Below are 57,274 nucleotides of genomic sequence, written 5' to 3' on the forward strand. Positions count from 1 at the left end.
GGCGACCCCCGACCGGGTCTGCATCAACGCCTCGCCGAACGGCGAGAACACCACCGCAGGCGTGTCCGTGAGGCGCTCCACGATGCGCCGCATGGCCGGACTGACCTGCTCGTCCCGCAGGGCGCGGCGCGGCGCCGCGTGCCCGCCGAGAGCGAACAGGTGCTCGCGCTCGCTCGGCCGCAGCCTCAGCGCCCGCGCCAGGGCGCCCAGCATCTGCTCGGACGGCATCGGCCCGCGCTTCTGCTCGAGCCGGCTGTAATAGTCGGCCGACATGCCGGCCAGCACCGCCAGCTCCTCGCGCCGCAGCCCACCGGTCCGGCGCCGGGAACCGCGGGGAAGCCCGACGTCCTCCGGCTGCAGCGCCTCCCGGCGCGCCCGGAGAAAATCGGCCAGGAGTGCCCGGTCCATCAGTCGGTCCGGTTGCGGCCGGCGCGCGGTTTCGCGGACCGCGGCGGGTTGGCCCGCATATGGCCGCGAACGCGGCCGAGGATCGCGCTGAGAGCGGCGAGATCCTGGCCGTCCATGGATTCGAACAACAGCTGCCGTACGCGATCCACGTGCCCCGGAAGCACGTGGGCGACGAGCGCCCGCCCGGCGTCGGTGACCGTCACCATGACGCTGCGCTCGTCCTCCGGCGACGGCGCGCGGGTGATCAGGCCGCGCTTGTCCAGCAGCCCGGCCTGGTAGGTCAACCCGCTACGGCTGTACACGACACCGTCCGCCAGATCGGTCATCCGCAGCCGCCCGTCCGGCGCGTCCACCAGCCGGGCCAGGATCTGGAACTGCACGTAGCTGAGGTCGCCGTCGGCGCGCAGGTGCTCGTCCACCGCGTACTGAAGGAGGCTGCTGACCTCCATCAGAGCGAAGTAGGCACCGAGTTGCTCCGCATTCAGGCCGCCCGCCGGGTCACTCACCCCCCGATCTTACTTGCTTTGAATTCGAAGCCACCGGCGGCAACAGCCCAGACGATCGTGTAGATCACGCCAAGTTGGGCCTGTGCACCCCTGAGCCGTCCGCCTCAATGTGCATTTGGCGGGAAGGCGCTATCTCGGCCAGCACACGCCGGAGCTGTTGATCGGTGCCGAGTGCGCCATCGACGGCGAGCACCGGTATCGCCGGCGGCGGGGCCGGCGGCAGGGCCGCCCGGTGGCGATCCCGGTCGGCCGATCGGCGGGCCCGGCGCGCGGCGAACAGGTCGGCATCGCCGTCGATATGGACGATGCGCAAGCCGGCCCCCGCCGCCGCGCGCAACCGGTCCCAGTCCGCGCCGCCGCGCAGTTCGGCGGTGAACGGCGCCACCAGGACGGCCCGGCCCACGGCGGCGACGGTGTCCCGCGTTACAGCGCACAGGGCGGCATACCGGCCCGCCCGGACCGCGGCGCTGTGCGGCGAGGCCAGCCAGTGGCCACCGAAGATCTCCGCGGGCAGGCAGTTGAGCAGCGGATTCGTGAGGGAGTCGAGGTCGAGCAGCGGCGCCCGGAGGGCCGTCGCGAGGGCTCGGCCGAGCGTCGATTTTCCGCTGCCGGCGACTCCGGCGACGGCCACGACAACGGGTTCGATCGATTGACAATCCTTGGTGGAGGGCCACATCATGAAAGCCATGTTACCGGTGACATGGCCAATCATGACACCGGTGACATCCTCCTCTTTCCCCGGGCTAGGAGAACTCCCGTGACTAACCCCGCACGGCTGGTCGCCGGCCTCGACCTGGGCAGCACGAGCATGAAGATGCTGGTCACCGACGAAGCCGGCACCGAGATCGGTGCCGCCCAGGTGCCGACGCCATGGCGGGCCGGCCCGGGCGGTGTCACCGAGATAACGGCCGAGGCACTGCTCGCCGCGGTGCGCTCGCTGATCGCCGCCGGCGCCCGAGCCGTCGCCCAGGAGACCGCGGCTCCGATCGATGCCATCGCGATCGCGGGCATGGCGGAGACCGGCATGGTCATCGACCAGCACGGCGACGCCATCGCCCCCGGGATGGCGTGGTTCGATCCGCGCGGCGGCGACCAGGTCGCGGCCTTCCCCGCCGAGATCCACGCCGAGTTCGCCGGCCGCACCGGGCTGCCACTGGGTGCACAGGTCAGCGTGGCCAAACTGGCCTGGCTGCGGGACCAGGGCGTGCCACTGCGCGGTTCACGTTGGCTCAACCTGCCGGAGTTCGTCGCGTTCGCCCTCGGCGGCGATGTCGTACTCGAGCAGTCGCTGACCTCGCGCACCGGGCTGCTCGACCAGGACACCGGCCGCCCCTGGCCGCGGATGCTCGACGTCCTCGGGGTCGACGAGGGTTTCCTGCCGGCGCTGGTGGAGGCCGGCAGCCCGGTGGGCCAGGCGACCGCCGGTGCGGTCCCGGACCGCATGGCCGGCGCGCTGCTGACCGTCGCCGGACACGACCACCTGGTCGCGGCCGAAGCCGGCGGCCCGCTGCCGGCCGACCACTACCACGTGTCCATGGGTACGGCCGAGGTGCTGCTGCGCGTGATCAACGGCCCGCTCAGCTTCGATGCCCGGCGCCGCCTCGCCGATCATCTGATCAATGAGGTCCGGCACGTCGTGCCCGGCAAGCATGTGCTGGTGGCCGGGGTCAAGACCGGACTGTTGCTGCGCCGGCTCCTGCAGACCGCCGGCATCCACGACCGGCCGGGCCGCGACCACCTGGACACCGCCGTCATGGCCCTGCCCTACGAGGGGAAGCTTCCGGCCGGCGCCATTGACGTCGCCGGCGCACGCAACGACGACGGCGTCCTCAAACTGACCGTCCGCACCGACGGGGTCAGCCCGGCCGAGGTGTTCGGCGCCGTGCTGCGGCACAGCAACGACGAGATCGCGCTGCTGATCGAAGCCATCGACCGGGAATTGCCCCCGGCGGCGACCGCCACCCTCACCGGCGGCTGGGCCGGCATGGCCGCGGTGCGACGCGCCCGGGCCCGCGTCCTGCCGCCGATGACAGCGTCGGCCCGTGACCAGGAGACCGCGTACGGGGCCACCCGGGTCGCCGTCCGCGCGCTCACCACGAACCCACCGAAGATTGGAACCGCACCGTGAATCCGCTGACCACCATCGAACGACGCGGCATGTCCGCGATCTCCACGCCCGGCGGCCGGATGCTCATCGTCGCCGCCGACCAGCGCAACGGCATGAAGGCCGCGATGAACGACGCACCGGACGGACCGGCGTCGATCAGCACCGCCGAGCTGGCCGAGGCGAAGGCCGACCTCGTCCGCTACCTGGCCAACAACGCGCCGGCCATCCTTCTCGACCCGGAGGTCGCGCTGCCGGCGGTCGTCGACGACGGCGTCCTGATCCGCGGCACCTCGCTGGTCGTCGGCATGGACGCCTCCGGCTTCGCGACCGTGGACGGACTGCGGCACACCGACTTCGTACCGGGCATGACCGCCCGTCGCGTGCGCGAGCTCGGCGGCGACGCGGCCAAGATGCTCTGGTACCTGCGCGCGGACCGGCAGGACACCCGGTCTCGGGTCGCCACCGACATGCGCGAGCTCATCCAGGCCTGCACGGCCGAGGGTGTCCTGCTGATCGTCGAGCTGCTGACCTACCGACTCGAGGACGAGAGCGAGGAGCACTACGCGGCGGCGTTCCCCGACCTCGTGGCCGACGGCGCCCGGCTGGCCGTCGAGTGCGGGGCGAAGGTCCTGAAGCTGCAGTACCCCGGCTCGGCGGAAGGCTGCGCCGCGGTCACCGCCGCCGCGGACGGCGTGCCGTGGGCCGTGCTGTCGGCCGGCGTCGACCACGAGACCTTCATGAAGCAGGTCGGCACCGCGATGGCGAACGGTGCCGGCGGGGCCATGGCGGGCCGCTCGCTGTGGAAGGACAGCCTGTCGGTGTCGCACGACCTCCGTAAGGACTACCTGACCAAGCGCGCCTTGCCGCGCCTGCAGGAGCTCGCGGAGGTGGTGGACGGTCGCGGCTGACCGCGGTGCGTCCGGGCGTTGCGGCAGGTCGGATATGCTGCCGCAGCGTTTGACGAGACGACCGGGAGGTGACCCATGGCGACGATGCGGGACGTTGCCGCGCGCGCCGGGGTGAGCGCGAAGACGGTTTCCCGGGTCTTCAACAACGACCCCCACGTGCTCCCCGAGACCCGTTCCCAGGTGGAACAGATCATGAAGGAGCTCAACTACGTCCCCAACGTTCTCGCGACGACCTTCCGCTCGGGCAAGGCGTCGGCCATCGGCGTGGCGGTTCCGGACATCGTCGACCCGTTCTTCGCCGCCATCGCCCGGGCCGTCGATCGGGTCGCCCGGGACCGGGGCGTGGCCACGCTCCTGACCAATCTGGGCGACGATCCGGACCGGGAACGCGACATCATCGAGTCGTTGCTGAGCCGGCGGCTCGCCGGGCTGATCGTCGCCCCGATCGGGACCGATCATTCGTGGCTGAAACGGTGGACGGACAGCACGCCGATGGTGTTCGTCGACCGGGCGCCGGGCGGCCTGTCGGCCGACACCTTCACCGACAACGACGAGGCCGGCGCGTACCTGGCCACCCGCCACCTGATCGAGCACGGTCACCGGCGGATCGCGTACGTCGCCGGCAGCCCACACCTTTCGACGGAGACCAACCGGTTGACCGGCTATCGCCGAGCGCTCACCGAGGCTGGGATCGAGCCGGACGGGCAACTGGTGGCGGCGGACGTCAATGACCGCGCGGCCACCGAGGCGGCGATGACCCGGCTGCTCGGCCTGGCCGACCGGCCCACGGCGATCTTCTCGTCCAACGCCCGCAGTTCGATGCTTGTGGTGCATGCCCTGCCGGCCAACGAGTTGGCGGTCGTCGGGTTCGGCGACTTCCCGATGGCCGACATGCTGCACCCCGCGCTGACCGTGATCGATCAGGACCCGGATCAGCTCGGCCGGTTCGCCGCGAGCCGCGTGTTCGAGCGCGCCGACCACCCGAAGCGCCGGTTACGGCGCACCACCGTCCTCGACGTCACGCTGACCGAACGCGAGTCCTGCAAGATTGCCGCCCGCTAGATCGCCAGGGCTTCGTCGGATGCGGCGGGCAGGCTTTCCTGGCCGCAGCAGGATTCGCGGGTGATGAGCGGCACGGGCAGGACGATCTGCCGCTTGAGCCGTCGCCGGGGGTGGTCGATCCGATCGAACAACCGGGTCGCGGCCGCCCGGCCGACCGACGCTGGATCCTGGTCGACGACGGTCGGCGCCGGCTGGATCGCCTCGGCCAGCGGGAAGTCACCGAAGCTGACCAGTGGAACGGACTGGTATCCGGCGACCCGCAGCGCCGGGATGATGCCGATGGTGGACCAGGCGTTGGAGGAGAACAGCGCGGTCGGCGGCGTGTCGGCGTTCAGCAGGTCGACGGCCGCCGCGCCGGCTTCGCCCCCGGTGGCCGGTCCGAACCGGATCAGCCGCGGATCCTCGGCGACTCCGGCGTGGCGGAGCGCGTCGCGGTAGCCCTTGAAACGGCGGGCGGTGGTGGCCGTGGCAACGGTGTCGCCGATGAACGCGATGCGGCGGTGTCCGTGCCCGATCAGATGCTCGGTGGCCGCCCAGGCGCCGCCGTGGTCGTCCTCGACGACGCTGTCCGCGACCACGCCGGCCGGCGGGCGGTCGATGAACACGATGGCGATCCGGCCCTGCCAGGGCTTCAGGTAGGACTGGTCGGCCGAGACCGGTGTCGTGATGAGACCGATCAACTGGCGGCGGAGCAGTGCCTCGACCCGGCTCTGTTCCTCGGCGCCGTCCTGGCCGAGGCTGGTGATCAGTACCGCGAGCCCGCGGGACCGGGCGATCTGTTCGATCTCGCGGGTGAGACGCGCGAAGAACGGATCGGAGAGGTCGGGGATGGCCACCCCGATCGCGGCGTCCCGCCCGGAACGGAAGGTGCGGGCCAGCTCGTTCGGCACGTAGTTGAGCTCGGCGATGGCCTGCTCGACCCGCCGGCGGACATCGGCCGACACGTATCGATCATTATTGATGACCCGGGAAACGGACTTGGCGCTGACGCCGGCGCGTTCCGCGACTTGGCGCATGGTGCTCATCTGTTCAACCTCCTGCCGAGACGATACGTCGGCACCGCTCCTATGTCACCGGTGACATATTCTCAAGATTCTTTGTCTGACACCGGTGACAGACACCGATGTCATGTCCTAGTGTTCGTTTCCAACGGGTTACGAAGCGACCACCGAGCGGGACCGGCGTCGTCACGACGATCGATCTGGCGAAGGAGCTACGAGATGAAAGCCGTCGTCTACGACGCCCCCCGCAGTTACGCCGTCACCGACATCCCGGTCCCGCCGGTCGGCGCGGGCGAGGTGCTCATCAAGGTCGGCCAGGTCGGGGTGTGCGGCACCGACCTGCACATCCACGAGGGCGACTTCAACGCGGTCTTCCCGCTGATCCCGGGCCATGAGCTCGTCGGCGTGGTGGAGCAGCTCGGTGCCGGTGTCACCGGTCTGCGCGTCGGCGAGCAGGTGACGGTCAACCCGAACGTGCACTGCGGACACTGCGCGTACTGCCGGGCCGGCCGGCTGATCCTCTGCGCGAACCTCAAGGGTTACGGCAGCAACTTCCCCGGCTTCTTCGCCGAGTACGTCGCGGTTCCACAGACCCTGGTCTTCTCGGTCGAGGGCCTGCCCGCCGACACCGCCGTGTTCACCGAACCGGCCGGCTGCGCTATGCACGGGCTGGAGACCCTCGACCTCCGGCCAGGCTCGAGCGTGCTGGTCTTCGGGTCCGGGCCGACCGGGTTGTTGCTGGCGCAACTGATCGCGCACGGCGGGGCGTCCTCGGTGACGGTCGCCGCCCCGTCGGCGTTCAAGCTCGAGACCGCCGCGGCACTGGGCATCGATCGGACCGTCCAGATCAGCCGCGACGACCCGGAGAGCAACATCGCCGTCCTCAAGGAAGCGTCACCGGACGGGGACGGCTACGACGTGGTCGTCGAGGCGACCGGCTCACCCCGGATCGGTGACATCTGCGTGCCGCTGACCCGCAACGGCGGAACCGTTCTGGTGTACGGCGTCACCCGGAACGAGGACATCGTCACCGTCCACCCGTTCGACGTCTTCCGCCGCGAGATCACCATCAAGGGCTCGTTCGCCGAGATCTCGTCGTTCGGCGCCGCCATCGCCGCACTGCGCGGCGGCCGCGCGAAGACCGACGGGATCATCACCCACCGCTTCGCGCTGGACGACTACGGCAAGGCCCTTGACGCCCTGCAGAACGACCCCACGGTCCACAAGGTCGTCATCGTCCCCTGACCCAACCGTCCCGAAACAACGACCCGTCGAAGGAGGTGATCCGGCCATGTCGCCGACCGTACTCGGCATCGACCTGGGCACCAGCTCGGTGAAGGCGGTGGTCGCTCGCCTCGACGGGACCGTCGTCGCGCAGGCCCGCGCCGACTATCCGGTCTCCAGCCCGCGCCTGGGGTGGAGCGAGACCCCGGCGGGCGACTGGCTCGACGCCGCGGCCGGGGCGGTCCGCGCCGCCGTCGCCGAGGCCGGTTCGCAGCCGCTCGCGATCGGGCTGTCCGGCCAGATGCACGGGGTCGTCCTGGCCGACGAGAACGGCCGGGCGATTCGGCCGGCCATGCTCTGGTCCGATTCCCGGGCGATCGACCAGATCCAGGAGTACGACCGACTGCCCGACCCACTGCTGGCCCGGCTGGCCAATCCCCGCAGTCCAGGCATGGCCGGGCCGCTGCTGGCCTGGCTGGCGATCCACGAGGCGGTGACGTACCGGGCCGCGCGCTGGGCACTGCAGCCGAAGGACTGGCTGCGGGCCCAGTTGACCGGCCGGTTCGTCACCGAGCCGAGCGATGCGTCGGCGACCCTGCTCTACGACATCGCCGGCGACACCTGGAGCACCGAGCTGCTCGGCGCACTCGGACTCGACCCGGCCAAACTCCCGCCGATCCTGGATTTTTCGGCCGCGCCGGCCGGCCTGCTGACCGTGGACGCGGCGGCCCGGCTCGGCCTTCGCCCCGGCGTGCCGGTCGCGGCGGGTGCCGCCGACACGGCGGCCGCGGCGCTCGGTTCCCGCCTTACCGAGCCCGGAACGATCCAGCTGACCATCGGCACCGGCGCGCAACTCGTCATGCCGGTGGCCGAACGGCCCGACCCGTTGCCGGCCCACCCGGTCACCCACCTGTACCGGTCGGCGACCGACACCGGCTGGTACCGGATGGGAGCCGTGCTCAACGGCGGCCTGACCCTGGACTGGGTATGCAAGACCCTCGGCGCCGGCTGGCCCGAGCTCTACGCCGCCGCCGCGGTCGCCCCTCAGGCCGACGACCCGTACTTCCTGCCGCACGTCAACGGGGAGCGCACGCCGTACCTCGATCCGGCCCTGCGCGGCGCCTGGACCGGTCTCGGGCCGCGGCACGATCGCGGCCATCTGCTGCGCGCCGCGCTCGAGGGTGTCGCCTTCGGCATCCGCGATGCGCTCGACAGCCTCGACCCGGCCGGCCAGGCCACCCGGCTGCGCCTGGCCGGCGGCGGCACCACCGACCCGGCGTGGCGGCAGATGCTCGCCGACATCCTCGGCCGGGCCCTGGTGCCGGTGGACGTGCCCGCGGCCTCGGGGCTGGGCGCGGCGCTTCTCGGCGCCCGGGCCGCCGGCCTGATCGATCACATCCCGCCCCGCCCATCGTCCGCCGCGGCCGGCCATCAGCCCGGCCCTCGGCACGAGCAATATCACGATCGCCATGCGGCCTTCCGCCGCAAGGTCCGCGCCCTGCGCGACAGCGACAGCACCACCGTCGGCGGGTACGCCGGCTCGGCGCCGCACGGCGCCCCTCCCGCACTCGGATAGCTCCCGGACGCCGCGTTCCCCGGCCCCTGGTCGCGGTGTGCCACCACACCGAAAGGTTTCCCCTATGGCACCACTTCTGGAGGCGCGCGGCCTGTCGCGGAGCTTCGGACACGTCCGGGCGCTCGACGACGCGTCGTTCGACATCGAGGCCGGTGAGGTCGTCGCGTTGATCGGCGACAACGGAGCCGGCAAGTCCACCCTGGTCAAGGCACTCACCGGCAACCTGCCGGTCGACTCCGGCGAGCTGTACTTCGAGGGCGCGCCGGTCATCATCCACACTCCGCACCAGGCCTCGGAGATGGGCATGGAGGTCGTGTACCAGGACCTCGCCCTGGCACCCCACCTCAACCCGGTGCAGAACATGTTCCTGGGCCGCGAGATCCCCCGCAAAGGACTGCTCGGCTCCCTGGGATTCATGGACGAGAAGCAGATGCGCGCGAAGGCCGAGGCCGGCTTCGCCGAGCTCGGCGGCACCGTCCGCTCGTTCAGCGCACCCGTCGGCGCGATGTCCGGCGGGCAGCGTCAGCAGATCGCGATCGTCCGCGCGATCAGCTGGGCCGACAAGATCGTCTTCCTGGACGAGCCGACCGCCGCGCTCGGCGTGGTGCAGACCAAAAACGTCCTGGACACCATCAAACGCGTACGCGACAAGGGCATCGCCGTGGTTCTCATCTCGCACTCGATGCCCCATGTCCTGCAGGTCGCCGACCGCATCCAGATCATGCGACTGGGCACCCGGGTGGCGACCATGCCGGCCGAAGGCACGACCGTCGAGCAGCTGGTCGGTGCGATGACCGGCGCTCTGGACTCGCAGACCGTCAAGCGCAAGGAAAAAGCGTCATGAGCGTCATCACCCCGCCCGGTCAGGCCCCCGACCAGCAAGTCGTCATCGAGCCGCCGGCGCGGCAGTCGTACCTCCGGCGCGCCGCGAACCTGCAATCGGTCTGGATCCTCGGCGTCCTCGTCGTCATCATCGCCGCCTTCTCCGCGGCGGCCGGCACCAAGTTCCTGTCCACCAGCAACTTCTCGCTGATCTCGCAGAACATCGCGGTCTGGGCCGTGCTCGGGGTCGGGATGACCTTCGTCATCATCACCTCCGGCATCGACCTGTCCATCGGCTCGGTGCTGGTCTTCTCCTCGGTCATCGCCGCCAAGATCATGGAATCGGTCGGCGGGGACGGCTGGTCCACCGCGGCCGCCGGGATCGGCGGAGCGCTCGTGTCCGGGATCGCCTGGGGCGCGCTCAACGGCTTCCTCATCGCCAAGGCGAAGATCCCGCCGCTGATCGTCACCCTCGGCGCGCTGTCGGTCGCGCTCGGCCTGGCCCAGGTCCTCACCGGCGGCATCGACATCCGTTCGGTGCCGGAATCGCTTACCGACTTCAACACGTACATCAAGATCGCCGGCATCCCGGCGCTGCCCTTCGTCGCCCTGATCGTGCTGATCATCGGCGGGATCGTGCTGCACAAGACGAAGTTCGGCCGCTACACGTACGCGGTCGGCTCCAACGAACTCGGCGCCCGCCGGGTCGGCATCAACGTCGACCGGCACCTGATCCAGGTGTACGCCCTGTCCGGCGCCTGCGCCGGGCTCGGCGCGGTCCTGGCCCTGGCCCAGTTCGGCACCACCACCATCGCCGGACAGTCGCTGACCAACCTCAACGTCATCGCGGCCGTCGTCATCGGCGGCACCTCGATCTTCGGCGGTGAGGGCTCGATCTTCGGCACCGTGGTCGGCCTGTTCATCCCCGCGGTCCTGCAGGCCGGCTTCGTCATCGTCGGCGTCGAGGCCTTCTGGCAGGGCGTCGCCGTCGGATCGGTCCTCGTCGCCGCCGTCTACGTCGACCAGTCGCGCCGTGCCGCCGCTCTGCGGGGCAGTTCCCGGCCGTCCTTGTTCGCCCTCCTCGGAGCCAAGAAAGCTAAGGAACCCTCCCGATGATCAAATCCAGAATCCTCCTGGCCGCCGGCAGCGTCGCCGCGGTCGCCATCCTGGCCGCGTGCAGCAGCTCCAAACCGGCCGACAGCACGACCAACACGGCCGCCGGCGATCCCAGCGCGCCCGCTGCCTCGGCCGCCGTGGCGCCCGCGAAAGCCAGCAAGAACTACAGCATCCAGTTCATCCAGGGCGTGGCCGGCGACGAGTTCTACATCACCATGCAGTGCGGGATCGAGGCCGAAGCCGCCAAGCTCGGCGTCAGCGTCAAGACCCAGGGCCCGCAGAAGTTCGACCCCACCCTGCAGAAGCCGATCCTCGACTCGGTCGTGGCGGCCAAGCCCGACGCCATCCTCATCGCCCCGACCGACGTCACCGCCATGCAGACGCCGCTGAAGGCCGCGGCGGCCGCCGGGATCAAGGTCGTGCTGGTGGACACCACCACCGAGGACCCGTCGTACGCGGCCAGCGCCATCGCCTCGGACAACGTCGGCGGCGGGAAGGCGGCGTTCGAAGCCATCAAGAAGCTCAACCCCGGCGGCGGCAAGGTCATGGTGATGTCCACCGACCCCGGCGTCTCCACCGTCGACCAGCGCATCCAGGGTTTCGAAGAGGCCGCCAAGGCCGACTCGAAGTTCCAGTACCTGCCGGTGCAGTACTCTCACAACGACCCGGCGACGGCCGCCAACCTGATCAGCTCCGCGCTGCAGAAGGACTCCGACATCATCGGCGTCTTCGCCGCCAACCTGTTCGCGGCCGAGGGCACCGCCACCGGCGTCCGCCAGGCCGGCAAGACCAGCACCGTCAAGATCGTCGGCTTCGATGCCGGCCCGAACCAGATCAAGGCCCTGCAGCAGGGCACGGTGCAGGCCCTGATCGCCCAGCAGCCCGGGGCGATCGGCCAGTACGGCGTCGACGAGGCCGTCGCCGCCCTGGACGGCGGCCAGGTCGCGCCGAAGATCCAGACCAGCTTCACCACCATCACCAAGGACAACCTGAGCACCGAAGGCGGCCAGGCCGCGTACAAGTCCAGTTGCTGACCGAGCGGGCGCGGGTCACTGACCCGCGCCCGCCACCAGGAGGTGCGGCGTCATGGAATTCGACGTACTGGTCGAGATTCCGAAGGGCACGCGCAACAAGTACGAGGTCGACCCGAGAACCGGTCGCATCCATCTCGATCGGACGCTGTTCACCGCGACCCAGTACCCCGCTGACTACGGCTACATCGAGGGCACCCGCGGCACCGGCGGCACGGCACTCGACGCACTGGTCCTCGTGCGTGAGCCGACCTTCCCCGGTTGCCTGGTGCTCAGCCGTCCGATCGGCCTCTTCCGGATGCGCGACGAGATCGGTCCCACGCCCAAGGTGCTGACCGTGCCCACGGCCGACCCCCGGCTCGCCCATCTCCAGGACATCACCGATCTGGACCGGTTCCTGCTCCTGGAGATCCAGCACTTCTTTGAGATCTACAAGGCGGTCGAGCCGGGCAAGAGCGTGCAGATCGACGAGGAGCCCTGGTCCGGGCGGGTGGAGGCGGAGGCCGAGATCGAGCGAGCCGTCGAACGAGCACGCCACTGACCGCCGGCGCGCAGGCGCTCACCGGCCGCGGGTCCGGGCCCCCATCCCGACCAGCCGAGAGGCATCCGACCGCCGCGTTTCCCCGGCCGGAACCACCAGCGCCGCGGGGAGCGTCATCACCGCGCGGATCCCGCGCCCGTCGGCGGGACCGAGCGTCACTCCGATCCCGTGCTGGGCGGCCAGGGTCGCCACCACGAACAGGCCGAGCCGGGCGCTGTCGGCGGGTTCGAACTCGCGCGGCTGCGCCAGCCGCCGGTTGGTCTCCTCGATCGCGGCGGGCGACATCCCGATGCCGTGGTCCTCGATCTCCACCACGATCCCGTCCGGGCCCGACCAGGCCGACAGGCGCACCGTGGTCTCCGGCGCAGCGAACGTGGTGGCGTTCTCCAGCAGCTCACCGGCCAGGTGGCCGAGGTCGGTGACGGCGTGCTCGGGCACCTCGGCGGCCACCATCGGCCCGATCGCGATCCGGTCGGCGTGCTCCATCTCGCCGGCCACCCGGGCCAGGATCGTGGCCAGCGACTCGGCGCCGAGCCCGCGCCGGCTGCGCGCGGAGCCGGACAGGATCACCAGGTGCTCGGCGTGCCGGCGCATCCGGACGGCCAGCTGGTACGCACGGGGGTCGGCCCCGTCCACCGACCGGAGTGCCTCGATCTGGCGGTCCAGCAGCGCCTGGTTGCGCCGGGCGATGTTGACCAGGACCTTGTTCATGTCGTAGCGGATGGCCGCCTCCCCGGCCGCCGACTCGACCGCGCTGAGGTGCACGTCGGTCAGCGCGGCACCGACCTCGGCGATCTCGTCGTCGCCCAGGCGCAGGCGCAGCTCGGCGCCGTCCACGTCGATCCGCTCGCCGGCCCGCAGCCGCCGGACCAGCTCCGGCAGCCGTTGCCGGGCCAGCTCGGTGGCCGCCGTCCGGAGCAGGGACAGCCGGCGTACGACCGAGCCGCCGATCCGCACCGCGACCGCCAGCGACACCACAATGGCGAGCAGCCCGAGCAGCCCGGAGACACCGAACCGGATCAGAATCCGGTCCCGGGCCTGCTTCGCGAACGTGACGGCGTGGTCGTAGCCGTCCGCCAGGAAGGCGAACAACTGCCCGGCCGCCAGGGTCGACGTCGGCTGCCAGACCTCCCGGGTGATCCCCACCGGCCCACCGGCCCGGCCCTTGCCGATGACCTGGTCCTCCGCCGACCGCAGCGCCGCGAAGGCCGGACCGCTGAGCATGCTCTTGAACAGCGCCTGGTCGGGCGCCGGCAGGGTGGAGCCGGCGGTCGGGATCTGGAAACGCAACGCCCCGACGATCTGGAGCAGCTGCAGGTACTCGCCGGCGCCGAAGCGGCCCGCGGTGGTGGCCCCGGTCAGCAGGGCGTCCTCCTGGTAGAGCAGCTCGCCGGCCCGGCGCATGGCGACCATCGTGCGCATGACCCGTTCCACCAGCGGGTCACTGGAGGTCGCGGCCGCGTTCGAGACGCTGAACGCGTACCCGATGATGCTGGTGTAGCCGCCGAGGACCCCGGTCAGGGTGGCGTCCCGGGCGTCGATCCGGGCCCGCACCAGGGCCAGCGAGTCGAGGCTGGTGGCCATGTCGGCGAACCGCGCCCGGGTGATCTCGGCCGAGACCCCGCTCCCCCGGTAACGGCGGGAGAGATCCCGGAACTGCGCGATCGCCGCGTCGGTCGCCGCCCGCTGGGTCTGCAGGGCGCCGGCGTCGCCGTCCGGCGTGGCCAGGAACTCCGCCGACTCGGTGCGCTCACTCTGCAGGGCGGCCACCATCCGGTCGCACGGCAGGCTCACGTTGTCCCGGGTGTTGTACGTGTCGCGCAACGCGGTCGCGTCGGCGAACGAAGCCTTGACGTCCAGCACCCATAGCCCGGTCAGCGCGACGACCGGAACCAGCAGGGCAAGGACGATCTTGGAGCGAATGGACCTCGGTTTTCTTCGCATGGGACCTCAATCGGGCAGATGGCGGACGGGCCCTCTGGGTGAGAGGTAGGACCTGAGCGACATCCACAGTGGAGTACGGATCACGGCCCGTTCCGGTTCGGTCAAACCGGCGGGATTTGTGAGCACCACCACTGACCAGTGCAAATGCGCCAAGAGCAACTAAGATAGTTAAGATTCGTAAGAACTATGGGCCCAGGGGTGAAGCGACACTATGGTCGACCGGCCGATCCGCGACTGGAACGGGCTCACCATTCCGGACCCGGGGATCTACGTCCTCGACCAGGCGCACAAGCGCATCGGCTTCCACGCCCAGCACATGATGGTCAGCCCGGTGCGGGGCGAGTTCGCCCAGGGCAGCGCGACCATCGCGATCGCCGAGGACCCACTGCGCTCGACCGTGACGGCCACCATCGCGGCGGCCAGCCTCACCACCCACCACCAGGACCGGGACACCCATCTGTCCAGCCCCGACTTCCTGGACGCGGCGCGGTACCCGACGCTCGAGTTCCGCAGCACCGGGGTGCGCTGGCAGGAGAGCAACGACGCGATCGCCCTGCTGGCGCGGCTGCGCAGCAACCCGCTCTCCCGGCGGGGCCGGCCCGATGCCGTGCTGCCCGCGGCGGCCCGGCCGAGTGGCAAGTTCCTGGTGTACGGCAATCTGACCATCCGGAACGTCACCCGCCCGATCGAGCTGCAGGTCGAGTACGGCGGTGCCCGGCGTGACCCGTACGGCCAGGATATTTTTGGTTTCAGCGCGACCGCCGAGTTCGACCGCGAGGCGTACGGCCTGGTCTGGAATGTGTTCTTGGAAAGCGGTGGTCTGCTGGTCGGCAAGACCGTCCGCCTGGAGATCGCCGGCGAGGCGATCCACCAGGCCGCCTGAGAACCGGCGCCCACTGGCCAACCATCACGTACTGGTGGAACATGAACATCCACCCTTCCCCAGGTCGCCGTCGCCCTGTTCCGATGGGTCGACGGGCCGCCCGTCCGCCAGAGTCTGGATGCCGAGCCGTCACAGCCGAAGGGACCGCCATGATGGAACTCACCCCCGCACGGCTTGAGCTGATCCGGCAGGTCCTCGAGGAGGAACTTCGGAAGGCGTACGCCGACGCGCTCGATCGCGGCGTGTCCCCGGAGGTCGCCGACGCCTCGATCGCTGACCGCCGCCGGGCGATCGAGGCGTTAGCGCAACGGTTCGTCGCGAACGACGCGGAGGACGCGGTCCACTATGCCGCCGAGGGCGACGGGGTCAGCCAGCAACGCTGACATGTGGTGGTGGTTGTCGGCGCCGGTCGCGGGAGCGCGGTCGAGTTCATCCGATCCGGGGCCGGCCAGGAAGAGCTGCGTAAGCACCTCGACGACCGTCTCGGTGGGATCGCGGTGGTGTTCGATGCCGTCCCGGATGGCCACGACGGCGATCCCGGCCAGACCGCTGAGCCGCGCGTCGACGATCTCTTCCGGGCCGACCATGACCAGCGGACGCGGATCGGTGATCTCGTCGCCGGGCGGCGGTCCCACCTGCGCCACCTTGAAGCCGAGCGGCCGCTCCACGTAGTCCTGGTACCACCGGGGGCGGTGGCGCATCGCGGCCAGCACCTGATCGACCTCGATGGCCACCTGCGCGGGTGTGCTCCCCGGGACGTCGCGGGTGCGTTCGGCCCGCATCTGTGCCCAGCGGTCCAGCGGCCACAGGCTTGCCCCGGCCCCGGCCGGCACGCCGACCCATTCCAGGATCTTCAGTGCCAGCTCGCCGAGCCACGGGTCTCCGCCCAGGTCCGTGGCAAGTCCGCGGGTCATCCGGGGCCGCTGCAGAGCGCCCCGCGCGCCGCGCCGACGACGATGGCCGTCGACGGTGGCGTTGGGTGCCCAGTGGGCCAGCCACGCCTCGAGGTCGTCGATCGGCTTTTTGGCCGCCAGCAGATAGTCGATCACCGACTCGACGTCATCGTAGTAGCCGTCAAGGCATTGGCCATCCATGAACTGGATGCCACGGGCACACCAGGAGTGCCCGCGCATCGACAGCTCAAGCCGGCGGGTAACCACGTCGAAGACGATCTGGTGGCTCACCGCGAACGCTGCCCGGCACAGCCGCGGGCCTAGACCGGCCGCGATGGCCGAGCTCAACTCGCCACGTTTGGCCAGCCCGCGCAGCCAGGAAATGTCGTCCGCCACGGCCGGGAGCGGGCGCATCAACGTTTGGCGCTGGTTGGGGATTCGTGGAGCGGCCGGCCCGGCGCCGCCGCCGAGCCGGTATCTGTTGCCGGAAACCGTCGCGGTTTCCTCCGCACTGCTCACCGTTGCCATCCTTGGAAGTGTGAATTGACGTGCTCCCGGTCGCCATGCCCGAGGGTCAGGAATGGCTGCTTGCTCCGAAGGATTGACGGACAGAGTTGCCGTTCCGCCCGGTCGGGGACCGTGCCAACCCTCTCGGGTTAATCCTTCCGGCTAGCCCAGCGGCCATCCTGGACGACCGTGAAGAATCGCGCGTCTGTCCGTCAGAGACCGGCACCCGGCCTGGGCGAGTCTCGTCCATCTCGGAGTCTCGTCTATCTCGGAAGTGAGCACTGATGGTCTTCGGCGAACCGCTGTCCGACAACGAGGTACTGGCCGTCTGCGCGCTGAAGCTGCTGGATGACCGCGGCGCACCCGGCCCGGCCGACGAACGGGTGAGCCGGGTTCGCTGCGGCCGCCCGCTTGCCTATCCGGTACCGACGGAAGATCTGCCACCGTTGCTACGCCGCCGCGCCGAGCGACGCGATGACCGCTACTACGGGGTCCTTCTCGCGTTCGATCTCGACGTCCTGCCGTCCGGGGAGCGGTACTCCGGTGCTCGCTTCGACGTCACGCTGGCCGATCCGGGCGCCCGGGCCGTCCAGTTGGCCTCCGACGGCGACGAGTTCGGGCTGGTCCAGGGCGAGGCGGCGTCAGCCGTCGCGCTGCGGGCGGTGTCCGCCACCCGGTCCCGCCCCGGCCTGCTGCGACGCCTCGGCCACCGAGCCGGTACGCCACGCGCCTGGACGACGGGCGTGCAGTCCGGGACCTTCGGCTGGGTCTACGACGATCCCCACGGCGCCACTCTGCTCCCCCGCACGTACGGAATGCACGCCCTGGTCGAGATGCCGAGCGCCGCAACCGACCTCTCCGGCCTCCTCACCGTGCAGGCCGAGACTCTCGACCAGACTTTGATGACCGAGGCCGTCAAGTTCAGTGAGCCAATCACCGGCGCTGAGCCGCCGAGCGGCGCGGCAGTCCGGCTGTGCCTGGCCGCCGACGTGGTCGGCTACAGCCGGCGCCGCAACATCGAGACCGAGGAGCTCCAGCGTGACCTGGTCCGGGTGTTGTCCGAGGCGCGGCTGGCGGCCGGCATCGCCGAGTCCGCGGTCCATCCGCAGCCGCAGGGCGACGGTCAATTCACCGTCCTTCCCGTCGGCATTGACGAATCGGTGGTGATACCGAAGATGATCGCCGCCCTGCAAGCTGCCCTGATCGATCGCGATCGAGGTCGCACGACCGACGAACGGATGAGGCTACGGGTCGCGTTGCACCGGGGATTAGTCAAGGAGACGGCCAACGGGTGGGTCGGCGCGGCGGCCATCGCCGTCCATCGCCTTCTGGATAGTCCGCCGCTGCGCGCCGCGATCAAGGACAACCCGGAGGCGCCGTACGTCCTGGGCCTGCCCGATGTGCTGTACCACGACGTGATCGTCCATGCCGTCGAGCCGCCGCTGCCGCCCGACTTCCGGCCGATAACCGTGGAACTGCCGGAGAAGGACTTCACCGAGCACGGCTGGCTTATGGTCGGCAAAGCTCGATGACCACGCTGTACGCCCTTCTCGTCGGCATCAACGAGTACGCCTCGGCCGAGGTGCCGAACCTGCGCGGCTGTGTCCGCGACGTGCAGAGCGTCGCTGCCTACCTGAGACGGAACAACACGGACACGCGGCTGCGCATCAAATTCCGGTGCGACCGCGAAGCCACCCGAGACGGGGTGGTCGAGGCCATTCGCACGCATCTGGGGCAGGCGGGGCCGGAGGACACCGTGTTGTTCTGGTTCAGCGGACACGGCTCCCAGGCGGCGTGCCCGGACTGGGCGTGGTTCGCCGAGCCGACCCGGCAGCTGCAGACACTGGTGTGTGCCGACAGCCGTACCGGCGAGGTGCCGGACCTGTGGGACAAGGAGCTGTCGGTACTGCTCGACGAGGTGGGCCGGCACGCCGCCCATGTGGCCGTAGTACTCGACAGCTGCCACTCCGACGGCGCCACCCGCGACCTCCCGACCGGCCCGACCGCGTTCCGCAACGTGCCCGAGGCCGCACCCCGCAATCTCAGCTCGCTCGTCTCCGAGCTGATCCAGCACACCGCAGCGGCCGATCGGCCGGAGCACATCGCGATGACCGCCTGCCGCTCGACCGAGCGGGCGCGGGAAACCGTGCTCGACGGCGGGATCCGCGGCGTCTTCAGCTGGTCGCTGTTGCGCGCCCTCGACCAGCTGGGCCCACTCGCCACCTACCGCGAACTGGCCGCCGCGGCCCGGACCGGGGTGGAACAGCGTGTGCGGGACCAGACGCCGCAACTGCGCCCGGCTGCTTCGACCCTGGCCGATCACGCCTTCCTGTCGCCGCAGCCCGGCGTGCACGGCGCCGCGATGCGGATGCGCTATCTGCGTGGCGATTGGGAGATCGACGCCGGCGCCGTACACGGGCTACCCGTCGGCGACGGTTTGCGGGTGGGTGTGCGCGGGGGCTCTCCGACGCAGCAGGCTACCGTGACCACGGTGCAGGCCCAGCACAGTCTGGTGCTGCCCGCCGGCAGTTGGGCGCCGGCCCGTGACCGGCAGTACCCGATGGTGATCACCCATGTACCGCTTCCGCGTCTCACCGTTTCGGTGAACGGGTACTGCCATGGGGCGGTCGAGCGACTGCTGAGGGAACTGCACACCGCGGCGCCGGGCGGCGGCCCCTCACCTCATGTCCGCGACGTGGAGCCGGGATCACCGGCCGACCTCCGAGCCGACGTCGACCCGTCCGGGATGGTCCGCCTCGGCGACGCCCACGGCCGGCCACTCAGCGAGGTACCGGCCGGGGAAGCGGTCCGGGCGCTGGAGCACATCGCCCGGTGGACCCTCCTGTCCACGCTGGCCAACCCGCGGTCCGGGCTGGCCGGATCGGTGCGCCTGGAGATCATGGAAGCACCCGCCGGCGTCTTGATCGCGCCGCCGGTGGGCGGATCGGTGCTCGAGCCGACCGGCGGCGAGCTCACGCTGAACTATCTTCGGGACGACCTCGGCTGGCGGTCGCCCGAGGTGTTCATCCGGCTGCACAACACCTCCGACCGCGAACTGTTCTGCGTCCTGCTCGACCTGACGCCACGGTTCCGCGTGCACGCCACGCTCTTCCCCGGCGACTTCATCGCGCCCAGGGCTCGCGCGGCCGCGCTGGACGGCCGGGGCATCCGGGCGTACCTGCCGGACGGCATGACCCCGGAGCCCGGGGTCCGGGTCCGGGACCGGCTCACGCTTCTGGTGGCCGAGCAGCCGTTCGGTGCCGAGCCGTTCCTGCTACCGGAGCTGGGCGGACGGTTGTCCCGCGAGCGGGGCGTATGGAACTCCCGCGGTCTGCTGGAGCAGATCGGCGACGGCGTGGTGCGACGTGACCTCAGCCCGGCCGAGCCGGACCGCGGCTCTTACGACTGGGCCGTCGAGTCACTCACGCTGGTCACCGCGGTGCCGGACTGACCAGCCATCCTGCCCGGAAGCAGGGTCTGTCCGTCAGAACTGTGGTGTGGACGAACTCGAGGAGTTCCTCGAATACGACTTCGAGACGCCGCCCGAGCTGATCTACAGGGGCATCACCCGGGTGGACGTGCTGGGCGACGATCCGATAACCCAGTACGTGGGCGCGTGGTTGCGGTGGCTCCGGGTTGCCCAAGCCACCTTCGGCTCTGGCCGCGAGACGGCGCCGGACGACCTCGACCGGATCGTGCACGCCTGCGACAAGGCGCTGGACGAGCTACGCCGGGACGAGCCCGGGCTGCGGTTCGCCGTGTGCCAGCTGCTCGTCCAGGCGCTGCAGTCGCGCAACTCCGGCGGCGATCTGGATCGCTCGATCACCGTCGGCGTCGACGCGATCAGCCTCGCTCAAGCCGGCGAACGTGAGTGGGCCATACAGATGAACGCGCTGGCCGATGGATATCTGGGACGGTTCGCGCAAGAGCACCGAGCCGACGACTTCGCCGCCGCCGAGCGGGCCTTGGCGGACCTGTTCGGCGTCGGCTGGCCGGATCGGCCCTCCCTCTGGCTGCGGCTCGGCTCTCTCCACGAGGAGCGGTTCCGGGCCGGCGGCGATGTCGCGGACCATCGCCACGCGCTGGCGATGCTCCGGACCGGATGGGACGAAGGCTCGGGCTATCCGGTACTGGCTTTGTCGTACGCCGACGTGGTGCTCAACTCCGGAGTGGACGCCGATCCGGCCGATCTGGACCGCGTCGTCGCCCTGTCGAGCACGATCGATGTCGGGTCGATCATGGCGGCCCTCCAGCCGCAGTGGCACTACCTGGTGATGATGGCCCATCTCCGCCGAGCAACGGCGGACGGCCGGCGAAAGGCGGCCGATCTCCGCGCGGCCGTCGAGGTGGCCGGGCACCTGATCGCACATCCGCTCGCCGAACCCGACCTACGCGCCGAGGCGCGGGTGGTGCGGGCCACGGCCAGACTCGATGTCGCGGCGATCACCGGTGACCGGATGGCCGACATCGAGCCGATCCTCGCCGACCTCGTCGGTGTCGGACCGCAGGTCAATCCACAGCTACGGCAGTCCGTCGACATGCAGCTGTCCCGGGTGCTGGCCGAGCGCGCCCGCCGGTCGGGGCTCAGCCGGGACGGCGCCGAGGCCGAGGAGTTCGCCACCGAGGCGCTCGGCCGACTGCCCGAAGGGTCGCCGGAGCAGGCCGAGGTGCGTTATCACCTGGCGTACCAACTGATCTCAAGCGCCGAGGTAGGAGCGGCCGACCCGGCCGCCGGCGACCGCGGCATCACGCTGCTCGAACAGGTCGTCTCGAGCCCTGCGACGTCGCTCAAGGTACGGGCGGCCGCAGCCGCGCAGCTCGCCACGGCGACCGCCGCCCGCGCTTACTACACCGGCGGAAGCCTGTCCGCCGTCGACAGCGCGATCACCCAGGCATCCGAGGCGTTGCGGACAACCAGCCTGGACGACATGAACCGGGTCGCGATCGCCGCCTCGGTGGCCACCGCGCTGCTCCTGCGCTACGAGGTACGCGGCGACCTCGCCGATCTCCGCTGGTCCATCGACCTGCTGACCCACGCACAGGACGAGGCGACCGACGATCCGCACCACCACCAGCTGACCCTCATCCTGGCCCAGGCCCAGGTGCTGTGGTGTGAGGTCAGCGGCGAAGCACCCCCGGACCGGACCCTGGATCTCCTGACCGGTGTGGTGGCCGCGGCTCGGCCGGACGATCCGGCGCGTATCCCGGCGAGTCGGCAAGTGACCTGCAACGCGGCCGTCGCCTCGCCGGGTACGGCATGGCGTTGTTCGAGCTGCACCGGCGTGACCCCCGGCCGAGCGACCTTGACCGAGCCGTCCGGGCGCTGCGCGAGGCCAACGAGCTCGCCGGGGGTCAACCCGGGCAACGCGGCGCGGCCGAGGTCGAGCTGGCCCTCGCCGCGGCACTCGCCGCCACCGGTGACCCGGCCGGCTCCGCCGAGACCGGCCGGGCCGGGTTGCGGGCCCGGGCCTGGCAGGTGCTACTGCAATCCGGCACCCAGGACGCGATGACCGCCGCCCGGCAGAGCGCGAACGACGCGTTCTGGGTGGCTCGGGCGGCGCTCAGCGCCGATGATCAGGCCGGTGCCTGGTCAGCCCTGGAGACCGGCCGTGGCCTGGTACTACACGCGGCCACAGTCGCCGCCACCGTTCCTGAACTGCTGCGCCGGGCAGGCGAGCCCGGCCTCGCCGACCGGTGGAACGCCGATCCGCTACCCGCCGGAGGCGCCGCCGGATGGCGGGCGGCTGCTCCCGCGATACCCAGCGACGCCCGCTTCCGTGCGCTCGGCGTGCTCCAGCGGGAGTCGAGACTCCTCGAACCGCCGACGATCGAGGCACTGAGCGAGGCGCTGACCGCGATGGGTGCGGACGCGCTGGTGTACCTGTGCCCCGGCCAGGGCGACACGGCCGGCCTGGCCCTCGTCGTCGAGTCCGGCAGCCGCGTCCACGCCCTCGATCTGCCGGCGCTCACCGGCGACTGGGCCTTCGCTTCGGCCGTTCAGCAAGCGGTCAGCACCCGGGATCTGGGCCCGGTGCCGGACCGCGCCGCGGTCGGACGCACGCTCGCCGAGGTGTGCCGCGCGGGCTGGAACGTCGCGATCCGCCTCCTTCTCGATCACTGGCATCTCGACCACACCGGGGTACCGCACCTCGTGCTGGTGCCGGGCGGCGGGTCGTTACTGCGGTCGCCCGGACGGCCCGGCCATAACCGCCGCCGGACGGGGGACGCCGGAAGACGTACTCGCCTGGCTGGCCGCGACCGACGCACCGTCGGCCACCGTCCTCCACCTGGCCTGCCACGGCGTGATCCAGGCCGAGGGCCCGGCCTCGTCCTATCTGGTTCTGTCCGACCACTCCCGAGTCTCGGCCGAGGAGATCATGCGAACCGCCGCATCCCGGCCGACCGGCCGCTCACCCGGCTTGGTTTCGCTGGCGGCATGCACGACCCACCGGGCCGGCCGCGCTTACGACGAGGCCGTCACATTGTCCACCGCCTTCCTCGTGGCCGGCGCCACCACCGCGATCGGCTCGCTGTGGCCGGTACCCGATCGAGAGACAGCCCGCCTGATGGTCGACTTCCACGACCACCTGGCCACCCACGTCACGCGCCCGCACGAGGCCCTGCTGATCGCCCAGCGCTCGATGCGTGACCGGACCGGTGAGACCTCCCTGCACGCCTGGGCCGGCTTCGTCCACCTCGGCTGGTGACGGATCCGCCGGAGACTCTCGTCCGAGCGGTCCGTCAGAGACGAGTGCGAGAGACCGCAACCCTTCACCGACGACCATGGGGAGTAGCACGGTGGTGCGAGCATCTGACGGCTACGACGAGTTCGGTAACCCGGAGGGCCGCGCCTTCGATCTCGGCGGCGGGGACGAGGACCGCATCCGGGGCGAACGGATCCTGCTGTACCACTGCCCGATCGTCGACGGGCCGGTCGCCGAAGCGGGGCTCCAGCGGTTGCTCGCCGACCGTGGACTGACCCTGGACGTCCGGCACGGACCGCGGCACGGCGGCTGCGACCTAACCGATCAGCTGCTGTCCCAGTACACCCAACTCTGGTTCCTCTCGGGAGCGGTTCCCACGGTGAGCCCCCAGCAGATCCAGATGATCAGCGACTACGTCGCGGCCGGCAACGGACTGGCGATCTGGGCCGACAACGAGCCTTTCTACGCGGACGCAAATCTCCTCGCCAAGGCGTTGATCGAGACCGGTTTCAGCGGCAACAAGCAGGCCGACCATGTCATGGTTCCGGGCTCGGAACACTCGCCCGGATTCTTCATCGAGCATCAGCTGACGCAGGGGGTGAACAACCTCTACGAGGGAATCACCATCTGCACGATCCACCCCGCTCCCGGGGTGACCATCCTGGGCCAGAGCCACGACGGCCAGCAGTGCCTGGGATGTTACGAGGATGAGAACCGGCGGATTGTTCTCGACACCGGCTTCACCAAGCTCTATCCCGATCGGCTCCATCGCAGCGCCGGCCTGGGCCGCTACCTGTCCAACATCGCGTTCTGGCTCGCGAGGGGCAGTCGGGACGTCGAGTATCGCCTGCTGACCACCGGTCGCACGAAGATCGCGGCGATCGGGCCGGGCGCGACCTCACCGCCGTACCCGTTCGAGGTCAGCAAGGCCGCCGCGACCACGTGCATTCTGCAATGGACCGGGCCGGGGGCACTGGAATTGTCCGTGCGGGCGCCGGATGGGACCCGCGCCAGCCACCGGTCATCCCAGAGTCCGATCCGGGTGGGCCTGCAGGCGTACCTACCGGGCACCTGGTCGGCTGAGGTCACCGGGGTGGACGTGCGTTCCGCTCAGCAGTACGTCCTGACCGCAAGCTTCGCGACCGACGTGCGCGCGCCCGACACGACTCGCCGCCCGGCGGTGCAGACTGACGCGGCCGGACAGATCGTCATGCCCTTCTACGTCCTCTGCGACGTCTCCGGGTCGATGGCGCCGGACCTGACCGACTTGACCGAGGGCCTGCACGCACTCCACCGGGGACTGCTCGCCGAACCGGTCATCAACGACCTGGTGATGATGAGCGTCATCACGTTCAACGACAGCGCGCGCACCGTGGTGCCGCTGGCCGCGCCGGAGGACATCAGCCTGCCGGTACTCCCGGCCCCGGTGGGCCTGACCAACTACAGCGCCGCGTTCCGCGAGTTCCACCAGGCGTTTGAGGCCGACCGGACCCGGTTGAAGGGCGAGGGGAAGCGGGTCTACCGCCCCTGCGTCTACTTCCTCACCGACGGCGAGCCGACCGACCAGAACTACCTCCAGACATTCCAGGCGCTGCTGACGCACCAGAACAACCTGGCGTACCCGTACATCTGCGTCTTCGGTTTCCGCGATGCCCAGCCGGCCACGTTGGAGGCGATGGCGCACGCGGACGCCGGCGGCTCGCACAAGAGGGGTCGCTGGTTCGTTGCCGAACGAGGTCAATCAGTGAGCCAGACCCTCACGGCTCTGGTCGGGGTGATCGGGAAGTCGATCCTTCAGTCCGCCCAGAGCGCCTCGAGCGGTGTCCCGGAAGTGAACCTACCGACGCATGTTCCCGGCATGACCGGCAACCGATCGATCAGGAGTTGAGAGCCACCGTGACCGAACACAGCGAGGACCGTAAGCCCGAGGGTGAAGGCCAGATCATCATGCCCTTCTACCTTCTCTGCGACGTGTCCCTGTCGATGACGGGCGACATGGATGAGCTGAACAAGGCGTTGGGTCAGCTGCACCAGCAGCTTCTCGGCGAACCCATCATCAATGACCTGGTGATGTTGAGCGTGATCACCTTCAACCACGAGGCACGCACGGTCGTACCGCTGGCCGCGCCGGAGGAGTTGAACCTGCCGGCGCTGTCGGCAGGCGGCGGCACAGACTTCAGCCCGCCGCTGCGCGAGTTCCATGCGCGGTTCAGCACCGACCGGGACCGGCTCAAAAGTGAGGGCAAGCGGGTCTACCGGCCGTGCATCTACTTCCTGACCGACGGCGAGCCCAACAACACCAGCTACCAGGCGACCATGGCGTCGCTGATCACCAAGGAGAAGAACGCGGCGTATCCGTACATCTGCGCGTTCGGGTTCCGGGATGCGAGCGCACAGACCCTGCAGACGCTCGCGTACCCAGACTTCGGCGAGAACAACAAACGTGGCCGGTATTTCATCGCGAAGGACGGCGCCTCGATCACCGACGTGCTCCAGGCGATGGTCGGCGTCCTGGCCCGGTCGATCCTTCAGTCGGCCAGCAGCGCCTCGGCGGGCACACCGCTTGTCGCGTTGCCGGAACCGAACGCCGTGTCCAAGATGGGTGGCAGCTTTGTCTGAGACCGGCCTGGTAGTGATCGGGGATCCCGGCCGGACGGCCGCCGCGATCGGGCCGTGTGCGCCGACATACTTCCCCGACTCGGCCGATCACGAGCTGACCGAGTGCGCGGTGCCCGGTGCCCAGGTCCGCGCGGCCAGTGTCCGTGGGCTCATGCACCGCCACAAGCGGGAACCCCGGCAGGACCGCTTCTCGGTCGTCTACGACGACGCCACCTCGACCCTGGTGATCGTCGTGTGTGACGGCGTGGGCGAGTTCGCGCTTTCCCAGGAGGCCGCGGCGTTCGTCGCGCTGGACACGCCGCGCGCCTACCTGATGCATCGCGACTGGCATGCGGCGGTGGCCGAGGTCAATCGACGACTCGCCGACGTGGTCGACTGCGCGCCGCATCGCACCCGCCTGCTCACAACCCCGGATCACGGGATGGCGACGACGCTCGCCGCCGTAGCGATCCACTTCGGCCAGACCGAGCGATTGGCCTCGATCGCCTGGGCCGGCGACACCTCCGTGTGGTTCCTCGACAAGGGCGGCTGGGCATCGCTGACCGACGAGAAGTCCGACGGCGATCGGGAGGCGCCCGACTCCGGCCGGGTGCAAGCCCTGCCGGCGGTGAGCCCCCGGCTGACCGTCGCCCAGATGGAACTGACCGACGGGGCGTTGTTCGTCACCACGGACGGCATCGGCAACCCGTTGCGCGATGCGGAACAGGTGCGGGACGCGCTGGCCGAGTGGTGGGCGACCCCGCCGGACGTGTTCACCTTCGCCCGTCAGGTGGGGTTCGCGCGGAAAAGCCACCTCGATGACCGCACCGCGGTCGGAGTCTGGGTGTCCTAGCCCGTGATCACTATCGATGTCGATGCGCTGGGCATCCCGCCGGGAACCAAGCCGTTCGCTGATGGTGCGGTCGGTGCGCTGTTCTACGTACCGAACCCGGTTCCCGGATTGGAGGGCCGGACCCTCGTCTTCAAACAGGCCAAGCCGCAGACCGACCTCCCCACGGGTTTGGATCGGACTCAGGTGCTCGCCCAGATGCGCGACGTGGTCGCGATGCGCGACGCGATGACGATCGCGGAGGTAGCGGATCTGGACGACGTGACGGTGTGGCCGCTGGCGGTGGTGCGGGACGGCGGCAACGACGACGGCATCCTTCTCGACCTGATCGCCCCGGAGTTCTTCGTCGCGACCAAGCCGTCCAACGGCCTGGCCGGTAAGGCGCTGTTCGAGCTGCAGTTCCTGTGCACAAGCGCGGGATATCTCGACAAGATGGGCATCAGTCAGTCGGTGACCGGCGACTTCGTCATGCGGCTCGCCATGGCCGCCCGGCTTGCCTACGCGATCGAGATCGTGCATCGCCACCCGGTGGTCTTCGGCGACCTGCATGCCAAGAACGCGGTCGCCGCCACCCAGCCGTTTGCCCGGGTGCTGCTGATGGACTGTGACAGCGTCGCCGAGCTCAGCGACAGCGGACGCGTCCAGCTGCACGGCCCGTGCTTCACCCCGCCGGAGATCGCCGCCAAACAGCAGAAACTCCAGGATCAGAAGACTGACGTCTACAAGCTCGGGCTGTGCATCATTCGGATCCTGTCCCCGGGAAAGGGCGGGACCCAGCAGACGGACCCGGTCAATCCCACCGCCATTCCCGGGCTGCTCGACCACGAGGGCATCACGCTGCTGCGGCGAGCCGCGGGCCACGCCCGGTCGGAGCGCCCGACGGCAGCGGAGCTGCGGGAGTACCTGGTACGCCGGGTGTACAGCCTCGTCACCTTGCCGGAGCTGACCTCGGCCACGCTCAGCCACCGCGTCGCGCTCCGCGGCTCGGACATCTTCGTCCGCTGGGAGCAGCAGTACGGCACCGAGGTGCGGATCTTCGGAGCCGGCGGCTGGCTGCTCGACGGGATCGACCCCGGCAGACATGCCGCCGGTTACCCCATCAAACCCCCGACTGCGGGTCCGATCGACGTCGAGGTGTGGAACAAGCACGGACCCTCGCGCCGTGTACGGGCCGGATATCTCGACTACTACGAGCTACCGACGCTCGACATCGCCGCGCAGTTGCGCGGTATCCCCCGGCCCGTGATCAGCGACCTGCCGGCACTCGACGCCGGCGCATTCCAGGCACTGCAGCCGTACCCGGTCGCCATCGGGCCGGACGTGAACCTCGCCTACCCGGCCCTGGCTCTCGATTACCCCGCCACGCCCCACGGTCTCGCCCCGGGTGCCCCGGCGGAGGCCGTCGAACGTGCCCAACACCGGGCGAACGCGGCCATCGACCAAACCGTCGGCACGGCGATGAAACGCCTGACCAGGGTGTTACGCGGGCGCCTCGACAAGGCTCCGAACAAAGGTGATCCGAAATGATAGATCTCGACCGGCACTCCACCGGGACACTGCTGTGCCGGCTTGGTGGCGCCGATGCCGGAGTGCTGAGCCTGGCACCGAAGGCCCGCCGCGAGTACATCGCGCTGGCGCTGGTCATGCTGGCTACCGCATCCCTTGCAGTGCTGTCGATGGCGTTCGCTATGACCGACGGTTTGAAGGCGAATCCCGTGGTCGGGGTGCTCATCGGACTGTTCTGGGGCGCAATCATCCTGACCGTCGACCGCGCGCTGATCATCAATCTGAAGCCCAAGGGCGGCAAGGGACGCATGTTCCTGATGATCGTGCCTCGTCTCCTCATGGCGGCGCTGCTCGGTCTGGTCATCTCCACTCCGCTCACCCTGCGAATCTTCAACGACGAGATCGCGGCGCAGATGACCCACGACCAGATCGCCGCGGCCAACACGGCCGCGAAGGAGCTGGCGTCCGGCGACCTGACGGGTCTGTTCAACAGCAAGAACGCCGAGGTCAAGAAGTACGAGGAGATCGTCGCGGGCCGGTACACGTACACGGCGCCCGGGCTCACCCAGGCACAGCAGGAATACGACAAAGCCAAAACGGCCTACGAGGACAAGCAGAAGGACGCCGAAACCGCGTACCGCAGGTGGCAGTGCGAGCTTTATGGCGTCGGCTGCGAAGCGACCAGCAAGAAGAGGGGCGACGGGCCGCTGGCACAGGCCCTGAAGAAGGAGTACCAGAACCGCAAGGCGGAGGCGGGGCAGGCCGAGGACCTGATGAACACCCAGCAGTCGGCGCTGCTGAATGCCCAGAAGCAGAACAGCGACGACGGCGAGACGGCCCTTGCGGCCGCGCAGGCCGACGCCGAGAAGCAACTGGCCGTTCTACGACCGCAGCGGGACAACCTGCAGCAGCAGTTGCAGGCGCTGAACGACGCGGCGCAAGCCAAGCGCCAGGACGGCCTGCTCGCCCAACTGGTGGCGCTCGGCCACCTCGACGACCAGAGCAAGCTGGCGCTGATCGCGCATCTGCTCCTGGCCGCGCTGCTTTTCATGATCGAGCTGTTGCCGGTCGCTATCAAAACGCTCATCGCCGCCGGCCCTACCACCGTCTACGAGAGGGCCGAGAAACTCGACGACGACCTAGTGATGAAGCTGGCCGCTGCAAGAGCCAACCGGGAGCAAGCAAAACAGGCGGAGATCGACCAGCGGGCGATCGACAGTGAGGTACGGGTCGCGAAGAAGGTCCAGGAGAAGGTGGAGGATCTGGTGACCGAGATCGCGATGGTGGCGGTCGATCAGTGGGGCGAAGAGGTGCGGCGATCCGCAGCCAGCTACACCCATCAACAACAACCGCCTCCGGTCCAGAACGGTGGGGGGTGGCATCCCCAGATACCCGGGCAGCAGCCCGGCCCCTACAACCTGCCGCCGGTGCAGAACCCGCCGGACAAGAACGCTCGGCAGCTCGGCAACAGCGGGCAGGGCGGCAACGGGCAAAACGGCGGTGGAGGTTCCCAGCCATGACGACGACCAAAATCGTGCCGCACTGGGGCAAAGACGCCGATTGGGCCGGTCTCCTGCTGCTCATCGTGCCGGCCGGGCCGTTGCCGATAGCGGTGGCGGAGCTGGCCCGGTTGGTCCGAGACCGGATCGAGAGCGACGCCGCCCTCTACGACGTGGTGACCGTCTCGCATGCTCCGTCGCCGTCCTGGTTCCCCGCAGCGGCCGACTGGCAACGAGGGCTGCTTGTCTCACTGGTTCGGGCGGCGATGCTGGACGGACACTTCCTCGCACCTCGCGGCATCTTCGTCACCTTCGTGGTCGGTGACTCCGATGAGGAGGTGCAGCGGGCGTACTCGCGGCTGCGTGCGAGCGAGTCGTTCGATCGGCTCCGCTCGATCAGCTATGGCGGCCGACTCGGCCGGGATTCTCAGCATGGCGGTATCTCGGCGGCCACCGTCGAGGCGATCTCGCAAGCGGCGTCGAAGGGTATCGCGGCCTACGAGCAACGCCCGGAACTAGCCATCGGCGAGAGCCTCTTCTGTGCTGAGGTCGACCGGCTGATCCAGCAGGGTCTGCTCAGCCGCGAGGAACTCCAGGTGGAGCGGCCGACGCCGCCCGCTCCGGTGCCGCCCAGTCCGCCCGCCCCGACGCGGGTCGTCCCCTCGCCAGCGATGCCTACGGCCTCCGGCCTTCCGACGGCGCCGCCCCGCCGACAGCCGCGACCTCCGGTGTTCCACCATGGCGATGACACGGTCGTGGTCGACAACCGGTCGCCGCTGAGCCGCCTCCGTGGCCCGGCACCCACGGACGCCGACGCCATCGAACGACTGTCGGCGATCACCGATGCGGTGTCGCTGGCGTGCTTCGTGGTGGTCCCCGACGAGGAGGCCGGCGCGCGCAAGGCCGGCCGGGACCACCGGGCACACGCCCTGGGTTTGGACCGGTTGCTGGCAACGGTCGCCGGCGATGCCCTGACCGGTCGGCGCATGCGAGTGGCGGTAGAGGTGATCGCCGCGCTCGATCCGCTGCGCAAACTGGGTGTGCTGCGGCCGGCCGGCGAGCTCACCGGTGGCGACCTGCCCAAAGTCCCCGCCGAGCTCTTCGATCATGGCAGGACGGTCAACGGACTCCTCAAGGCGGCGCAGAGTACAGCGATCGCGTTCCAGGCCCACGGCGTCGAGGTCCTCAGCCTGCACTACATCTTCCTGTCCAGCGTCGCGCTGGACAACGCGAACACATCCGGAGCCGAATGGAACCGGCTGCTCGAACACGCCCGTGTCACCTGGATCGAGATCGGCCCCAACCAGCCGGCCGACAATCCGGAGCCACTGGAAATCGCTCCCTCGCCGTACGGCTTCCATCTCGTTTCCGACCGGTACGACGTTGACGCGATGGTCGGGGAGGAGTCGGCGATCCTGTATCGATATCGGCAGCCAGATCCCGAGTCGCCGGCCCCCGCGGCACCACCGGCGGCCGGCGAGTCAGCGGACACGGCGGCTGGTCAGCGCCGAAGGTGGCTGCCTCGCTTCCGCCTTCGCCGCTGATGGCTACCGCAAGCGGCCGCGTACCCACTTGCCGATCATGGAGAGGGTGATGATGGCCAGGACGAGAAAGATCCCGGCGTGCCACTGGTCGGCGCTGGTGTTCTTCCCCGTGTAGGAGAGCATCCCGTAGAAGAAGAAGATCACGTCGATGCCCAGCACGATGAGAACTGGCTTCGCGCTGGGCCGGGCCGAGCCATTGTTGATCTTGATGTGGCCCTTTTGCGTGGCGTAGACGTTCCCGCCCATGTTGTATTGATTGCCACTGTTGTTCGGGACGCCCGGCTGGCCGTTCCACGGCGGGAGACCTTGCTGTCCGGGGTTGCCGTTGCCCATCGAGCTCATCGCGGTCCTTCAGTCAGAAATGGTTTGGCGTGCAATCGCGTCGAAAGCTCGGGGATGTGCCGCCCGGCCAATCCGTGTATCGCCAGCGCCGCGGCCGCCTGGTCGAAGGCTTGCGGCACCGGGCAGCCAAAGCCAAGCGCCAGATAGAAAGCGGCGGCGAACACCGTGGCTGCTTCGTCGCTGACCGGCGCATTCATGCCGATGACGTAGTCAACGTGCTGCCCGATCGCCCGAACCGCGGCCGCCGACCAGCAGGCATTGAGGAGCACGACCCGGATGCGGTGATTTGCGACGCGAAACAGCTCGCCGAGGGCGTCCGCGCTCACCCTCTGCTCACGGCCGCGCCCGGCAGCAAGCACGATCTGCCCCGCGCTGTCACCGTGGCCGCTGAAGTGCACGATCTGCGGCTGGTGCTGATTCAGGTACTGCAGCAGATCCAACGGCCGCACGGCCCAGCAGGTGATCAACTCGTACGCATCACGCTCATCGGCCAGCCGGAGCCGCTCGCCGATCTGCCGCGCCTCCTCATCAATGGCAAGCCGCCCGGAACTGACCGGATTCGCTGCGAGCATGAGGACACGAATCCGGTCATCGGCCGCCGCCTTCTGCGTCACGGCTCGCTGTTCCGGCGGCTGCCCGTTGATGTTGATGTCGCCCCGCTGGGTCGCGTTTATGGACCCAGCACCGTGGACGGTATTGATCTGGTCGCCTACGTCCCTCATAACATGACCCTGACGGACAGCTTTCCGCAGGGCCGTGGCACTGGACCCGGAAGTTTCCGGCCGGATCGCAGCGGATCCGGGAGCCGGGTCGTCAAATGGGGTGACTTCCCATCGACCCCGGAGGATCCCGTTGGGTGGCAACGATCGCGACTTCAGTGACTTCGTCACCGGGGCCGGCCCGGCGCTGCTGAAATCGGCGCGCCTGCTCACCGGCGACTGGCACCTCGGCGAGGACCTGGTGCAGACCGCGCTCGTGCAGGTCTACCGGCGCTGGAGCCGGCACGAGGAGTGGGACTCGCCGCTGGCCTACACCCGAGCCACCATGATCAACACGTTCTGCACCTGGCGGCGGCGACGCTGGCACCGCGAGGTGGCCACGGCCACGCCGGTGCCACCCGCCAGCCCCGACACCGCCGACCGGGTGGCGGCCTCCGACGCGCTCGCCCGGGCGCTCGACCGCCTCGACCGGCGCCAGCGGGCGGTGATCGTGCTGCGGTACTTCGACGAGTTGTCGGTCGCCGAGACCGCCGCCGTCCTGCGCTGCCCGCCGGGCACCGTCACCAGCATCGCGTCCCGTGCCCTGGAGAAACTGCGCCGCGAGGCCACCCTGGAACTGGAGGACCGGCGATGACCCCGTTCGAGGACGACCTGCGCCGAGAGCTGCGTTCGCTCACCGACAACCCGCCACCGATGAACAGCCTGCACGAACCGGTGATTCGCCGGGCCCGGACCGCCCGCATCCGGACGATCGCGGCCCTGTCGATCGCCGCGACCGCCCTGGTGGCCACCGCCGCATTCGCCTGGCCCACCCCCGGCGCCGGCCCGGCCCCGATCCCGGCCGCGCCCAGCGCCAGCCCCTCCGCCCTCGCCTATGCCCATCAGCTGTACGTGCATTGCGGCATCCGATACGCCAACTTCGAGGGCCGATGGTGGCAGGCAGTGCACCTCGGCGAGGTCCCCATGCCGGGACAGATCACGAACTACCTCGTCGGCACGATGACGCTGGTGGATGCCGATCACGCGACCTTCCGGAGCGAGCATCCGGCCCTGAGCGCCGATTTCATTCCCTTCGTCGGCGAACCCCCGCCGTGCCAATAGGCATTTTTACCGTACGTTCGGTAACATTCGACCGTGGGTCGCGCACCGAGCATCGACGACGACGTACTGCTGGGCCATCTCGCCGAGGTCTTCCGCCAAGCGGGCTACGAGGGCGCCTCACTAACCGCGTTGTCGTCGGCGTCGGGCCTGCACCGCGCCAGCCTCTATCACCGCTTCCCCACCGGGAAACCGGGCATGGCCGCGGCGGTCCTGGATTCGGTGGAGCAGGCGTTCGGTGCCATCCTCGACCCGTTGACCGCCGAGGACGACCCGTCGGCCGCCGTCCGGGAGATGGCCCGCCGGGTCGGCGCGTTCTACGCCGACGGGCGGCTGGCCTGCGTGCTCGACACCATGACGCTGAGCGGCGCCCCGGACGAGATCAAGGTCCGGGCCGCCGGCCTGGCCACCACCTGGCTGTCGGCGATGGCCGGCGTCGCCCGGCGGGCCGGCGCCACCGAGCCGGACGCCGCACGCCGGGCCCGAGCCGCGCTGGTCCGCATCGAGGGATCTTTGGTGGTCACCCGGGTGCTGGCCGACCCGGCCGAGTTTCAGCTGGCCCTGGCCGAGCTCCCGGCCATCCTGATCCCGAGCGACCCCGGCCGGTAGACCACGTCCTCGATCTCGAACTCCACCGCCCGTGACCCGGATTCCTCGGCCCAGCGGACCTCGGCACGGCCGGTCAACTGGAGTGTCGTCCCGGTCGCCCAGTCGACGAACAGCAGCGCGGCCCGCGGGTCCTCGGTGATGTTGCCCAGCGTCATCAGCATGCCGTTGCCCCGGTAGTCGGGCCAGCGCAACCGGTTCGGGGACAGTACCTCGACGAACCCCGGCTCCCCGCCCCGATGCGAGACGTCGAGGTCACCGGACTCGGACACCGAGGCGACGAAGAAGGTGTCGGCCCCGGCGATCAGCGCACTCACCCCCGGCCCGGCCTCCCCCTGCTCCGCCCGGCCGGCCACGCTGCGCCGCTGGATGTACTTCGGGCAGTTCGGGAAGCTCTGGTCGATGGCCAGCCGGAGCCCGTCCGGCCGCGGCGTCGCGGTGCCGTTCATCCGCAGCCGGACGCGCGTCCGCAGATCGATGGCCAGCAGCCCGAGCTTGCCCTCGTGGCGGGTCATCGGCTCGACCGGATCGTCGGCCGCGAGCCGGGCCCGGACCAGCACCGACTCGTCGTCGGGGGCGCTGACGAAGCCCGGCGCCCCGGCGAACATCGACGCCCAGAGCCGGCCGTCGTCCGCCTGCGCCCCGACGACCAGCAGGTACTGCTGGGCCAGGAAGTCGTCGGCACCGTCCGGCAGCACCGGCTGGACCAGCCGCGAGACGGCCGTCGCCCGCGCGCTGAGCCCAGCCTTGGCCTGAACCGCCAGCTCCCCCCAATGAAAAACCGTCATGCCCCCATTATTACCAAACGTTTGGTAAAAAACTAGGCTGCTTCGATGTCGGAGAACAGGCCCTTGAACGGGACCTCGGATCCCACCAGCGCGCCGAACAGTTCGCCGGCGGCCGGGGTCGTGACCGCGGCGGAGGCGTCGTCGTAGCTCTCGAAGTAGAGGTCGAGCGTCCGATACGCCGGGGTGGGCGTTCCGTCCTCCTTCGGCCACACCTTGGCCGATTCGAGCCGCTGCAACTTCGGCAGCTTCTCCGCCGCCGCCCGCATGTCCGCGAAGACGAGCTCGAACGCACTCGGGTCGGCCGGGTTGTCGATGATCAACGTGATCTTGGTTGCCATTTCTTCTCCTAATTTCGAAAATCAGAAAACCTCAGCGGCCGTACGCCTCGAGCAGGCGCAACCAGACCTCGCTGACGGTCGGGTAGGCGGGTACGGCATGCCACAGCCGGTCCAGCGGCACCTCGCCGACCACCGCGATGGTCGCCGCGTGCAGCAGTTCGGCGACGTCCGGACCGACCAGGGTGACGCCGACGATCACCCGCCGGTCCTCGTCCACGACCATCCGGGCCTGCCCCTGGTAGTCGTCGGCGTGCAGCGCGGACCCCGCGACCGCGGCCAGGTCGTAGTCGACGACCCGGGTCCGCAGGCCGGCCGTCTGCGCCGCCGCGGCGGTCAGCCCCACCGACGCGACCTCGGGGTCGGTGAAGACGACCTGCGGCACGGCCCGCTCGTCGGCGGTGGCGACGTGCCGGCCCCACCGGCCGTCCTCGACCGCGCCGCCCCGGGCGCGCGCCACGATCACGTCGCCGACCGCCCGGGCCTGGTATTTGCCCTGGTGGGTCAGCAGGGCACGCCGATTGACGTCGCCGGCCGCGTACAACCAGCCGCCGTCCACGTCGACGACCCGCAGCGTGTCGTCGACGTGGAGCCATTCACCGGCCTTGAGCCCGATCGCGTCGAGCCCGATGTCCTGCGTGTTCGGCGTGCGGCCGATCGCGACCAGGAGCTCGTCGGCGTCGACCTGCGCGCCGCCGGTGAGCGTGAGGTGCACGACCCCGGCGCCGTCCCGGCTCACCGACGCGACCTCGGCCTCGAGGTGCACCGACGCGCCGGCCTGCCGCAGCGACTGCGCGACCCGCTCACCGGCGAACGGCTCCGCGAGGTGCAGCACCCCGTCCCGGGCCAGCATCGTCACCGCGGATCCGAGGCCGGTGAACGCGGTTGCCATCTCCGCGGCCACCACCCCGCCCCCGATGATGGCGAGCCGAGCGGGCACCTCCTTCGCGGCGGCCGCCTCCCGGCTGGTCCACGGCGCCGACTCACGTAGCCCGGCGATGTCCGGCAGCAGCGCACCGCTCCCGGTGGCGACGACGACCGCGTGCCGCGCGGTGAGCGTCGTCGTCGACCCGTCCGCGCCGGTCACCTCGACGACCCGCTCGGCGGTGATCCGCCCCTGGCCTCGGTACAGCGTGATGCCGGCCGACTCCAGCCAGGACACCTGCCCGTCGTCCTGCCAGTTCGAGGCGAAGGCGTCCCGCCGGCGCAGCACCGCGGCCGCGTCCAGTTCCCCGGTCACCGCCTCCCGGGCGCCCGGCAGCCGGCGCGCGGCGTTCAGCGCGGCCGCACTGCGCAGCAGCGCCTTGGTCGGCATGCAGGCCCAGTACGAGCACTCGCCGCCGACCAGTTCCCGCTCGACCACGGCGACGGTCAGCCCGCCCCGCACGATCCGATCGGCGACGTTCTCCCCGACCGGCCCCGCGCCGATGACTACGACGTCGTACATCTCAGTTTCCCTTCGCCGTACGGCCGAGGCGGATGGCCGCGATGAGGAAGAAGATGGCGCCCGGGATGGCGTAGCCGACGGCGTTGGTCAGCACCGGGTTGTCCGCGGAGGCACTGGCGATGAACGATCCGCCGGCCAGCACCGAGATGCCGCCACTGATGATCATCGGCCACTGCCCGCCCATCCGGCGGCGGGGCACCGCCACGATCAGCTGAACGAGACCGGCGACCACCGCCCAGGCGCCCCAGACCCGCAGCACCGCCGGGATGCCGGACGCGGCCCCGACGGCCAGCCCGACCGCGGCCAGCGAGCTGATCGCGACGTTCACGTAGAGCAGCACCGGCGATCCGGTGGCGCGCGACGCCCGGGCGTCGACGAGGGCGGCGGCCACGTCGAACAGCGGATAGATGACCAGCAGCGTCGCGGTGAGCGGGTTGAGGTGCTTGGCGAGCGGGATCATCACGAGGGCCCAGACGAGCGCGAACGCGAAGCGGACGAAGTACAGGCGCCGCAGGGCGGCGGCCGTCGTCGAGATACCGGGGGCGGCAACGGTGGTCATGGCTTCCCTTCGAGGGAGAACGAACGTTCTGTCTCAGGGAACGATGACGGCTCGGGCGACGGCTGTCAAGACCGAACGTTCTATCCACCTTTTGCCGATGGCAAGACCGAACGTTCTGTCGCTACGCTGACGGGATGACGCGTCCGTCCGAGGCTCGAGAGCGCCTCCTCACCACCGCGGCCGGCATCTTCTACGCCGAGGGCATCCACGCGGTCGGGGTCGACCGGATCATCGCCGAGGCCAAGGTGACCAGGGCCACCTTCTACCGCCACTTCCCCGGCAAGGAAGACCTGGTGCTGGCCTATCTGCTCGGCGCCGACGCGGCCATCCGCGGGCAGATCGACGCGGCCATCGGCACCGGCCAGTCGTCCGCCGACACCGTCCGGGCCGTGGCCACCTCGATCGCCGACGGCATCCGCTCCCCCGGCTTCCGAGGCTGCGCCTTCCTGAACGCCGTAGCCGAGTACCCCGACCCGGCCCACCCGGTGCACCAGGCGGTCCTGGCCCACCGGCAGTGGTTCCTGGACACGATCAACGCCTTGATGGCCGACATCGAGGAGACCAAGGCCGCAGCCGCCGCGCAGCACTTCGTCATGCTGCGCGACGGCGCCATGGCCGCCGGCTGCCTCTTCGACCCGGCCCAGATCTGCGACACCTTCCTCCGCGGCGTCGAGGGCCTGGTCCAGATCCACGGCTCCCGGCGTTAGGCCGCGGTCGTCACCACGCCGGGCGACACCGACTCCAGGGCCGAGGCGAGGATCTCTCGGACGTCGGAGACTATGTGCACGGTCAGGGCGGCCAGGACGTCGGTGGGGACGTCGTCCAGGTCGGGCTCGTTGCGCTGAGGCAGGTAGACCTCGGTCAGGCCGGCTCGCTGGGCGGCCAGCAGCTTCTGCTTCACGCCGCCGATCGGCAGGACCCGGCCGGTCAGGGAGACCTCGCCGGTCATCCCCACCTCGGCCCGGACGTTGCGGCCCAGCAGCAGCGAGACCAACGCGGTCGTCATCGTGACGCCTGCGGACGGGCCGTCCTTGGGCACCGCGCCCGCCGGCACGTGCAGGTGGATCGGGTGATCCAGCTGTTCCGGTGAGATGCCCAGCTCGTCGGCGTGGGCCCGGACGTAGGAGAGGGCGATCTGCGCCGACTCCTTCATCACGTCGCCCAGCTGGCCGGTTACCGACAGGCCGCCCTTGTCGCCGGGCAGCAGGGACGCCTCGATGTACAGGACGTCGCCGCCCATCCCGGTCACGGCCAGGCCGGTGGCCACCCCGGGGACGGCGGTGCGTTCCGAGGACTCCGGCATGAAGCGGGGGCGGCCGATCAGGTCCTTGAGGTCATCCGCCCCGACCGTCGCCGGCAGCTCACGCAGGGCGACCTTGCGGAACGCCTTGGCCAGCAACCGCTCGAACGACCGGACGCCGGCCTCGCGGGTGTAGTTCGCGGCGACCTCCCGCAGCGCCTCCTCGGTGACGGTCACCTCGTCGGCGGACAGGGCGGCCCGCTCCAGCTGCCGGGGCAGCAGGAAGTCGCGGGCGATCGCGACCTTGTCGTTCTCGGTGTAGCCGTCTATCGAGATCAGCTCCATCCGGTCGAACAGGGCCTGCGGGATGGTGTCCAGCACGTTGGCGGTCGCGATGAACAGCACGTCGGACAGGTCCAGGTCGAGGTCGAGGTAGTGGTCGCGGAACGTGTGGTTCTGCGCCGGGTCCAGCACCTCCAGCAGCGCCGCCGCCGGGTCGCCGCGGTAGTCACTGCCGACCTTGTCGACCTCGTCCAGCAGCACGACCGGGTTCATCGAGCCGGCCTCCTTGATCGCCCGGACGATGCGGCCGGGAAGAGCGCCGACATAGGTACGGCGGTGGCCGCGGATCTCCGCCTCGTCCCGCACGCCGCCCAGCGCGACCCGGACGAACTTGCGGCCCAGCGTGCGCGCGACCGACTCGCCCAGCGAGGTCTTACCGACCCCGGGCGGACCGGCCAGCAGGATCACCGCTCCGGAGCCCCGCCCGCCGACGGTGGTCAGGCCACGCTCCTCGCGGCGGGCCCGGACGCCGAGGTATTCGACGATGCGTTCCTTGACCTCGGCCAGGCCGTGGTGGTCGGCGTCGAGCACCGCACGGGCCGCCTCCAGGTCGGTGTTGTCCGTGGTGCGAGCGGCCCAGGGCAGGTCGAGGACGGTGTCGAGCCAGGTGCGGATCCAGCCCGCCTCGGGGTTCTGGTCGCCGGCCTTCTCCAGCTTGTCGACCTCGCGCAGCGCCGCCTCGCGGACCGCGTCGGGCAGCTCGGCCGCCTCGACCCGGGTGCGGTAGTCGTCGGTGCCGGCCGCGTCGCCCTCGCCGAGTTCCTTGCGGATCGCCTTGAGCTGCTCGCGCAGCAGGTACTCCCGGTTGCGCTTCTCCACCGACTCGCGTACGTCGGTCTCGATCTTGTCGCTGACCTCGGACTCGGCCAGGAAGTCCCGGGTCCAGTCGATCAGCAGCCGCAGCCGGGCCTCGACGTCGGGCGTCTCCAGCAGCTCACGCTTGCGGTCGTTGGCCAGGTACGGCGCCCAGCCGGCCGTGTCGGCCAGGTCACCGGGATCGTCGATGGCGCTGACCGAGTCGATGACCTGCCACGCCTCGCGGCGCTGCAGCACCGAGACGACCAGCTGCTTGTATTCGGCGGCCAGTTCGCGGACGTGCGCCGTCGGCGCGTCCACCGCGACCGGCTCGGCCTCGACCCACAGGGCCGCGCCCGGGCCGGTCACACCGCTGCCGATCTTGGCCCGCACCGCGGTACGCAGCATGGCGGCCGGCGAACCGCCGCGGGACTTGCCCACCTGCCGCACGCTCGCCACCACGCCGTGCGAGGCGTAGCGGTCCTCGAGCCGCGGGGCGATGAGCAGCTCGGAGCCGGACGAGGTGCGGGCCGCGTCCACCGCGGCCTGGGCCGCCTCGTCCAGCTCGATCTGCACGACCATGCCCGGGAGCAGCACGATGTCGTCAAGGAACAAAACGGGGAGTCGTTTGCTGGCCACCCGGCACCTCCAGAAAGTTGAGTACGTGGTGCTCAACTTCGAGTGGTCCCGCCCTCTTCCGGCGTTCACCGCAAGCGAAAATCTCGCCACCTCCCGCATCCGTGCCAATCCGGTCGTTCGTCGCGGCGATACGGACCCGTCGCGGCGTAGAAATTTCGGTGCATACGGCTTACGGTGTGCGAACTGACCAACCGAGGAGGGTGTAGTGGCGGACCTGCCACCCGAGCAGCCTGATTCCACCGACGAGAACAAAGCCGTTCCCGTGCCGGCACCCCAGCTGCTGGTCATGCCGCCCAACGACGCGATCCCGTCGATGGTCTGGCCGGGGACCGAAGGCGAAACGGCATGGGCGATCCCGGTCCAGATCCCATCCGGTACGCGGGGGTACGCCCTGTTCGTACCGATGGTCGCCGCCCCGGCGTCCGTCCCGGCAGTCGAAAAGCCCGTGGTCAAGCCGCCCGTGACCACCCCGAAGCCAGCCGAGAACACGACCCCGAAACCCCCTCCGGCGGTGATTCCGCAGCGTCCGGCACCGCAGCGTCCGGCACCGCAGTCACCCCCGTACGCGGCGCGCCCGTTCGGCCGATACGAGCCGGCGCCGAGCCCGTGGCAGGCGTTCCGGAAGAAGAACTGGCCCGCGCCGAAGGAGGCGCAGGGCTGGGCCGTTCCGGCCGGCGTACTCGCCGGGGCTCTTGGATTTTTGATCTTCCTGCCGCTGGACCGGGTGGGTATCGGCTGGTTCCTCGGCTGGCTGGCGCTGACGCTGGGGGTGGGGTTCGCCGTCCACAAGTCCCCCGACCTGCCGCGCCGCGAGCGGCTGATCCGGGCCGGCTGGGCCGCGGCCGCACTCGCCCTGATGCTCATCCCGGCGTTCCGCAACGCCTGGTGGCTGGTGACGTTCAGCGTGCTGGGCGCGATCGGCTGCACCGCGCTGGCGATCGTCGGCGGCCGGCAGGTCCGGTCGATCCTGTTCAGCCTGATCGCCGCCCCCTACGCGGCCTTCGCCGGCATCCCGTGGGTCCGCCGGCACCTGAAGGCGAGCCCCAACCCGGGAATCGCCCGGCGGGCCTTCTTCTCGGTCGCCCTGACCGTCGTGGTGCTGCTCGTCTTCGGGGCGCTGCTGTCCTCCGCCGACGTCGCGTTCTCCCAGCTCCTGGACGACGTCATCCCCGATTTCGCGATCGGCTCGGTCTTCCAGTGGATCTTCCTGGCGGTGGCCGGCGGCCTGCTCGCCGTCTCCGGGATCTACACGCTGACCGCCCCGCCGAAGACGTCGAGCCTGGACACCGAGGGCCGGGGCCGGTTCGGCCTGATCGAGTGGGCACCGGCCGGCGCCGCGCTGGTGCTGCTGTTCGGCGGCTTCGTGGCGGTCCAGTTCACCGTGCTGTTCGGCGGAAGCCGGCACGTGCTCAAGACGGCCGGGCTCAGTTACTCGCAGTACGCCCGCAGCGGCTTCTGGCAGCTGGTGGCGGTCACCCTGCTGTCCCTGGCGCTGATCGCCGCCCTGGCCCGCTGGGCGAAACGGGACCAGCCGATCGAACGGCTGCTGTTGCGCGTACTCCTGGGTCTGCTCTGTGCCCTTAGCGTCGTTATCGTGGCCTCCGCGCTGTCGCGGATGTGGGAGTACCAGCGGGTTTACAGCTTCACCGGCGAGCGGATCTTCGTGATGGCGTCGGAGATGCTGCTCGGCGTGATCTTCGTGCTGATCGCGGTCGCCGGCATCAAGTGGCAGGGCCGGTGGATCCCGGCGACCACCGTCGGGCTGGCCGTGCTGATGCTGCTCGGCCTGGCCGCGCTGGACCCCGAGGGTTATGTGGCCAGCCGCAACGCTGCCCGCTACGCGGGCTCCGGCAAGATCGACGCCTGGTACCTGCGTGCTCTTTCGGCCGACGCGACTCCGGCTCTGACCAAACTGCCCGATCCGGTACGCCGATGCACGCTCAGCTGGATCGCGGAGGATCTCAAGGAACCCGACCCCTGGTACGCCTGGAACCTCGGCCGGGTGCAGGCTCGCCAGGCCCTCAAGGAACTGGGTCCCGGCGCGATCGGCAACCAGAAGGACTGCAAGTCCGCCGACCAGTTCGACCTGCCCAAGACCCGAAGGTAATTGTTGGTGCTCCGGTCCCCGGACCGGAGCACCGAACTGAAGGCCTGAAGATCGCGCGTCCCGGGCCGATAAGCAGCGTATGAGACGTGTTCCGGCGCCGGCGGTTCCGATCTTCGCCGCGCTCATGGGCTCGGTGTCCGTTTTCGCCCCGGGGACCAACGCCGCACACGTCGCGTACCTCATCGGGTTCAGCGGTGTGGTGCTGTGCGCGTGGCTCGGCCTGCGGACCATCTCCGGGCCGAGCAAGGGCGCATTCCGGCTGGTCACCGCCGCGCTGACGGTCTGGCTGGCCGGCGACATCCTGTACGACCTGATGGACCGGTTCGCCGGCCCGCTCGGCGACGTCTCCCCGTCCGACCTGCTCTGGCTGGCCGGCTATCCGCTGCTGATGGCGGCCATGGTCAAGCTGGTCCGGTTGCGGGCGCCCGGCCGGTTACGGGACGGCCTGCTCGACGCCGCCGCCATGACGACGGTGGTGGCCTGGCTGTTCTGGCAGTTCCTGATCCTGCCGGCGGCCGAGGCCCAGGACCTCTCCCCCGGCATGGTCGTCGGCGCGCTCTACCCGTTCGGCGACGTGATGTTCTTCGCCGGCACCGCGATCCTGGTCTTCGCCCCCGGCGCGACCCGCGGGTCGGCCCGTTACCTGGTCTCGGCCCTGATCCTGACCATCATCGGCGACGTCAGCATCTCGCTGCTGCCGGTGCTGTTCGAGAACCTGTCCCGGTCGGGCCAGGCGGACCGGTTCGACGGCCTGCTCCTGCTCGCGAACAGCCTGCTCGCGGCGGCCATCGTGCGTCAGGACGCGGCGAAGGTCGCCGAGCCGGACCGTGGGGTGGCATCGCAGCGGCTGCACCCGGCCCGGGTGGTGTTCCTCGGCATCGCCCTGGTGGTGCTGCCCACGGTGACCGGCCTGCACTCGTTCGGCACGCTCCTCAGCCGGGTCTCCCTGCTCGTCTCGATCGCGCTGCTGACCACGTTCATCCTGATGCGCTTCGTCTTCGTGGTGCGCGAGCAGGAGCGGATGAAGATCGCGCTGGCGCACCGGGCCGAGCACGACCAACTGACCGGACTGGCCAACCGGACCACCCTGCACAGCCAGCTGGAGCTGGAACTGCTCCGGGCCTCCGGTTTCGGCCCGCTCGTGCTCTACCTGGATCTCGACGGCTTCAAACAGATCAACGACCGGTACGGCCACGCCGCCGGCGATCTGATCCTGGTCGAGTTCGCCCGGCGGCTGACCAGCACGATCCGCCCGGCCGACACGGCGGCCCGGTTCGGCGGCGACGAGTTCGTCGTGCTGACCACCGCCGTCCACGACGAGGCCGACGCCGGGCGGCTGGCCGACCGGCTGCGCGCGCTGGCCGACGAGCCGGTCGCCTGGCGCGGCGAGACTCTCCGCTTCGGCGTCAGCGTCGGCCTGGCGGCGTGGGGCCCGCTGGAACGGCCGAACGCCGACGGCCTGTTCGCCGCGGCCGACGCGGCCATGTACGCCGAGAAGACCGCCCGCAAGCCGGCCACCGCCGACCAGACGTGATGGTGCTCCGGTCCCGCACCGGAGCACCATCCGCCTTCTACCAGCCGACCCAGTCGGACCAGCCGCCGCCGGCCAGCTGCCAGCGGGTCTGTGGCCGGCCGTCGGTGGCCACCGCGAACACCTGGACCCGGCCGTCGGTGACCCCGGTGGTCACGCCGACCAGGCCGGTGCCGAACGTGGTGTTCCAGTCGGTCCAGCCGGTGGTTCCGTTCGGGGCCAGCTGGTACTTCTGGGCGAGCGTGCCGGTCGTGCTGGTGCCGAACGCCTCCAGGTGACCGTCGGCGTTGGCGACCATGGACAGCCTCGTCGACGCTCCGGCCCAGTCCTTCCAGGCCGACCACGTCGTCCCACCGGGGGTGCTCTGCTGGCGCTGGTAGGTCTTGCCGGCCGGGTTGGCCGCCAGCACCTCCAGCCGGCCGTCCAGGTCCTTGGCCACGGCGACCGAGTGCAGGTTGTACACCCCTTCGAACAGTGACGCGGACTTCCAGTCGTTGGGTCCGGTGGCCTGTTGGATGCTGTGCGTCACCCAGCCGATGAGCGGATTGGTGGCGTACAGCTCCAGGGCTCCGGCGGCGTTGCGGACCACCGCGATCGAGTCGGCCAGCGCCCCGGCCACGATCGCCCAGTCGGACCAGGTCGTGGCCGAGGTCTGCCAGCGGTGCCAGACCTGGTTGGCCGGCGACACCCCGAACACCTCGATGGTGTCGCTGCTGTTGGTGGCCGCGGCCAGGCCGGTCAGGGTTACCCCGGCCGGGCCGCCGAAGTCGGTCCACGGTCCCCATCCGCCGGACGAGCCGGCGGCGTTCTGGGTGCGGTGGGCCAGCACGCCGTCGTCGAAGGCGAAAGCCTCCAGCCGGCCGTCCGAGCGCCGGGCCGCCGCCAGTGGCGCCCCGTTCGGCGCCACCCCGGTGATGATGACGTCCACGCCCGCGCAGGCCAGGGCCGAGGCGAGGACGATGTCGTCGCCGCCGGTCCGGGCTTCCACCCGGTAACAGGTGCCGGGCGTGTTGTCGGTGAACGTGTACGCCGTACCCGTGCCGGTCTTGCTGCCGCTGGGCCGCACGGCCGCCTGGGACACGAACTGGCCGGCCGCGGTGTAGCGGGACACCACGAAGCTGTCCTCCCCGGCTGACTTGTCGGTCCAGGTGACCGTCGTGTGACCGCCGGAGTACAGGGCCGAGGTCACCACCGGGGCGTCGGCCGCGCAGATCGTGTAGACGAGGTCGACCGCGGTGCCCGGGGTCGCCGTGGTGTTCGCGGCCGGGGTCTGGCTGTCCACCGTGCCGAACGGCTTGGTGCAGTCGCTCTTCGCGGTGCGGCTGCCCGCGGTCAGGCCGGCCCGGGTGATCGCGGCCTGGGCCAGGTTCCAGCCGAGTCCCTTCACGTCGGGGACATCGGCGACGCCGACGGTCCATGTGAACTGGTACGCGTTGCCGGCCGTCCCGCCGGCGTCCCGCGCGGTCACGGTGACCGTCGAGGTCCCCTCGCTGCCGGGCCGGCCCTGGATGAGAGCGCCGTTGAGCGTGAGCCCGGACGGCAGACCGGTGGCGGTGTAGGTGTACGGCGCCTTGCCACCGCTGGTGAACTGGTTGAGGTCGAGGCTGACGTCCTGGGTCGTGGTGCCGGACCGCTTACCGATACCGCCGGTGACGGCCGGCGAGTGCGACATCCGGTCGGCGGCCCGCAGTTGGGCAAGCGTCTGCGCGATCGACGGCAGCTGCTCGTGGTAATCACCGTCGTACAGCTGCTTGAAATGCACGTCGAATCGGGTTTTCAGGTTGTCGGCCCGCCGCAGGGACTGCTCGACCAGGCAGTTGCCGAGTGGGTCGCCGGGACCGGCCGGGAAGGTGGCGCACGGCGGGTCGGTGGGCTCGGTGAACGTCTGGTTCTTGATCGGCCGCTGGGTGTCGACCGGGCAGGTGGACCCGCAGCTGTAGTTGTCCCGCGCGATCTGGACCGCGCCGGTGATCGTCGGGTCGGCCGGCAGGTCACCGAGCAGCCTGTATTGACCGGAGAGCAACCCGGACAGCACCGGGTCGGACTGCACCGCGATCGGAAACCCGAGCTGCGCGTACGCCTGGGTCAGGCGCCGGGCGGTGTTCATGCTCCTGATCGCGGCCGACGCCGGGGAGGACGGGTTGGTCAGCGCCGCGCTGACGCTGTCGTACAGGAACTTCTGCCGGGACAGCAGGAACTGCCGCACCGAGGCCGTGGCCGCCGTGACCGCTGTCGCGTCGGTGGTGGCTTTCGCGTTCGCCTCGAAGGCGTACCGGGCCGAGTTGGCCCAGGTGTTGCCCAGCTGGGTTCCCGGCTCCAGGTAGGTGTGGCAGCTGAAGATCGTGCAGGTCGTCTCGAACTTGATCTCCTCCGGCCAGGTGTACGCCGTGGTCACCACGTTCTGCCAGGCGGCAGTGGGGTTGAGCCGGTACCGGAGATGGATGTCCAGCCGCAGATGACCGTACGAGGATCGGACCCCGCTGCCCTCCGGCTCGTTGTAGCGGATGTTCGTCCAGCTCGGCGACTCGCAGATGGACACCTCGGGCAGTTCCTTGGCCCCGGCCGGGGGCTGATCGAGGCGGGGCGCGTACGCGTAGTTGATCAGTTTCACCTGGTCCGGCAGCTTGGCGAGACTGACGTTCGCAGGCCGGTCGATCTGCGCCGATCCGTCGCAGGAGGTCACCTTGGCCGGGTCGGTCGGCACCGGCGGGGCCGGGGACAGCGCCGTGGAGCCGTCCCAGAACAGCTCGTACGTCTTCGGCGTCTTGATCTGGGCGCCGTCGGCGTTCGGTTCGTAGCGGTTCAGCACGTCCGAGGTTCGGATCGTCGTCAACGCCGCCGAAAGGTTCTGCACCCCGGTGCGGTAGTCGGTGTCGAGCGACTTGAACAGGTTGTTGCGGTAGCCGCCGGCCGGGTCCGGGGCGGTCACCGGGTGGGTGAAACTCGCGGCGGTGTCCAGGATCCGCTGCCCGGCGATCTGGATGTCGTTCGAGCGGCTGGACGCGACCTGCCGGGCGTAGTCCGGGTTCTGCAGCTGCAGCAGGGCGTACGCCTGCCCGCCGAGGTCCCACACGCCCAGGTTGCCGAGCGGCGACGAGGGCACCACGATCGCCGGGTCACGCTTCGACGCGTACCGGGCCAGGTAGTTGATCGATCGGGTTTCGCCGTTGCTGTTGAGCACCGCGGCCGGGTCGAGCGCCGGATTGTCGGCGTCGGTGGCCGGGAGCACGAACGCGGCGTCGTCGGCCAGCTGGGTGCTGGCCAGATGCAGGTCGGTCTCGGCCCCGACGTAGTCCGGCTGGTAGGCCGGGATCGGGGTGCCGAACTGCTCGGCGTACCCGATGTACTTGTCGATCGAGGTGCGGACGTTGACCAGTTCGGCCTGCCCGATCGCGGTGAGGATGCTGGCCGTCACCTCCTCCAGCCGCAGCCCGAGCTGGGCGACGTTCTGCTGGAGCACCTGCAGCTGCGCGGCGTTGCCCGCGATGGCGTCGCTGAGCTTGTCGAACTCGCTGATCATCGTGTTGTAGATGGTGTTGAGCCGGGCGTCGATCCGCTCGAACGAGGCCGCCATCTCCTTCTGCAGGTCCTTGACCTGGCCCTGGAGCTCCTTCACCTGGTCGAGGATCTGCTGGCTGATATCCGGCTTGTCGGCTCCGAACAGGCCGACGACCGACATGACCGCGCCGAACACGTTGCCGGTCATGGTTACCGTGGCCAGGCTGAAGATCTTCGACGCGACACCGCTGATCTTCGAGATGTCCTCGGCGTACTTCGCGACCGCCTTCACCGCGGTGACGACCGCGCCGCCGACCACCTTCACCTGGTTGGCGAACGTGGAGTCCACCTCCTTGAGGACCGGGTCGAGCGCGTCGAGGGCGGCCTTGTAGCGGTCCACCGCCGATTCCTGTTCGTCGGCCTTCTTCTCGGCGGCCTTCTGGTTCGCCGCGGTGCAGGTCGTCGCGGGCGGCGTCGTCGCCGGACAGTTGCTGGCCTGGATGAGCGCCTGGGCGTTCACCTGCGCGCCCAGTGTCGAGATGTCGTCGAAGATGATCGCGACCTGCGCGTGTGCCGCGGCCGCGAACGCGTCCGGATCGCCGGTCAGCGACAGCAGCTTGTCCAGGTCGACGAGGCCGCGGAGTTCGTCGGCGGCCTTCAACTGATCCAGCGAGGCGGCCGCGTCGAGCGAGACCGGTGCGCCCAGGACGGCGTTCCACGCCTGGGCGAAAACAGAATCATCCGCGGCCGTACGCCGTACGTCCGCCCACAGGTTCGACAGCAGCGCGGGCCGGTTCCGCACCCAGGACAGCCCCGTCAGCGCCCCCTCGCTGAGGTCTTCCCGGTTGTCCAGCGGGCCCACCGCACTGCCGGCCAGACCGGCGACGAAAGCCCGGATGTGCGACGCCGAGCGGGCCGGGCCGGCGGCCGGCGCCGAGAGCAGCTCGATCGAGCGGGCCATCAGGGCCGGCTCGTCCCGCTGCAGATCGGTGGCGGTCAGGCCGGAGTCCAGCAACTGCTTCTCGGCGGCCAGCTCGGCCTGGCTCTCGCCCAGAGTGGCGACCGGGTGCAGCCGGCGCCACTCCAGGAAGTCCGCCGACACCGTGGCTGCCTTGACCAGCCCCAGATCGTCGCCGAAGCGAACCTCGGCCAGCCCGGCGAACAGCTGGCTCGCCAGCGCGCCGGTGTCCACCGTGATCGGGTCGGCCGCCCGGGCCGGCACGCCGATCCCGGTGACCAGCAAAGTCGTCGTTAATACGCCCACCAGCAGACGCCTCACGTGTTCCCCCAATTTCTGACGTCAGGTCGGGCACACGCTGGCACCGCCCGCCAACACGGGCCCAACACCGCCCTAATTCGGTGTCGACAATGGACGCGGGTCGGCTACCTTTTCGAGACATGCGCGAAGAGCCGTCCGTCGGGGTGCGGTTGCTGGGGCCGGTCGACGTCCGGGTGGCCGGTCGAGCGCCCCGGCTGTCGGGGCTGCGACGCAAGGCGGTGCTGGCGGTGCTGGCCCTGCACCGCGGCGAACCGGTCGGCAGCGAGCGGCTGGTCGACATCGTGTGGGGGCCGAACCCGCCCGCCAGTGTCGCGAGCGCGCTGCAGAACACCGTCTCCTACCTGCGTGGTCTGCTCGGCGACCGGTCGCGGATCCCGAACGGCGCCGGCGGTTACCGGCTGTCGCTGCCGCCGGGCGCGATCGACCTCGAGCGGGCCGAGTCGCTGATCCGGGCCCGGACGACCGACGCCGACCCCCGCGAGCGGGTGACCCGGCTGCGCACCGCGCTGGGTCTCTGGCGCGGGGAGTCGCTCGCCGATGTCGCCGACGTGGACTGGCTGGCCGAGCAGGCCCGGCAACTCGAACAACTACGCGCCACCGCGGGCGTGTCGCTTATCGATGCGCGGATGGCCCTCGGTGAACATGCCGACGTCGTGCTCGAGCTCCAGCAGGCCGCGCAGACCCACCCGTACCGGGAAGATCTGTATCGGCAGTTGATCTTGGCCCTTTATCGGTGCGGCCGGCAGGCCGATGCGCTCGCCGCCTACCAGCGGCTGCGTGACGCGATGCGCGACGAGCTCGGCATCGAACCGGGACCGGCTCTGCGCGACCTCGAGGTGGCGGTCCTGCGGCAGGATCCCGCACTCGACCTGGTCGTGCCGATCACCGCGTCGGCCCCGGCACCGCGACCGGCTCAGTTGCCGCACGCGCCGCGCACGTTCGCGGCGCGGACCGTGGAACTCGCGCGGCTGGACGAGACGACGAGCGGGCTGACGGTCATCTCCGGCACGGCCGGTGTCGGCAAGACCACGCTGGCCGTGCACTGGGCCAACCGCGCCGCCGACGCGTACCCCGATGGCCAGCTGTACGTGAACCTGCGCGGCTTCGACCCCGGCGGGCAGGCCCGTCCGTCCGATGTGCTTCGTGGTTTCCTGCGCGCCCTGGGCGTCGCCGTCCGCGACATCCCGGCGACCGTCGAGGAGCAGATCGCCCTCTACCGCACCACGATGACCGGCCGGCGCATCCTCGTCCTGCTCGACAACGCCCGCGACGAGGATCAGGTACGCCCGCTGCTGCCCGGCGGGACCGACGCGCTCATCCTGGTCACCAGCCGCAACCGGCTCACCGGGCTGGTCGTCGCCGAGGGAGCCCGGGCCGTTCCGCTGAAGCGGCCGTCCGCCGCCGATGCCCGGCAGATCCTGCACCGGCGGCTCGGCCCCCGGCGGATGGCGGCCGCGCCGGGCGTGGTCGACGACATCATCGCCCGGTGCGCGCGGCTGCCGCTGGCGCTCGCCGTGGCCGCCGCGCACGCCGCCACCGACCCGTCGCTGAGCCTGGCCGCGGTCGCCGGGCAGCTGAGCGAAGGCCTCGACTCCTTCCCGGGCGGAGACCCGGCAACCGATGTGCGGGCGGTGTTCTCCTGGTCGTACCGTGCCCTCAGCGCACCCGCCGCCGAGCTGTTCCGGCTGCTCGGGGTGTTCCCGGCGGCACCCGACTTCTCGCTGGCCGGCCTGGCCAGCCTGGCCGGGCTCACACCGCGGCAGACCCGGCCGCTGGTCGCCGAACTGGTCCGCAACCACCTGCTCAGCGAGATCAGCCCCGGCCGGTACGGGTGCCACGACCTACTACGCGCGTTCGCCTTCTCGCTCGGGCCGGAAGGCGACGCGCTGGCCCGCCTGCTCGAGCACTACCTGCACACCGCGTACGCCGCGAAGTGCCTTTACCAGCCGCCGCGTGACCCGATCACGCTCGCGCCGGCCCGGCCCGGGGTGCACCTCGCCGACCTGCCCGGCACGGCCGAGGCCGCCGCGTGGTTCGCCCGGGAGTTGCCCGCGCTGCTGGCCGCCGTCCGGCTCGACCCACCGGAATCGGGGTGGCGTCCGTGGCAGCTGGCGTGGACCGTGAGCGTGCACCTGGAACGGCAGGGCCGCTGGTCCGACTACGCGGCGGTGCACCAGGCCGGCCTGGCGGCGGCCGACCGGGCGGATGATCGGATCGGGCAGGCGTACGCGCATTTCTTCCTCAGCCGCGCGGCCCGGCACCGGAACCGCGAGGACGACTGCCACGACCACCGGGACCGGGCGATCGCCCTGTTCCGCGAACTGGGCGATCCGATCGGCGAGGCCGGCGTCCATCTCGACCGCGCCTCGGCCGACCAGGCCGACGGCCGCACGGCGGACGTGCTGGCCCACGCGTCGCGGGCGCTGGAGTTGTACCGCTCGGCCGGATTCCGGTCCGGCATCGGGCACGCGCTGTCGGACCTGGCCTGGATGCACCTGAGCCACGACAACCTGGCCGAGGTACGCGACCTGGCCGAGCAGGGTTTGGCGCTGCACCTCGAGAACGGCGACGGCCGGGCCCAGGCCGACACCTGGGACACACTCGGCAGCCTGCACATCCGGCAGGGCGACCTGCGCCGCGGCGTCGAGTGCTACGAGCGGGCCATCCTGCTCTACCACCAACTGGCCGACCCCTACAACGAAGCCGACAGCCTGACCGCCCTGGCCACCGACCTGGCCGGCGCGGGCGCCGCCGCCGAGGCCCACCAGGCCCAGCTGAGAGCCACCGCGCTGCTGCCCCACCTGGCCCGTTCCGAATCCTCCCGAATCCGGCAGAAAGTTTCTACGGTCGAACTATTGACCATGGAGCTTTCAACACAGTCGCGCTGATCGAGGAAATCATGACCGGGCGAGCTCAGGAGAGGCGGGCATGACAACCGATCCTTCCGATTCTCAGGCCCAGCCTCCGAGGTAGCCCGCGAGGCCGGGATCGGCGTCGAGCGGATCGGGATCGGCATCCGGGTGGACGCGGGTCTCGAACTGGTCCTGCCCCCACGTCGCGCGGCGGGCCCGGGCGCGTGCGGAGTCGATCCGGATCGCGGGGGCTTCGGGTGGTCCGAGCAGGACGCTACCGAGGGTGCCGACGCCGACCGTCGACACCGCCTGCCGCAGGAGGTCGGACACCCGGTCGGCGCGAACCGCCACCGGCACGTCGACGACCACGCGGGGGTTGGGTTCCGGGACGGGCCAGCCGCTCGTCACCCGCTGATCCGCGGCGAAGACCTTTGCGAACTCGGCAGGCACGCAGACCGTGGCCTCGGGCAGCGCCGCGAGCAACGAATCGACGCACACGTACGCCGCCGCGCTCGAGGGCGCCGCCCCGAGCCGGATCGCGACGTCCACGCCGGCGGTGCGAAGCCCGTACCCGCGCGAGCCGGCGACCGGGATGTGCTCGGTGAGCAGCAGCGTCTCGGCGTCCTTGCGGGCCCGGCGGGCCGGGTCGTCGCGGTCGCGGCCGGCCCAGTCGGGTCCGTCGTGCCAGGCCACCGCGTCGGCGACGTGCGCGAAAACGGCACCGCCGAGCCAGGCGCGGTACACCCATTCCCAGTCCTCGCCGCCGTAGGCGCGAAATTGCTCGTCGAACCCGCCGACCCGGTCGAAGAACCAGCGGGAGCAGGCGAGCGCGGCGCCGATCAGGTACCGGTAGCTCCGGTCGTCGGCGTCGAGCAGGTCCCGGGAGTGCCGGTAGGCGTCCCGCAGCCACTGCGGTTCGGGCAGTTCGGCGGCGGGACCGGCCTGTTCGACCGGGGCGTCGACCGGTAGTCCGGCAAGGTCGGCGTGCCGCCGCCGGCCGACGACGACCGCTTCCGGTGCGAGCGCCGGAAGCCGGGCCATCCGGGCGAGGTAGCCGGGCTCGGGCACAGTGTCGGCGTCGAGGAAGCAGAGCACGTCGCCGGTGGCGGCCGAGGCGCCGAGGTTGCGGGCGGCCGCCACCCGGAATCCCTCGTCGGCCTGGCGCAGGAGCCGGACCCCGGCCGGGACCCGCGGCGGCTCCGGTGATCCGTCGTCGACGACGATCAACTCGGTGCGGCCGGCGGGATGGGTCTGCCGGCCGAGCGCCGCGAGCGTGCGGTCGAGCTCCGCCTGCTGCTGGTAGTGCGCGACGACGACCGACACGGCCGGCGGCTTCGCGGGTTCCAGCCCGTCGAGCAGATCCCAGCGGTTGCCGGGCACGGAACGGCCGTTCACCATGCGATGTCTCCTGTCCACCAGCGGAGGTAGGCCGCGGCGGTGTCGTCGAGGTGTGGGCGGGTGACCGCATCCGCCGCCAGCCACGTCGACGCGGGGTCGGCGAGCGCCTCGGCGAGCGCCTCGGCGAGCCGGGCGGGTGCGACCAGGCGGACGGTGCCGGGCCGCAGCTCGGCCATCTCCCGGGGGTAACGCCCGTCGACGACGAGGGGCCGGCGACCGGCGGCGATCCAGGTCGCTAGGGAACCGGAGGCCGAGAAGTGCCGATGCGCCACGACCGGCACGGCGACCGCCCGGCAGCGCTCGACGAGATCCTTCTCGGGCACGTAGCCGGTCACCCCGACGGTGATCCCCCGGGCCCGGGCGTGTTCGACGAAGGCCAGCAGGTCGGCCTCGTGGCCGGCGGACGCAGAGCCGAGCACGGTCAGGTGTGCCCCGGCGGGAAGCGCGTCGACGACCTCGGCGTGGCCCTTGCCCGGATAGAAGAAGCCGAGCACGGCGAGGTCGGGACTGTTCGCCGCGGTCCTGACGGTCCGCGGGGCGGGCGTGACCGGCAGGGGCACGACGCCGAGGACCCGGGGCACGATGCCGGCCTCGGTCAGGTGTGCCGCCTCGTGCCGGCTGTTGACGACCACGCCCCGGGCGGCGCCGGCCACGCGGGCGTAGCAGGCGGTGCGGCGCGGCCGGTTGCGCGGGCCGTCGGAAGCCTGCGGGACGTCGTGCAGGGTGACGGTGAGCGCCGTCCGGGCCGCGATGCGTTCCACAAGCGCGGCCGCCGCCTCCGGCGAACCGGCCCAGAGCCGGTCGGTGAAGTGCAGATGCGCGCGCTCCGGCGGGTGTTCACCGAGCAGCACACCGGCGGCGACGGCCAGGCCCAGGCCGGTGGCCGCCTCCGCCGCCGTGGCGAGGTCCCGGGCCGCGACGGTGACCCCGTGGCGCTCGTCGGTGGTGATGGCCAGGGCGGGTAGCCGGCTCATCCGAGGCCCAGGATCCGCCGGGCGTCCGCGTGCCGGGCCAGACCGGCCCGCACCGCGTCGGGGTGCCGCGCGTACCAGTCCAGATGTGCTTCGCGAACGACTCCGGCCTCGACCACACGGCCGTCGACCACCCAGTGCGGGCGGTCCGGTTCGTCGAGACCCCAGGCCTCGGCGACCGCCGGCTCGCGCGGCGCGTGGATGGAGTCGAGCAGCGGCCGGCCCGGGTCGACGACGTGCTCGGGCAGGCCGAGGGCCGCCCGGACGCGCGCGGCGAGCACGGTCCAGACCGGGTTGCCGGGGTGATTGAGGGTCCGCATCTGCGCGAACGACGGTGCTTCGAACAGGTCGGAGACGACCACCGTGCCGTGCGCGACCTCCCGGGTGCGCAGCTGGTCGAGGGAGTGCCGGGCGATCGCCCGGACCGCCGGCACGTCGAGCCGCGAGCGCCCGCGCAGACCGGCGGCCTCGGCGAGAACGCGCAGGTCGTGATAGGCGACGACCGGCGGGACCAGGCTCGGGTCGGACGGCGGGCGGACGATCACGTGCGCCGGGTAGAGCCCCGCGAAACGGATCACCGGCACCCGCAACGTCCGGCCGCCCGGGCCGAGCTGTTCGCTCAGCTGCGCCGAGCCGAGCGGAAGGCCGTGGTAATCGTCGCGGATCGGCTGCGTGATCAGCAGGGTCGTCCGGGCCAGCCAGCGGGCGAGGTGCGGGAGGTCGGCGGCGACGAGTTCGTGAACCGGCGGCAGCCGGACGGTGCGCAGCCCGCCGCCGTCGAGCATGAGACGCAGCGATTCCGCCTGGCAGTTGCCGACGACCAGAACGGCCGGACCATCGCCGGCCGGCTCCTCAAGACCATAGAAAACCCCGAAATGACGGGTACGGGGATCCGGTCGCGGTGCTGCCACGAGGTGCTGTTGTGCCCGTACGACCTGTGGTTATGCCTGTTCGGAGCTGTCGCCAACGTCTCAATGATCTCCCGGTGCCGGGTGTGTAATTCGGCCCGCCGGAGGAATAGGGCCTCCGGACCCTCTCGACATGCCTCCCGAGTTCGCGTTGGTCGCACCTACCCGACCGACCGCGAGGACCCCCGATGACGCTCGCCCCACCCCTCGCACCAGCTGCACGGATTGCCTCGATTCCGGCCGCCCATCCCTACGTGCGGCACGTGCTGGCCGGTTCCCGCGTCGAACTGCTGCCCGACCCGCCACCGCCCGGCGCCCCGGACGGACGCTGGTGGCCACCCGTCATGTGCGACGCCGCCTGGGTCACCGCGAACGTGGACCGCTTCGACCTCATGCATCTGCACTTCGGGACCGAGTCCTACCCCACCGGGCACCTGCGTTCGCTCGTTCGCGCGCTGCGCGGCGGCGGCCGTCCGCTCGTCTACACGTTGCACGATCTCGAGAACCCGCAGCTGGCCGACCAGGCATCACATCGGGAGCACCTCGACGTCCTGGTCCGGGCGGCCGATGAACTGGTGACCCTGACCGCAGGCGCCGCCGCGGCGATCAAGCGGCGCTGGGGCCGCACGGCCGAGGTCATCCCGCACCCGAACGTGCTCCCCCTCGGTGCGCCGGCCCCGGCCGGCACCCACTGCGACGCGTACGTCCTCGGCGTGCACCTGCGCGACATCCGTCCCGGCACCGACGCGGTACGGGCCGTCGCGACCCTGCTCGACGCCGTCGACCGCCTGCGCGGGCGGGGAATCGCGGCGGTGGCCCGCGTGCACGTCAACGAGCGGGTCCGCGACGAGGCCGCCCGCGACCGCGTCGGGGCCCTGGTCGCCGCGCACCCCGCCGCCGAGCTGCGCCGGGCCGAGCGGCTCGGCGACGACGCCCTGGCCCGGTCCATCGCCGATCTCGACGTTGCCGTCCTGCCGTACCGTACCGGCACCCATTCCGGCTGGGCCGAGCTCTGCTGGGACCTCGGTGTCCCGGTCGCGGGCCCGCCGGTCGGGTATGCGAGCGAGCAGCATCCCGAGGATTTCGCGGTCTTCGATGCCGGCGACGGCGGCGGACTCGCCCGGGCCGTGCGACGGCTCCTCGCCCGGGCGCCCCGCCCGGGTTCGGCCGCTCGCGCGGCTCTGGTGGCCGAGCGACGCCGGACGCGCGTCGCCGGGGCCGCCGCGATCACCGCCGCCCACACCGCTCTGTACGAGCGGGTGCTGGCATGAACGCCCGCACGATCGTTGTCATCGCACCGCTGCGGCACCCGATCCGGGAACCGCACGCCGGCGGCCTCGAGGCCATGGTGTGGGACCGCGTCCGGATGCTCCGCGCCCGCGGGCATCGGGTACTGCTCTGCGCCGTGGCGGGTTCGCAGTTCCAGGAGGACGGCCCAGCCGAGTTCCGGCTGCCGGCCGTCGTCTGGCCGGACGAGCGCGACGCCACCGACTCCACGTTCCCGCCGGGACACCTCGAGCGGGCCATCCCGGCGCTGGAGGCGGCGCTCGACTTCATCCGGCGCAACGCGGCCAGGATCGACCTGGTCGACAATCACAGCCTGCACCCGCAACCGCTCACCCGAGCTCGGCGGCTCGGGGTGCCGGTGGTGACGACCCTGCACACCCCGCCGCTGCCCCGGCTCGTCCCGGCGGCCCGGGCGGCCGAGCACCACGGCCGGCTCCTCGCCGTCAGCGCCTACACCGCCGCCGAGTGGCGCGAGCACGGTGTCGAGTCTCAGGTGATGCCGAATGCCGTCGACGCCGGCCGCTGGCCCCTCGGGTCCGGCGGCCGGGACCTGGTCTGGTTCGGGCGGATCGTGCCGGAGAAGGGCCTGCACCTCGCGGTACGAGCCGCGCGGCTCACCGGCCGGCCGTTGCGCATCGCGGGCCGGGTCGGCGACGTCCCGTACTTCCAGGAGCACATCCGCCCGTTCCTCGGCGACGGCATCGACTACCTCGGGCCTCTCGGGCAACCGGCACTCGCGGACCTCGTCGGCGGCAGCGCCTGTGCTCTGGTCACCCCGCTCTGGCAGGAGCCGTTCGGCCTGGTCGTCGCGGAGGCGCTGGCCACCGGCACGCCGGTCGCCGCGTTCGACACCGGCGGCATCGGCGAGGTCGCGGGAACCGCGTCCGCGGTCCGGCTCGTGCGGATGGGCGACGCCGAAGCCCTCGCGGAGGCGGCCGAGCGGCTTGCCGTCGCCCACGGCCGGGACCAGCAGTGCCGGTCGCGGGCCCGCGCCGCGGCTCTCGCCCGGTTCTCCCTCGAGCACCGGGCCGCCGAGCTCGAGACCTTCTTCGACCTCTCGGGAGCCGACGCATGGGTCTGACCGGCTGGTACCTCCATCACCACGGCGCCGGGCACCTGACCCGCTTCCGCGCGGTGCGCCCGCACCTGCCGGGCGAGGTGGTCGTCTTCAGCTCGCTGCCGGAACCGGCCCCCCGGCCGGCTGGGACGACGTGGGTGCACCTCGACCGCGACAACGACCGGCCGCCGGGTGCGCCGGATCCGGCCGATGCCGATCCGACCGCCGGCGGGCTGCTGCACTGGG

At 70.7% G+C, this 57,274-nt stretch carries 49 protein-coding genes (2 of these 49 only partly in view); 31 read left to right on the forward strand and 18 right to left on the reverse strand.

All coding sequences use genetic code 11. The features are described from left to right. The 3 genes from Ate02nite_RS28980 to Ate02nite_RS28990 all read right to left on the reverse strand — a co-directional run. Positions 1-408, reverse strand: the beginning of a protein-coding gene (locus Ate02nite_RS28980) for a helix-turn-helix transcriptional regulator (protein WP_203810999.1). The gene continues 426 nt to the left of window position 1, outside the view; 408 of the gene's 834 nt are visible here — the first part of the coding sequence; it begins with the start codon at positions 406-408; its stop codon lies off the left edge, out of view. Next, positions 408-914: a MarR family winged helix-turn-helix transcriptional regulator gene (locus Ate02nite_RS28985; RefSeq protein WP_203811000.1), complete on the reverse strand. Its 507-nt coding sequence runs from the start codon at positions 912-914 to the stop codon at positions 408-410. The genes Ate02nite_RS28980 and Ate02nite_RS28985 overlap by 1 nt, the downstream gene beginning before the upstream one ends. 64 nt (positions 915-978) lie before the next feature. Continuing rightward, complete coding sequence (locus tag Ate02nite_RS28990; protein WP_239147776.1) at positions 979-1,626, reverse strand: AAA family ATPase; 648 nt, start codon at positions 1,624-1,626, stop codon at positions 979-981. A gap of 45 nt (positions 1,627-1,671) precedes the next feature. Here Ate02nite_RS28990 and Ate02nite_RS28995 point away from each other — a divergent pair, with 45 nt between their 5' ends. The 3 genes from Ate02nite_RS28995 to Ate02nite_RS29005 all read left to right on the forward strand — a co-directional run bounded on the left by Ate02nite_RS28995 (position 1,672) and on the right by Ate02nite_RS29005 (position 4,991). Then, positions 1,672-3,042: an FGGY family carbohydrate kinase gene (locus Ate02nite_RS28995; RefSeq protein WP_239147777.1), complete on the forward strand. Its 1,371-nt coding sequence runs from the start codon at positions 1,672-1,674 to the stop codon at positions 3,040-3,042. Beyond that, positions 3,039-3,929 carry a tagatose-bisphosphate aldolase gene (locus tag Ate02nite_RS29000; RefSeq protein ID WP_239147778.1) on the forward strand — a complete coding sequence of 297 codons (891 nt, stop codon included), beginning with the start codon at positions 3,039-3,041 and terminating at the stop codon, positions 3,927-3,929. The genes Ate02nite_RS28995 and Ate02nite_RS29000 overlap by 4 nt, the downstream gene beginning before the upstream one ends. Before the next feature lie 75 nt (positions 3,930-4,004). Next, on the forward strand, positions 4,005-4,991 hold the full coding sequence (locus Ate02nite_RS29005) for a LacI family DNA-binding transcriptional regulator (RefSeq protein ID WP_239147779.1): 987 nt from the start codon (positions 4,005-4,007) through the stop codon (positions 4,989-4,991). Here the strand turns inward: Ate02nite_RS29005 and Ate02nite_RS29010 are convergent. Continuing rightward, positions 4,988-6,016, reverse strand: coding sequence for a LacI family DNA-binding transcriptional regulator (locus Ate02nite_RS29010; protein ID WP_203811003.1), 1,029 nt, complete (start codon positions 6,014-6,016; stop codon positions 4,988-4,990). The genes Ate02nite_RS29005 and Ate02nite_RS29010 overlap by 4 nt on opposite strands. 195 nt (positions 6,017-6,211) lie before the next feature. Here Ate02nite_RS29010 and Ate02nite_RS29015 point away from each other — a divergent pair, with 195 nt between their 5' ends. The 6 genes from Ate02nite_RS29015 (at position 6,212) to Ate02nite_RS29040 (ending at position 12,302) form a co-directional block, all read left to right on the forward strand. Beyond that, positions 6,212-7,237 carry a zinc-dependent alcohol dehydrogenase family protein gene (locus tag Ate02nite_RS29015; RefSeq protein WP_203811004.1) on the forward strand — a complete coding sequence of 342 codons (1,026 nt, stop codon included), beginning with the start codon at positions 6,212-6,214 and terminating at the stop codon, positions 7,235-7,237. Positions 7,238-7,283: 46 nt separating this feature from the next. Continuing rightward, positions 7,284-8,792 (forward strand): xylulokinase, encoded by a 1,509-nt coding sequence (locus Ate02nite_RS29020; protein ID WP_203811005.1) that lies wholly within the window; start codon positions 7,284-7,286, stop codon positions 8,790-8,792. Between the two features lie 64 nt (positions 8,793-8,856). Continuing rightward, on the forward strand, positions 8,857-9,636 hold the full coding sequence (locus Ate02nite_RS29025; protein WP_203811006.1) for an ATP-binding cassette domain-containing protein: 780 nt from the start codon (positions 8,857-8,859) through the stop codon (positions 9,634-9,636). After that, on the forward strand, positions 9,633-10,730 hold the full coding sequence (locus tag Ate02nite_RS29030; RefSeq protein ID WP_203811007.1) for an ABC transporter permease: 1,098 nt from the start codon (positions 9,633-9,635) through the stop codon (positions 10,728-10,730). Before Ate02nite_RS29025 ends, Ate02nite_RS29030 begins: the two co-directional genes overlap by 4 nt. Further along, a complete protein-coding gene (locus Ate02nite_RS29035; RefSeq protein ID WP_203811008.1) occupies positions 10,727-11,764 on the forward strand; it encodes an ABC transporter substrate-binding protein in 1,038 nt (345 codons plus the stop codon). The genes Ate02nite_RS29030 and Ate02nite_RS29035 overlap by 4 nt, the downstream gene beginning before the upstream one ends. 52 nt (positions 11,765-11,816) lie before the next feature. Continuing rightward, a complete protein-coding gene (locus Ate02nite_RS29040) occupies positions 11,817-12,302 on the forward strand; it encodes an inorganic diphosphatase (RefSeq protein WP_203811009.1) in 486 nt (161 codons plus the stop codon). Positions 12,303-12,320: 18 nt separating this feature from the next. Here Ate02nite_RS29040 and Ate02nite_RS29045 read toward each other — a convergent pair whose 3' ends face one another. Further along, a complete protein-coding gene (locus Ate02nite_RS29045) occupies positions 12,321-14,246 on the reverse strand; it encodes a sensor histidine kinase (protein ID WP_203811010.1) in 1,926 nt (641 codons plus the stop codon). A gap of 211 nt (positions 14,247-14,457) precedes the next feature. Between Ate02nite_RS29045 and Ate02nite_RS29050 the strand changes: the two genes are divergently transcribed. Then, positions 14,458-15,129, forward strand: coding sequence for a YceI family protein (locus Ate02nite_RS29050; RefSeq protein ID WP_203811011.1), 672 nt, complete (start codon positions 14,458-14,460; stop codon positions 15,127-15,129). Between the two features lie 149 nt (positions 15,130-15,278). Continuing rightward, positions 15,279-15,512 carry a hypothetical protein gene (locus Ate02nite_RS29055; RefSeq protein WP_203811012.1) on the forward strand — a complete coding sequence of 78 codons (234 nt, stop codon included), beginning with the start codon at positions 15,279-15,281 and terminating at the stop codon, positions 15,510-15,512. On the opposite strand, the gene Ate02nite_RS29060 is transcribed toward Ate02nite_RS29055, so the two are convergent. After that, positions 15,429-16,541 carry a hypothetical protein gene (locus Ate02nite_RS29060; protein ID WP_203811013.1) on the reverse strand — a complete coding sequence of 371 codons (1,113 nt, stop codon included), beginning with the start codon at positions 16,539-16,541 and terminating at the stop codon, positions 15,429-15,431. The two genes, Ate02nite_RS29055 and Ate02nite_RS29060, sit on opposite strands and share 84 nt — an antisense overlap. Positions 16,542-16,813: 272 nt before the next feature. On the opposite strand from Ate02nite_RS29060, the gene Ate02nite_RS29065 reads away from it, so the two are divergent. From Ate02nite_RS29065 to Ate02nite_RS29075, 3 genes are read left to right on the forward strand one after another with little or no spacing between them, the layout of a single operon-like run. Next, positions 16,814-18,061, forward strand: coding sequence for a hypothetical protein (locus Ate02nite_RS29065; protein WP_203811014.1), 1,248 nt, complete (start codon positions 16,814-16,816; stop codon positions 18,059-18,061). Further along, positions 18,058-19,980 (forward strand): caspase family protein, encoded by a 1,923-nt coding sequence (locus Ate02nite_RS29070; RefSeq protein ID WP_203811015.1) that lies wholly within the window; start codon positions 18,058-18,060, stop codon positions 19,978-19,980. Before Ate02nite_RS29065 ends, Ate02nite_RS29070 begins: the two co-directional genes overlap by 4 nt. A gap of 46 nt (positions 19,981-20,026) precedes the next feature. Beyond that, entirely contained in the window at positions 20,027-22,039 is a 2,013-nt protein-coding gene (locus Ate02nite_RS29075; RefSeq protein WP_203811016.1) for a hypothetical protein, read from the forward strand. 200 nt (positions 22,040-22,239) lie between these two features. Here Ate02nite_RS29075 and Ate02nite_RS49030 read toward each other — a convergent pair whose 3' ends face one another. Next, positions 22,240-22,653, reverse strand: a complete 414-nt coding sequence (locus tag Ate02nite_RS49030) for a hypothetical protein (protein WP_239147791.1) — start codon at positions 22,651-22,653, stop codon at positions 22,240-22,242. A gap of 79 nt (positions 22,654-22,732) precedes the next feature. Here Ate02nite_RS49030 and Ate02nite_RS49035 point away from each other — a divergent pair, with 79 nt between their 5' ends. The 7 genes from Ate02nite_RS49035 (at position 22,733) to Ate02nite_RS29110 (ending at position 31,230) form a co-directional block, all read left to right on the forward strand. Then, positions 22,733-23,236: a CHAT domain-containing protein gene (locus Ate02nite_RS49035; RefSeq protein WP_275422969.1), complete on the forward strand. Its 504-nt coding sequence runs from the start codon at positions 22,733-22,735 to the stop codon at positions 23,234-23,236. Between the two features lie 91 nt (positions 23,237-23,327). Further along, entirely contained in the window at positions 23,328-25,121 is a 1,794-nt protein-coding gene (locus tag Ate02nite_RS29085) for a hypothetical protein (RefSeq protein WP_203811018.1), read from the forward strand. Positions 25,122-25,129: 8 nt separating this feature from the next. Continuing rightward, entirely contained in the window at positions 25,130-25,852 is a 723-nt protein-coding gene (locus tag Ate02nite_RS29090; RefSeq protein WP_203811019.1) for a vWA domain-containing protein, read from the forward strand. Then, on the forward strand, positions 25,845-26,684 hold the full coding sequence (locus Ate02nite_RS29095) for a protein phosphatase 2C domain-containing protein (protein WP_203811020.1): 840 nt from the start codon (positions 25,845-25,847) through the stop codon (positions 26,682-26,684). The genes Ate02nite_RS29090 and Ate02nite_RS29095 overlap by 8 nt, the downstream gene beginning before the upstream one ends. A gap of 3 nt (positions 26,685-26,687) precedes the next feature. Continuing rightward, complete coding sequence (locus Ate02nite_RS29100) at positions 26,688-28,208, forward strand: hypothetical protein (RefSeq protein ID WP_203811021.1); 1,521 nt, start codon at positions 26,688-26,690, stop codon at positions 28,206-28,208. Continuing rightward, the gene (locus tag Ate02nite_RS29105; RefSeq protein ID WP_203811022.1) at positions 28,205-29,707 is read left to right on the forward strand and encodes a DUF4407 domain-containing protein; all 1,503 of its coding nucleotides are present in this window, start codon (positions 28,205-28,207) and stop codon (positions 29,705-29,707) included. Before Ate02nite_RS29100 ends, Ate02nite_RS29105 begins: the two co-directional genes overlap by 4 nt. Next, positions 29,704-31,230 carry a hypothetical protein gene (locus Ate02nite_RS29110; protein ID WP_203811023.1) on the forward strand — a complete coding sequence of 509 codons (1,527 nt, stop codon included), beginning with the start codon at positions 29,704-29,706 and terminating at the stop codon, positions 31,228-31,230. Before Ate02nite_RS29105 ends, Ate02nite_RS29110 begins: the two co-directional genes overlap by 4 nt. 3 nt (positions 31,231-31,233) lie before the next feature. On the opposite strand, the gene Ate02nite_RS29115 is transcribed toward Ate02nite_RS29110, so the two are convergent. Both Ate02nite_RS29115 and Ate02nite_RS29120 read right to left on the reverse strand, forming a co-directional pair. Continuing rightward, positions 31,234-31,572 (reverse strand): hypothetical protein, encoded by a 339-nt coding sequence (locus tag Ate02nite_RS29115; RefSeq protein WP_203811024.1) that lies wholly within the window; start codon positions 31,570-31,572, stop codon positions 31,234-31,236. Continuing rightward, the gene (locus Ate02nite_RS29120) at positions 31,569-32,294 is read right to left on the reverse strand and encodes a CHAT domain-containing protein (protein ID WP_203811025.1); all 726 of its coding nucleotides are present in this window, start codon (positions 32,292-32,294) and stop codon (positions 31,569-31,571) included. The genes Ate02nite_RS29115 and Ate02nite_RS29120 overlap by 4 nt, the downstream gene beginning before the upstream one ends. 130 nt (positions 32,295-32,424) lie before the next feature. Between Ate02nite_RS29120 and Ate02nite_RS29125 the strand changes: the two genes are divergently transcribed. From Ate02nite_RS29125 to Ate02nite_RS29135, 3 genes are read left to right on the forward strand one after another with little or no spacing between them, the layout of a single operon-like run. Next, positions 32,425-32,925, forward strand: a complete 501-nt coding sequence (locus Ate02nite_RS29125) for a SigE family RNA polymerase sigma factor (protein WP_203811026.1) — start codon at positions 32,425-32,427, stop codon at positions 32,923-32,925. Further along, a complete protein-coding gene (locus tag Ate02nite_RS29130; RefSeq protein WP_203811027.1) occupies positions 32,922-33,392 on the forward strand; it encodes a hypothetical protein in 471 nt (156 codons plus the stop codon). The genes Ate02nite_RS29125 and Ate02nite_RS29130 overlap by 4 nt, the downstream gene beginning before the upstream one ends. Positions 33,393-33,425: 33 nt before the next feature. Further along, entirely contained in the window at positions 33,426-33,998 is a 573-nt protein-coding gene (locus Ate02nite_RS29135) for a TetR/AcrR family transcriptional regulator (protein ID WP_203811028.1), read from the forward strand. Here Ate02nite_RS29135 and Ate02nite_RS29140 read toward each other — a convergent pair. Genes Ate02nite_RS29140 through Ate02nite_RS29155 form a run of 4 tightly spaced genes read right to left on the reverse strand, consistent with a single transcriptional unit; the run spans position 33,941 to position 37,124 of the window. After that, positions 33,941-34,783, reverse strand: a complete 843-nt coding sequence (locus Ate02nite_RS29140) for a pyridoxamine 5'-phosphate oxidase family protein (RefSeq protein ID WP_203811029.1) — start codon at positions 34,781-34,783, stop codon at positions 33,941-33,943. The genes Ate02nite_RS29135 and Ate02nite_RS29140 overlap by 58 nt on opposite strands. A 32-nt stretch (positions 34,784-34,815) precedes the next feature. Further along, on the reverse strand, positions 34,816-35,121 hold the full coding sequence (locus Ate02nite_RS29145; RefSeq protein WP_203811030.1) for an EthD domain-containing protein: 306 nt from the start codon (positions 35,119-35,121) through the stop codon (positions 34,816-34,818). Positions 35,122-35,152: 31 nt separating this feature from the next. After that, complete coding sequence (locus Ate02nite_RS29150; protein ID WP_203811031.1) at positions 35,153-36,565, reverse strand: dihydrolipoyl dehydrogenase family protein; 1,413 nt, start codon at positions 36,563-36,565, stop codon at positions 35,153-35,155. A gap of 1 nt (position 36,566) precedes the next feature. Then, positions 36,567-37,124, reverse strand: coding sequence for a hypothetical protein (locus Ate02nite_RS29155; protein WP_203811032.1), 558 nt, complete (start codon positions 37,122-37,124; stop codon positions 36,567-36,569). A 134-nt stretch (positions 37,125-37,258) separates the two neighbouring features. Between Ate02nite_RS29155 and Ate02nite_RS29160 the strand changes: the two genes are divergently transcribed. Next, positions 37,259-37,831, forward strand: a complete 573-nt coding sequence (locus Ate02nite_RS29160; RefSeq protein WP_203811033.1) for a TetR/AcrR family transcriptional regulator — start codon at positions 37,259-37,261, stop codon at positions 37,829-37,831. Here the strand turns inward: Ate02nite_RS29160 and lon are convergent. After that, a complete protein-coding gene (gene lon, locus Ate02nite_RS29165; RefSeq protein ID WP_239147790.1) occupies positions 37,828-40,083 on the reverse strand; it encodes an endopeptidase La in 2,256 nt (751 codons plus the stop codon). The genes Ate02nite_RS29160 and lon overlap by 4 nt on opposite strands. Before the next feature lie 262 nt (positions 40,084-40,345). Between lon and Ate02nite_RS29170 the strand changes: the two genes are divergently transcribed. Beyond that, positions 40,346-42,247: a DUF4153 domain-containing protein gene (locus tag Ate02nite_RS29170; protein WP_239147780.1), complete on the forward strand. Its 1,902-nt coding sequence runs from the start codon at positions 40,346-40,348 to the stop codon at positions 42,245-42,247. A gap of 79 nt (positions 42,248-42,326) precedes the next feature. Then, the gene (locus Ate02nite_RS29175; RefSeq protein WP_203811035.1) at positions 42,327-43,781 is read left to right on the forward strand and encodes a GGDEF domain-containing protein; all 1,455 of its coding nucleotides are present in this window, start codon (positions 42,327-42,329) and stop codon (positions 43,779-43,781) included. A 37-nt stretch (positions 43,782-43,818) separates the two neighbouring features. On the opposite strand, the gene Ate02nite_RS29180 is transcribed toward Ate02nite_RS29175, so the two are convergent. Then, entirely contained in the window at positions 43,819-48,555 is a 4,737-nt protein-coding gene (locus Ate02nite_RS29180; protein WP_203811036.1) for a DUF8189 domain-containing protein, read from the reverse strand. Between the two features lie 119 nt (positions 48,556-48,674). On the opposite strand from Ate02nite_RS29180, the gene Ate02nite_RS29185 reads away from it, so the two are divergent. Then, positions 48,675-51,443 (forward strand): AfsR/SARP family transcriptional regulator, encoded by a 2,769-nt coding sequence (locus Ate02nite_RS29185; protein ID WP_203811037.1) that lies wholly within the window; start codon positions 48,675-48,677, stop codon positions 51,441-51,443. Positions 51,444-51,506: 63 nt separating this feature from the next. Here Ate02nite_RS29185 and Ate02nite_RS29190 read toward each other — a convergent pair whose 3' ends face one another. From Ate02nite_RS29190 to Ate02nite_RS29200, 3 genes are read right to left on the reverse strand one after another with little or no spacing between them, the layout of a single operon-like run. Further along, positions 51,507-52,805: a glycosyltransferase family 2 protein gene (locus Ate02nite_RS29190; protein WP_239147781.1), complete on the reverse strand. Its 1,299-nt coding sequence runs from the start codon at positions 52,803-52,805 to the stop codon at positions 51,507-51,509. Continuing rightward, on the reverse strand, positions 52,799-53,779 hold the full coding sequence (locus Ate02nite_RS29195) for a glycosyltransferase family protein (RefSeq protein ID WP_203811038.1): 981 nt from the start codon (positions 53,777-53,779) through the stop codon (positions 52,799-52,801). The genes Ate02nite_RS29190 and Ate02nite_RS29195 overlap by 7 nt, the downstream gene beginning before the upstream one ends. Beyond that, positions 53,776-54,687, reverse strand: coding sequence for a WcbI family polysaccharide biosynthesis putative acetyltransferase (locus tag Ate02nite_RS29200; protein WP_203811039.1), 912 nt, complete (start codon positions 54,685-54,687; stop codon positions 53,776-53,778). The genes Ate02nite_RS29195 and Ate02nite_RS29200 overlap by 4 nt, the downstream gene beginning before the upstream one ends. Before the next feature lie 185 nt (positions 54,688-54,872). Here Ate02nite_RS29200 and Ate02nite_RS29205 point away from each other — a divergent pair, with 185 nt between their 5' ends. The 3 genes in view from Ate02nite_RS29205 to Ate02nite_RS29215 are tightly spaced (each overlapping or abutting the next) and all read left to right on the forward strand, a layout consistent with a single transcriptional unit that may run on beyond the window. Next, the gene (locus tag Ate02nite_RS29205) at positions 54,873-55,955 is read left to right on the forward strand and encodes a glycosyltransferase family protein (protein ID WP_203811040.1); all 1,083 of its coding nucleotides are present in this window, start codon (positions 54,873-54,875) and stop codon (positions 55,953-55,955) included. Next, positions 55,952-57,052 (forward strand): glycosyltransferase, encoded by a 1,101-nt coding sequence (locus tag Ate02nite_RS29210; RefSeq protein WP_203811041.1) that lies wholly within the window; start codon positions 55,952-55,954, stop codon positions 57,050-57,052. Before Ate02nite_RS29205 ends, Ate02nite_RS29210 begins: the two co-directional genes overlap by 4 nt. After that, a protein-coding gene (locus Ate02nite_RS29215; protein WP_203811042.1) for a glycosyltransferase crosses the window boundary here: on the forward strand, positions 57,043-57,274 show its beginning. Its footprint extends 746 nt past the window's final position; 232 of the gene's 978 nt are visible here — the first part of the coding sequence; the start codon lies at positions 57,043-57,045; its stop codon lies beyond the right edge, outside the window. The genes Ate02nite_RS29210 and Ate02nite_RS29215 overlap by 10 nt, the downstream gene beginning before the upstream one ends.

The organism is Paractinoplanes tereljensis (assembly GCF_016862435.1).
Classification (GTDB): domain Bacteria; phylum Actinomycetota; class Actinomycetes; order Mycobacteriales; family Micromonosporaceae; genus Actinoplanes; species Actinoplanes tereljensis.

Coding starts and splice junctions, on each gene's coding strand:
- Ate02nite_RS28990 (WP_239147776.1), bottom strand. CDS start 1,626: ATGATTGGCCATGTCACCGGTAACATGGCTTTCATGATGTGGCCCTCC.
- Ate02nite_RS29005 (WP_239147779.1), top strand. CDS start 4,005: ATGGCGACGATGCGGGACGTTGCCGCGCGCGCCGGGGTGAGCGCGAAG.
- Ate02nite_RS29010 (WP_203811003.1), bottom strand. CDS start 6,016: ATGAGCACCATGCGCCAAGTCGCGGAACGCGCCGGCGTCAGCGCCAAG.
- Ate02nite_RS29015 (WP_203811004.1), top strand. CDS start 6,212: ATGAAAGCCGTCGTCTACGACGCCCCCCGCAGTTACGCCGTCACCGAC.
- Ate02nite_RS29020 (WP_203811005.1), top strand. CDS start 7,284: ATGTCGCCGACCGTACTCGGCATCGACCTGGGCACCAGCTCGGTGAAG.
- Ate02nite_RS29025 (WP_203811006.1), top strand. CDS start 8,857: ATGGCACCACTTCTGGAGGCGCGCGGCCTGTCGCGGAGCTTCGGACAC.
- Ate02nite_RS29030 (WP_203811007.1), top strand. CDS start 9,633: ATGAGCGTCATCACCCCGCCCGGTCAGGCCCCCGACCAGCAAGTCGTC.
- Ate02nite_RS29035 (WP_203811008.1), top strand. CDS start 10,727: ATGATCAAATCCAGAATCCTCCTGGCCGCCGGCAGCGTCGCCGCGGTC.
- Ate02nite_RS29040 (WP_203811009.1), top strand. CDS start 11,817: ATGGAATTCGACGTACTGGTCGAGATTCCGAAGGGCACGCGCAACAAG.
- Ate02nite_RS29045 (WP_203811010.1), bottom strand. CDS start 14,246: ATGCGAAGAAAACCGAGGTCCATTCGCTCCAAGATCGTCCTTGCCCTG.
- Ate02nite_RS29050 (WP_203811011.1), top strand. CDS start 14,458: ATGGTCGACCGGCCGATCCGCGACTGGAACGGGCTCACCATTCCGGAC.
- Ate02nite_RS29055 (WP_203811012.1), top strand. CDS start 15,279: ATGATGGAACTCACCCCCGCACGGCTTGAGCTGATCCGGCAGGTCCTC.
- Ate02nite_RS29065 (WP_203811014.1), top strand. CDS start 16,814: ATGGTCTTCGGCGAACCGCTGTCCGACAACGAGGTACTGGCCGTCTGC.
- Ate02nite_RS29070 (WP_203811015.1), top strand. CDS start 18,058: ATGACCACGCTGTACGCCCTTCTCGTCGGCATCAACGAGTACGCCTCG.
- Ate02nite_RS49030 (WP_239147791.1), bottom strand. CDS start 22,653: ATGCCAGTGATCGAGAAGGAGGCGGATCGCGACGTTCCAGCCCGCGCG.
- Ate02nite_RS29105 (WP_203811022.1), top strand. CDS start 28,205: ATGATAGATCTCGACCGGCACTCCACCGGGACACTGCTGTGCCGGCTT.
- Ate02nite_RS29110 (WP_203811023.1), top strand. CDS start 29,704: ATGACGACGACCAAAATCGTGCCGCACTGGGGCAAAGACGCCGATTGG.
- Ate02nite_RS29115 (WP_203811024.1), bottom strand. CDS start 31,572: ATGAGCTCGATGGGCAACGGCAACCCCGGACAGCAAGGTCTCCCGCCG.
- Ate02nite_RS29120 (WP_203811025.1), bottom strand. CDS start 32,294: ATGAGGGACGTAGGCGACCAGATCAATACCGTCCACGGTGCTGGGTCC.
- Ate02nite_RS29130 (WP_203811027.1), top strand. CDS start 32,922: ATGACCCCGTTCGAGGACGACCTGCGCCGAGAGCTGCGTTCGCTCACC.
- Ate02nite_RS29140 (WP_203811029.1), bottom strand. CDS start 34,783: ATGACGGTTTTTCATTGGGGGGAGCTGGCGGTTCAGGCCAAGGCTGGG.
- Ate02nite_RS29145 (WP_203811030.1), bottom strand. CDS start 35,121: ATGGCAACCAAGATCACGTTGATCATCGACAACCCGGCCGACCCGAGT.
- Ate02nite_RS29150 (WP_203811031.1), bottom strand. CDS start 36,565: ATGTACGACGTCGTAGTCATCGGCGCGGGGCCGGTCGGGGAGAACGTC.
- Ate02nite_RS29155 (WP_203811032.1), bottom strand. CDS start 37,124: ATGACCACCGTTGCCGCCCCCGGTATCTCGACGACGGCCGCCGCCCTG.
- Ate02nite_RS29160 (WP_203811033.1), top strand. CDS start 37,259: ATGACGCGTCCGTCCGAGGCTCGAGAGCGCCTCCTCACCACCGCGGCC.
- lon (WP_239147790.1), bottom strand. CDS start 40,083: ATGGTCGTGCAGATCGAGCTGGACGAGGCGGCCCAGGCCGCGGTGGAC.
- Ate02nite_RS29175 (WP_203811035.1), top strand. CDS start 42,327: ATGAGACGTGTTCCGGCGCCGGCGGTTCCGATCTTCGCCGCGCTCATG.
- Ate02nite_RS29185 (WP_203811037.1), top strand. CDS start 48,675: ATGCGCGAAGAGCCGTCCGTCGGGGTGCGGTTGCTGGGGCCGGTCGAC.
- Ate02nite_RS29190 (WP_239147781.1), bottom strand. CDS start 52,805: ATGGTGAACGGCCGTTCCGTGCCCGGCAACCGCTGGGATCTGCTCGAC.
- Ate02nite_RS29195 (WP_203811038.1), bottom strand. CDS start 53,779: ATGAGCCGGCTACCCGCCCTGGCCATCACCACCGACGAGCGCCACGGG.
- Ate02nite_RS29205 (WP_203811040.1), top strand. CDS start 54,873: ATGACGCTCGCCCCACCCCTCGCACCAGCTGCACGGATTGCCTCGATT.
- Ate02nite_RS29210 (WP_203811041.1), top strand. CDS start 55,952: ATGAACGCCCGCACGATCGTTGTCATCGCACCGCTGCGGCACCCGATC.